This is a genomic window from Pseudoalteromonas sp. S8-8, assembly GCF_000497875.1.
GTDB classification, from domain to species: domain Bacteria; phylum Pseudomonadota; class Gammaproteobacteria; order Enterobacterales; family Alteromonadaceae; genus Pseudoalteromonas; species Pseudoalteromonas arctica.
Window position 1 is genome coordinate 1 of the sequence record NZ_AUTR01000011.1, and the last position, 57,671, is coordinate 57,671.

Consider the following 57,671-nt stretch of genomic DNA (forward strand, 5'->3'; position numbering starts at 1 on the left):
GTAAACGTTGGTACAATCGGCCACGTTGACCACGGTAAAACTACACTAACTGCAGCAATCACTAACGTACTTGCAAAAGTATACGGCGGTGTTGCTAAAGATTTCGCATCAATCGACAACGCTCCTGAAGAGCGCGAACGTGGTATCACTATTTCAACGTCTCACGTTGAATACGATACTCCTTCACGTCACTACGCACACGTAGATTGTCCTGGTCACGCCGATTATGTTAAAAACATGATCACTGGTGCTGCTCAAATGGACGGCGCGATCTTAGTAGTTGCTGCGACTGATGGCCCTATGCCACAAACGCGTGAGCACATCCTTCTTTCTCGTCAAGTTGGCGTTCCTTACATCATCGTGTTCATGAACAAATGTGACATGGTAGATGACGAAGAGCTACTTGAACTAGTAGAAATGGAAGTTCGTGAACTTCTTTCAGAATACGATTTCCCAGGTGATGACTTACCTCTAATTGCTGGTTCTGCGCTTAAAGCGTTAGAAGGCGAGAAAGAGTGGGAAGATAAGATTGTTGAGCTTGCAAACGCACTTGATACTTACATCCCAGAGCCAGAGCGTGACATTGATAAGCCTTTCATCATGCCTATCGAAGACGTTTTCTCAATCCAGGGTCGTGGTACTGTTGTAACTGGTCGTGTTGAAGCTGGTATCATCCGCATCAATGACGAAGTAGAAATTGTTGGTATCAATGATACAACTCGTTCTACTTGTACTGGTGTTGAAATGTTCCGTAAGCTTCTAGACGAAGGTCGTGCTGGCGAAAACATCGGCGCACTTCTACGTGGTACTAAACGTGAAGATGTTGAACGTGGTCAAGTACTAGCTAAGCCTGGTTCAATCAACCCACATACTACATTCACTTCAGAAGTATACGTACTTTCGAAAGATGAAGGTGGTCGTCATACTCCATTCTTCAAAGGTTACCGTCCACAGTTCTACTTCCGTACAACTGACGTAACAGGTGACGTACAGTTACCAGATGGCGTAGAAATGGTAATGCCTGGTGATAACATCAAGATGACAGTAACTCTAATCGCACCAATCGCGATGGATGAAGGTCTTCGTTTTGCTATCCGTGAAGGTGGTCGTACTGTAGGTGCTGGTGTTGTAGCAACTATCGTAGCGTAATAATTAACTTTAAAGTTAATTGTTAGAAAAAGGTCACTCAGGTGGCCTTTTTTAATGCCTGAAGAAAAGTGATTTGCTCCTAGGTATAGCTTTATTGCCGTAGCTTGGGTTGAGTTTTACGAAACCCGAGGAGAAAGGTTGCTGAAAATAACTGAGCTCTTAGATATAAAAAAAGCACGGCTAGGCCGTGCTTATATTGAGTTAGCTCTTGGGCTTTTAGCCAATTACTAATATATGATAAAAGCTTTAATGCTTTTTCGCATACTCTTCAGCTTGTTTTAAAACTCTTAATAAATTACCGCTAAGAATCTTTTTAATATCTTTGTCGCTGTAATCTCTGTCCATTAAACCTTGAACAAGATTAGGGTAGCTAGATACATCTTTTAAACCGATAGGTAACGAGTCACCAACTCCGTCATAATCAGAGCCAATACCTACATAATCAATACCAATTAGCTCAACTACGTGATCAATATGATCAAGTACTTGCTCAAGGCTTGCAAATGGGTATGGGTTTTTAGCACGGTATGCAGCATCAAAATCTTTGCTTAATTTAGTGCCGTCTTTTTTAACGGACTCTTTTGTGTTTTTTAACTGCTTGCCCCAACTGCCTGCTTTAGCGGTAACAAAGCTTGAGCCAAAGTTAATTTGAATAACGCCGCCATTTTCTTTAAGTGCCAATAGCATATCGTCATTCATATTACGCTCAAAGCCAGGCGTGTATTTACGAAGTGATGAATGTGAGGCAATTACGGGTGTTTTAGATAGATCCATAACCTGATAAAACGCATCATCAGAAATATGCGATACATCGATTAGCATACCAATATTATTCATTTCAGTGACAAGCTCTTTACCAAATGGGCTTAAGCCTTTCCATTTACGGCGTATATCGTAAGACGAATCCGAAATATGGTTGCTTTGCGAGTGCGCTAGCGTAATGTAGCGAATACCACGGTCGTAAAAGTGCTGAAGGTTTTTCATATCCCCTTCAATAGGAGAGCCGTTTTCCATACCCATGGCTATAGAAAGCTTACCTTGTTTAAATTGCTCTTCTATATCAGTGCTTGAGCTAGCAATAGCAAACTTATCGGGTGCGCGCTGGGCTATGGCTTCCATACTATCAATCATTTGATTGGCTAGCTGGTAGCTTTTTCCTTTACCTTCAAATTCCAAATGCGCAGGAATATAAATCGACATAAATGGGGCATTTAAACCGCCTTTTACAGCGCGAGGGTAGTCAAAATCGCCATCAGTTGTCGCTTTAGTTACATCAACCCAGCTTTCGTGAATTCGATAAGGTACGTCGATATGGGTATCAATTAAAATGGTGTCTTTAGCGAGTTTAATTGCCTTGTCAGATGCTGTTATTGTTTGTTCTGCTTGGGCTTGGCTAGTTAAAGCTAGTGATATGGCTACCACTAGAGTGCTGAGTTTTATCATGTTTTGGCTCTTTGGGTAAAAAGCCATTGTGTACGTTCAATTCAAAAGTTACAAGTACTACACCTTAATCAAACGCCTCTGCTTGATGCTCTTCACTTTGCAGCGCTTTAAATTCGCCCTTAGAAATAATAGTAACTGACTCATGTAATTCAGAGAAAAACACCATTGCTTCGCCATTTTTAAGCTGTAGCTTAACTTGGTTAACTTTAGATTCGATGCTTGCTTCTACTTCGCCATAATCGGTGCCTTCGCGCAGTACATAGCTTTCTATTAGGTTGTATAGTGTATCTTTATCGAGTTGTTCAAAAGGGATAATCATAATTGCTCTTTGTTTGCGTTGCCTAAAACATGTTGCCCAAAATAGCATGGCACGGCTTTCTCTAACCAAAATATAGGCTTAAACGGATTTTTACCGCTAATAAAACCAACGTGTCCGCCTTTGTCAGAGATGCGCAGCGTAACATGCTCACTTACGTCTTGCCTACTTGGTACAGCCTTAATTGAGAGCATTGGGTCGTCTTTGGCATGAATAATAAGTGTAGGTATAGCGATATCTTTTAAGTACGGCATTGCACTGGCTTTGCGATAGTAATCGTGTGCGTTTTCAAAACCATGCAGAGGGGCTGTTAACTGATTATCAAACTCTAATAAATCGTCAATTTTCATTAACTGTTTTGGTGTTAGTGAAATTTGCTGCTTAATTTGTGGCAGCTTTCGCTGCATTGATTTTTTCATCCGATCGAGCAGATATTTTTGGTAAATTTTACCTAAGCTTTTACGAATAACATCGCTTGATGACGACAAATCATAAGGAGCAGATACCACCGCTGCAGCACTTAGTGGGCATGCTTGTGATTGTTCACCTAAGTATTTGGCCAGTACGTTACCGCCTAACGAAAAACCTACAGCGACCATAGTGCGCTCAGGAAATTGCAGCTTTAAGTGATTTATAAAAAAGGCTAAATCGGCGGTGTCACCGCTGTGATAAGCGCGAGGTAGGCGATTGACTTCAGTTGAGCAATTTCTAAAGTGCATAAGCACAACTGCATAACCTTGCTTTTTTAACGCCTTCATCATGCCTTTGGCATAAAAGCTATTTATATTGCCTTCAAGGCCATGTAAAACAACGGCAAGTGGAGCGGTTTCGTTATGTGGAAGTGACCATGCGAGCTCAATAAAGTCACCATCAGGTGTATCAAGTTGCTCAAGTTCGTAGCGAGTGTGGTGAAATGGGCGGAAAAAACGCGGCATTATGGTTTGAACGTGACGATTGGTCATCCACCATGCTGGTTTGAACTGAGAGATCATGTTTGTACTACGCACTTTGTATTAAACGAAAAGCTAGTGTACCAAATTTTTCGCTTCAGAAAATAAAAAGCGCCTAACTAGTAAACTAATAAGGCGCTTTAGTGCGTCGTGCTTAATTTTGTTCGGGGATTTCTGCATCATGTATTTTTTTCAAAAAGAAAAAAGCAAAAAATATACACAAAGAAACAACGATGGTTAAAAACCCAAAAGACATAAATAAAACTGGATCTGTAAAAAAGTCTCTAAAGAATACGTTCATGAGTTGTTCCCCTCGTTGTTGATGGGTTAATCATAGGTGGTGTTTGCAGGTCGCAACGTGATCGAGATCAAGTTATTTACATAAGCAGATATAGGGGTGAAGCTAAGTTGATCTCGATCATGCTTTAAGGGCTACTAAGTTATTACCACTGAGAGCTAAGAGAGTTTTTCACTTTACCTAAAAGCGTAGCGCTTTAAACTTTTTTGAGTAAACCACTTAAAGATTTTTTGCACAAAGAGAAAAGAATGAGAAGTAAATGAGGGTAGAGCAACAAACTGCTCAATATTTATATCTAAGTAATTTAGTTTGTTTTCCTCTAAAAGCGAAGCGCCTCTTAACCTCTTTGTGAGTAAATTACTTAAAGGTCTTTGCGCAAAAAGAAGAAAAAGAGAAGAAAATTAGGGCAGGGTAATAAAATGCTGAGCTAAACAACCGCTCAATATTTATATTTTTACCTAAGTAATCTAGTTTGTTTTCCTCTAAAAGCGAAGCGCCTCTTAACCTCTTTGTGAATAAATTATTTAAAGGTTTTTTGCACAAAGAAAAGAGAATGAGCAGTGGAGGAGGGTATAAAAAGTAGCAGCCTAAGTGGCTTTCATATACAGCTCAATATTGTTTGGTTCTGCATGCTCGATTAATTCAAGCTCATTTACTGCTTCAATCAACATATGTTGCTGTTGTTTTTCAAGCTTTAGCTCAGTGCTTAGCAACTCTGCGCGTATTGTGGCGTAATCACTTATTGTATTTTGGTTAGCTTTTAAATAGCTACGGGCAGCGCGCAGAGGTTGTAATGCGTGAGTATCAAACTCACTAATTGCGTTTATTAACTCATTTAACTGTTGGGCATTAACGCTTAAATTTAATGAGTCTAAATAAAGCAGTAATAAGCATAAATTAACGTTTTTTCCTTGCTGGTTTTGTAGTGCCAGCAAGGTTGTTTGTTGCACAGGCTTTGCGTACAAGGTGCACGCAAACTGCCAAAAATGGTCGCTATTGAGCAAGTTCATCGGCGAATGCCTGCTCTTTTTCTTCCATTTCTTCAAGTGCCATAAGTAACTCTTCTTCAACGTCGTTAAGTTTAGGTGTAAGCGTTGCTTGCTTGGCTAATAACTCTTTAAGCTTAGCTTTGTTGTCGTCGTTGTAGAGTTCGTTATCACCTAAGGTCACTTCAACTTCACTTAATTCAGCGGTGAATTTATCGAGTTGCTTTTCAAGCTTTTCAATTTGCTTTTTAAGTGGCTGAGTGGCTTTTCTAAATTCAGCCTCTAAACGCTTTTGCTCCTTACGGTTAACGCCTGGGTTTGCTTTAGGCTCGTCGGTTTGCTGCGCTTTAACCGCTTCTTTATTCGCGTTAAGTAACCATTGGTAATATGCATCTAGGTCGTAGCCAAACTGGGTCACTTTGCCGTCATCTACTAAGTAAAACTCATCGGCAGTATTTTTAAGCATGTGGCGATCGTGCGATACGGTAACCATAGCGCCTTCAAAGCCTTGTAGTGCCATAACAAGTGCATGGCGCATTTCTAAATCAAGGTGGTTAGTTGGCTCATCGAGAAGCAGTAGGTTTGGCTTTTGATATACCAACATGGCAAGCACTAAACGTGCTTTTTCGCCGCCCGAAAATGGGGCTACAGGCTCAAGTGCTTTATCGCCAATGAAGGCAAAGCCGCCTAAAAAGTCACGTAGTGATTGTTCAGTGGCTTTTGGGTCTAGTCGTTGTATGTGCGTTATTGCACTGGCTTTTAAATCAAGAGATTCAAGCTGATGCTGCGCAAAGTAACCAATATTTAATCCGTGATGCTGAATAACTTCGCCCGCTTGCGGCTCTAAATCACCAGAAAGCAGTTTAATTAACGTTGATTTACCCGCGCCATTTCGACCAAGTAAAGCAATTCGGCTACCTGGTACAAGGTTTAGCTCTATATTATTTAAAATAGTGACGTCACCATAACCCGCTTTGGCTTTATCTATTGTCATTAGTGGGTTTGGTAATGCTTTTGGCTCTGCAAACTCAAAGTTAAATGGCGAGTCGGCATGTGCTGGCGCTAGTTTTTCCATGCGTTCTAGTGCTTTTACACGGCTTTGTGCTTGTTTAGCTTTACTGGCTTTTGCTTTAAAGCGCGTTATAAATTGCTCTAAGTGTGCAATTTGATCTTGCTGCTTATCAAACATTGCTTGTTGTTGTAGTAAACGCTCTGCTTTTTGGCGTTCAAACTGCGAGTAGTTACCTTTGTACACATTGATAAGTTGCTTATCTACATGCCAAATTTGGTCAACCACCGCATCTAAAAACTCACGGTCATGCGATATAAGTACAAGGGTGCCGGTATAAGCACGTAAAAAGCGTTCAAGCCAATAAACGGCATCTAAATCAAGGTGATTTGTTGGCTCATCGAGTAATAGTAAATCGGCGTCGCGTATTAATGCTTGGGCAAGGTTTAAACGCATACGCCAACCACCCGAAAACGAGCTGACAGGGTTTTCTATTAGGTTATTGGCAAAGCCTAAGCCGTGTAATAGCTCACCGGCGGTTGATTCAATGCTGTAGCCTTTAATGTTTTCAAGCTGAATATGTACTTTGGCTTGTGTGTCGCCATCGTTGTTTTTCTCGGCCTCACGCAGTGCTATGCGCATTGCGTAGTATTCTGGGTGGCCTTGAAGTACATAATCAATCGCGCTTATTTCAAGTGCAGGTGTCTCTTGCTTAACAGAGGCAATAGACCAATCTTTTGGAATGCTGCAGTTACCGGCATCTAGTTGTAGTTCTGATTTTAGTAAACCAAATAACGTTGATTTCCCACAGCCATTAGCGCCAACAAGGCCTACTTTGTGTTCTGGAAATAATGTAGCTGATGCGTTTTTTAATAAGGCTTTACCGCCACGAAGTAGTTCTATTTCTGAGATTTGGATCATGAATGCGTTACTTTGCTGTGCCCTTGTTAAGTTGGCGCTATCATAACATAGAACTTAATGCTCTTATCAAGCGTATCAACAAGTGAAGTTATACGATAAAATAGCGGCAGTTCAAACCACAGGAAAAATGTTGTGAGACAAAAGAAGCGATTTATTGCTGGTGCATCGTGCCCTGACTGCAAAGCCATGGATACTATGATGCTATACAGAGAACATGATGTTGAAAAAGTAGAGTGTGTTGAGTGTGGTCATAAAATGGCGCAACCCGATAACGCTGTTCAGGCGTCTACTCGCCAATTTGAACAAGTAATTGGTGTATTTAAACCGGGCGACTAACCCGGTTTTTTATTGCCTAATTTTTACCGGTTTTAGTAATGCGGTGGAGGCGGCTCAGGTGCTTCAGACATCATAGACGATGATGACTGCGACTCTTTAATCTTCTCTGCTAGCAGCTCAGTTTGGCGTTTCATTTTTGCTAAAAGTTGCTGGTGCACTTTTATTTCATCATTTAAGACTTCAATCGTCTCATCTTGAAAAGCCACTTTGGCTTCAAGTTCCATTAAGCGATGTTCAATTGTGTTCATTATTCTCTCGTATAATAAATCGCTCTGCGATACCGCTGGAGCTTTCGGTTAACAACGACTTACCGTTATCTGTAAATGTCACATCTAGCACCACCGCCGATTTAGGCTTACTGCCTTCGCGCGGGGTAACCTGCCAAGTTTGAATCTTTTCACCGCTTGGTATTTGCCACAAATCTACGCGCTTATTTGGCGAGCCGGTTGCAAGCAAAGTGCCTTGTTCGTTAAAACGCACAGCAGTAAAAATTTTCTGACGCGCAATATACTTCAGTTTACTCACAAGATCACCTGTAGTCAGCTTCCATACATTTGCTTGTGCCATACTATCGGCCGTAAACGCATAGCGACCTTGTGGATCGAGCGTCACTTGGGTAACACGCGTTGGGTGATTAAAACGATGAATTACTTGCCCTGTACGTGTATCCCAAAAGTAAGCAACATAATCGTTAGAACCACTTAAGGCGTAGCGTCCGTTAGGTGATAGGTCAACGGTGTTAACTTTATCTTGATGACCTAAAAACTCAATACGACGTCCGGTTTCTAGGTTTACAAATACGACAACGCCGTCGCTACGGCCGTATAAAACACTACGGCCTTGATTGCTAATAGCAATATCGCGAATACTGGCTTTTTGTATTTTGTAATAACCTTTATTTTTGCCTGTGGCTATATCCCACACAGCAAACGTGTTTTTTTCGGCGGTAACAGCCACGCTGTTATCAAAAGCAATAGCAACGGCGTATACCAAACTGTCTTGATCTTGCTGCTGAAACCATTGGTATTTTAGTACCTGCTGTTGATTATCCCACAGGGCGACCCCATGGTTGATAGAGGAGATCAAACTGTATTTACCATCGTTTGAAAGTGTTGATGAAAACGCACCTTGTGCAGCATGTTCGTAACTTGCTACAGCGTGTTGTTTTTTATCGGTACAGGCGATGGCTAAAAAACAGCTAAATACGATTAAAAAAGTACGAAATATCGACATATTACAGGTATTTCCCCTTAACTCTTAGTGACTGAGAGGTTAGACTAGGACGCGTTAAATGCCTAGGTTGTTTGTCTAATCACTGGATATGTTTTTAGTTTAGCTAACAATGTGGAATTTAGTCATTAAACAAGCAGCCTATCATGTGGGCCGTTAATCTTTAACTAGTAATAATACATTAAAATGACAACTGCAAAGTGTGTCGGAGATTTAAAATGAAAAAGACGATTAGATTGTCATTGATTGCAGCGTCAGTTTTAGCGCTTACAGCTTGTAATCAAGAAGCAAAAAAAGAACAAGCTGAAGTTAAATTAGACACTGTAGAACAGCAACAAGCATACGGTATTGGTGCATCTGTAGGTAACTTTTTAAATAAAGACTTAGCAGACAAAACAGAAATTGGTATTGAACTAGACCAAGCACTTCTAATCCGTGGTTTTGAAGATGCACTTGCTGGTAATGCAAAAATTGACGAAGAAAAAATTCGCGAAGTATTAACTGAACTAGATACATCAGTACGTACTAAGCAAGAAGAAAAAGCAAAAGTAGAGTCTGAAAAAAGCAAAGAAGCGGGTGTTAAATACCTAGCTGACAACGCTAAAAAAGAAGGCGTTACAGTAACTGAGTCTGGCCTGCAGTATGAAGTACTTAGCGAAGGCGATGGCGAAAAGCCAGTAGCAACTGATGTAGTTAAAGTACACTACAAAGGTACTTTATTAGACGGTACTGAGTTTGATAGCTCATATGCACGTAACGAACCTACAACTTTCCCTCTTAACCGCGTAATTGCTGGTTGGACTGAAGGTTTACAACTTATGTCAGTGGGTTCTAAGTACAAGTTCACTATTCCTTCAGAACTTGCTTACGGCGACCGTGACTTAGGTAAGATTCCAGCTAATTCAACACTTGTATTTGAAGTTGAATTACTTGAAATTCAAAATGAAGAAGCACCAGCACAATAATAAGTTTATTGTGTAAATGCAAAAAGGGACCTTAGGTCCCTTTTTTAATATGCGTAAATAACATATTAGTTTGCGTGATTAGAAAACAAGTTATCAATAAGCTCATCTTCAAGTGCAAAGCGTGCTTCTAATGCCTCACCAATAACAGACAAGTCATCATCAAAACCCTTTAACAAGTCTTCTTTGTCTACTTCAGCGTACTTATCATTAAAATCTAACGCTATGTCGGTTGTACTGGAAATACGCGGGTAAATAGAGTTTGCAAGCTCTTGGCTCTGTAAGCCCTTTTTTTCACATGCTTTTGCTATATCGTCATACACTTCAAAATGGCCCGCAGATAGGTAATCCATTAAAAGTTGGCAAAATGATTCAATTAGTTTTGGCTCTGGCAATGCTTGATCTTGTTTTTCGTACGGCGTAAAACCTGCAATTTTGCAATAAAGTACAATAAGGTCTTGGCGTTCGTTTAGCCATTTATCAATTACTGTGTGGCTACCACCCCATTTTTGTTGAGCTTTTTCTACACGCGTCAGCATAACTGTTCTCCTAGCTGGGTTGGTCTTTCAATTAGAATATAATAAGTTTATGTACATCAAGATATATTTAATTTGCGAGTATATCAACAAGTAAAGTTGAGCTACTTTGAGGGGTGTACCTTTTTATATAATCTAAGGCGAGGGATTTTATTTTAGGCAAGAAAAAACCACCAGTTACGGTGGTCTAATTTCTTTCAGTGACTTGTTATAACAAGCTTTCTTATTTTTATGAGATGATTTTTATTGTTATTATTTTAAAACATTTATTTTTATTGTTTTAAGATTTTTATTATTGTTTTTGTTAACGCGGGACAAACAATAACAAGGTTTTTGTAATGTTGCAAACATATTAATAAAAAGTTTTAAATGTTATTCTTTTTTGCTTGTTTTATAGTCAAAATGGATTAAAGCACGCCATTATATTGATCTGCCTCTAGGGAATATTGTTTTCGTCCCTAAGCAATAGAGGGTCGGAGAATATGGTGGTACAATCTTGCACAATTTATACAAGTCTTAGGATAATTTACGCCATGAGCGAATTAAAAAACGACCGTTATTTACGTGCACTTGCAAAACAACCTGTTGATGTAACTCCGGTATGGATGATGCGCCAAGCAGGACGCTATTTACCAGAGTATCGCGCTACACGTGCACAAGCGGGCGATTTTATGAGCCTGTGCCGTAATGCTGAGCTTGCATGTGAAGTAACACTGCAGCCATTACGTCGCTACCCGTTAGATGCCGCTATATTATTTAGTGATATTTTAACGATTCCAGATGCGATGGGTTTAGGTCTTTACTTTGAAACTGGCGAAGGCCCTAAGTTTGAACGTCCTATTTCATCACTTGCTGATGTTAAAAAAATTCCAAAGTTAGATCCTACAGACGAGCTTGGCTACGTAATGAACGCAGTAAGCACTATTCGTCGTGAACTTAAAGGTGAAGTACCGCTTATTGGTTTTTCTGGTTCACCTTGGACGCTAGCAACTTATATGGTTGAAGGCGGTAGCAGCAAAGTATTTGGTAAAATCAAAAAAATGGCGTTTGCAGAGCCGCAAACACTTCATTTATTACTCGATAAGTTAGCTGACTCAGTTATTGATTATTTAAATGCTCAAATTAAAGCTGGCGCGCAATCGCTAATGGTATTTGACTCATGGGGTGGTGTATTAAGCCCGCGCGATTACAACGAATTTTCACTGCAATATATGCATAAAATTGTAGATGGCTTAATTCGTGAATACGATGGTCGTAAAGTACCGGTTACTTTGTTCACTAAAAATGGTGGTCAATGGATTGAAGCTATTGCAGCAACAGGTTGTGATGCAATTGGTCTTGATTGGACTATTAATATTAGCGACGCTAAACGCCGTGTGGGTGATAAAGTAGCTCTACAAGGTAATATGGACCCATCTATGTTACACGGTACACCAGAGCGTATTCGTCAAGAAGTAGGCACTATTTTAGAAGACTTCGGTACAGGCAATGGCCACGTGTTTAACTTAGGCCACGGTATTACACCAGATGTAGACCCTGAAAATGCTGGTGTATTCATTAATGCAGTACATGAGCTAAGTGCTAAGTACCATAAGTAATAGCTACTTAAATAAACTTTAAAACTGTTTAAAAGTAAAAAACCCGCTAAGTTGCGGGTTTTTTGTTACCTATTTATAAAGGCTTTTAAAACTACTTATTTAAATAAGCGATTTAAACCATTTAATGCCGCAACACGGTAGGCTTCAGCCATGGTCGGGTAGTTAAATGTGGTATTTACAAAGTAGTCGATATTATTGCCACCATTTTTCTGTTCCATAATGGCTTGGCCAATGTGAACAATTTCAGATGCACGCTCGCCAAAACAATGTACGCCAAGTACTTCTTTGGTTTCAGTGTGGAATAATATTTTTAAACTACCTACTTCAGTGCCCGCAATTTGCGCACGTGCCAAATGCTTAAACTGAGCACGGCCAACTTCATATGGTACTTTAGCGGCTGTAAGCTCTTGCTCGGTTTTACCGACTGAGCTCATTTCTGGGATGGTATAAATACCGGCCGGAATATCAACAATCAGTCTGTCATCACAGTTACCACATGCAATTGCATCAGCAGCTATGCGACCTTGGTCAAACGCAGCACTAGCAAGGCTTGGATAGCCAATTACATCACCTACAGCGTAAACGTTATCAACTTCTGTTTGGTATGTTTCGTTAACTTTTAATTGGCCACGGCTATCGGCTTTTAAACCAATGGCTTCAAGGTTTAATGTATCAGTGTTACCAGTACGGCCATTAGCAAATAAAATACAGTCAGCTTTTACGCGTTTGCCTGATTTTAAATGCATAATAACGCAGTCGTCACGGGTCTCTATTCGGTCAAACTCTTCGTTGTGACGTATCACAATACCGCTGTTCCAAAAGTGATAGCTAAGCGCGTCAGATATTTCAGCATCCATAAAAGCAAGTAGTCGGTCGCGTGTATTAACTAAATCAACTTTAGCGCCTAAACCTTTAAATATAGAAGCGTACTCACAACCAATTACACCAGCGCCGTATATAAGTACGCGGTGAGGGTCGTGTTTAAGACCTAAAATAGTGTCGCTCTCATAAATACGAGAATGCGTAAAATCTACCTCTGGTGGGCGATAAGGGCGTGAGCCGGTTGCTATAACAATCGTTTTAGCAGTCAGTCGCTCAGTTGAACCATCATTTCGTTTTACTTCAATTGTGTGCTTATCTACAAAGCTCGCATCACCTTGAAACATATGAATGCGGTTACGATCGTAAAAGCTACTACGTAAATTAGATTGCTTAGAAATAACAGAACTTGCGTGACGTAAAATATCAGGAAATGTCAGGCGGCTAGGGCGCTCACCAACATTAAATAACGGATTTGCTTTGTATTCAATATAGCGGCTAACAGAGTGGCGAAGCGCTTTTGAAGGAATTGTTCCCCAATGTACACAACCGCCACCAACTGATTCTTGGCGTTCAATAACCGCTACTTTTTTGTCGTTTTTTGAAAGGTTCATGGCGGTACCTTCACCGCCAGGACCCGTGCCAATAATTATTGCATCATATTGGTATGTCACGGGTACTTTTTTTTGTTCTGGTTGTTTGGCCACAGCCACTCCTAAATTAATTAAAAGAGGCTTTTAATAACCTCGCATTAAGTGCTAGCCATGCCTGTTTTTGATTTTCCCAGGCGGCTTCCAACTCATGGTATTGTGCCATTAATGCTGAGCGTTCACACTGCTTTGCCATGTTATTTTTTTTAACTTCTAACACTTGTTTTTGTAGTGAACAATAATTTTGCAGTTTTTTCAGCAGTAAATCGTACTCTTGTTGTAATAATGTAATCTTATCTTGTGCTAAAGGCAATTTTGCAAGACGCGTTTGCGTTTTGCTCATTAGCGTTTCGGCCTTTGCTTTTTCGATACGTTCAACAGGTGTACGCTTCAATTTATTAGCTAAACCAACAGCTGCTAAAGAGCGGATCATCCATTTTGTTGGATCGTAATGAAACCATTTAATACCGTTACGGTAGTCGCTTGCAAAAATATGGTGGAAGTTGTGATACCCCTCACCGTATGTAAATAACGCTAAAAAGCCGTTATCGCGTGCCGTATTTTTTTCGGTGTATGGGCGAGAGCCCCAAATATGTGCAACTGAGTTTATAAAAAAGGTAAAGTGTTGGCTTAGTACTAAGCGTAGTAAACCTGCAAGAATTAACATACCCCACACATCACCAACTAATAAACCAAGTGCAAGAGGCAAACCTACGTTCATAGCAATAGCTAGTTTTAAGTAGTGCTTATGTTGCCACATAACGACTTTATTTCGTTGTAAATCACGACAATTACTATAGTCGTTGTAGCTATCGCCTTGGTAGTCACGTAACATCCAGCCGATATGGCTATACCAAAAACCATTGGTAGCCGCGTAAGGGTCTTTTATTGGGTCGTCAACTTGACCGTGATGTATACGGTGATCGCTACTCCAATGCAGAGCACTGTTTTGTAGTGCAAAAGCACCGCCTAGCGCAAAAATAAATTCAACTGCAGGGTGTGCGTTATAGGTTTTATGTGCCCATAATCGATGGTAGCCGGCAGTAATTGATAAGCCTGCGTAAAACATGCAGCCAACAAAAGCAATCCAATGCGCGCTGGTAAATCCGTAGCTAATGGCGTACCAAGGTACAAGTGTGGCAGCCGCCAAAAAGGTTAGGCTAAAAAATAGGACGTTTGTCCAAATAATCGGTGGTTTATTCATAATTCTCAATCTCAGCGTACAACTGTAAGCTAAAATAGTATTTCAAACTCTCGTCGTCAAGTATTAGACTGTACAATTGAGCTAATATCACTAAATATTCATATAAAATAATTCAGGGAGCTGTTGATGTCGGGTGTTAGAGCGCAACAGAAACAAAAAACACGACAGGCGTTAATTCAAGCGGCATTTAATCAGCTGAGTGCTGATCATAGTTTTTCGAATTTAAGTTTACGCGAAGTGGCACGAGAAGCTGGTATTGCCCCAACTTCTTTTTATCGTCATTTTAAAGACATGGATGAGCTAGGTTTAACCATGGTAGACGAAGCGGGCTTAACTCTTCGCCAACTAATGCGTCAAGCACGCAGACGAATAGCAAACGATGGCGGCAGTGTTATAAATACCTCAGTGGTTACTTTTATGGAGTTTATTGATAACTCAAGTAACCAATTTAGGTTGTTGCTGCGAGAACGATCTGGGACTTCTAAAGCATTTAGAGCCGCTGTAGCCCGCGAGGTAAAGCATTTTATTTTAGAGTTGGCTCACTATCTAGAAAGCGAAACTAAGTGCAACGCTATGCATGCCTATATTCAGGCGGAATCTATGGTAACGCTCGTATTTAATGCGGGTGCAGAAGCGCTCGATATAGAAGGATTGCAACGCGACGAATTGATTGAGCGCGTTATTTGGCAGCTGCGTTATATTACTCGTGGAGCCGGACATTACGTAAGAGAAAACACTGAACAAAGTTAGCAAATTTAAAAATTCATTGTAGATTTTTTGTGCCTATTTCTTTATATTAACGCACTATAATAACGGCATACCTTTTAGCCGTAACTAAATAATAAATAAGTCTCTTATTAAGAGAAAGCGAGGATGCAAATGCTCACCAAGGATCCGGTGAACTTAAATTACCCCCCACTATTTGAACAACCACATAATGAGCCTGAAAATTCAGAGCCTGTGGTTACATTCTCTTATTTAAGTCGTGCTCAGCTTTGCAAACTTCCTAAAGTGTTGCAAAGGCAACTGCAAGACAACCTGTTTGGTGCGCTAGATAAACACCAAGCTGCGCGATTACGCGACGACACTCGGTGCCAATATTGGGCTAAAGACAAAGAGTGGAAAAAGGTACCATATTCTCTGTTTAAGCAAGCTAGTACACGCCTAGCTGTTTACCCAAAACAAACTCAAGCACCAACAAAGTACTCGGGCGCGGTTAATAATGGTTCAATTACATCATCGCAAACAGCGTTGCAAAACAATACTTTTATAAATAACACAGTAATGACGCCAAGCACTTCTGCATTTATAAACAGCCAATCAGCTGCGCAAAATAGTCCGCAATTTATAAATCAGCAAAGTTATAACCAAAAACCTAAAAAAGCAGCGCAACCTATACAACAGCATGCGCCCGCTGTACGTATTTATAAGCCAGAGCTAAACAGCACAATGCTACTAAAAGCGTCTCACACTGTTAGGCAAAATTTTACAACCCATGTACTTAGCGCCGCCGAAACCGTAGAGCAACTCGCACAGCAATATACCGGCTATAAAAATGCCAATTTAATTTACGATTACAACTTAGGCTATAGCGAGCGAAAACCTGCTAAAGCAGGCACAAGCTTAACAGTACCCAGTGGTTGGAAACTCAATATAGAAGGCTCATGCAGTAACAGTCGCAGTGTAGTTATTCAGTGGCAAGGGCCAACAAGTGGTCAAATAACACTACAACTAGAAAAAAAACGCCCAGACGAAGTCTCGTTTTGGCAGCACTACGCTGAGGTAAAACCGGGTCTTTATAATGTTACGGTAACGGCCAGTGGCGCAACCGACACCACCACATTTACTGTTGAACAACCCACTTTAGCCTACGAAATAGAACTACTCGACGAAGCTGGCGAACCACAAGCTAATATGGGCTACAAAATACGCCTACGCAACGGCCACATTATTACCGGGCAACTTGATCAAAACGGTTATGCCAACGTATCAGGCCCCGACTTTGAAAACGCTAAAGTCAGCTTTTTTGAACTCGACAGCGAAGATTGGTCTGTAGGCAAAGTTTAAGGATACACAATGACCCAACAACACACTGTAGCTCAAGGTGAAACGCTATTGCGCATAGCAAAGCAATACGGCTACCAAACATCTAAAGCGCTTTACAACCACCCAAGCAATGCAGAGTTTAAAGCCCTACGCCCAGACCCAAACTTAATTTACCCGGGCGATAAAATTACGATTCCGCCTAAAAAAGAAAAGTTTATACCGCTGCGCACCAACAGTATTAACAGCTTTGTTGTACAAAACGAAAAAGAGTACTTTCGTCTGCAAGTATCGTACGACGACGGCGATGACGTAGTCGGTAAACGCGTAGTACTTAATATTGGTAACCAAACAATAGATACCGTATTGCAAAGTGATGGGCTTATCGAAGTAGAGCTTAATAGTAACGACGCCCTAACCGGCACAGTCGATTTATACCTAAATGAAGGCGATACCACACCAACTAAAAGCTTTAACGTGCAAATAGGCAATCTAGATCCAATAGACACGCTTTCAGGTGTGCAAGGCCGGTGCAATATGCTTGGGTTTGATTGTGGTACGGTTGATGGTGTTATGGGTAAAAAAACTCGCATTGGTGTAAAGGAATTTCAGTACGAGCACGATCTCGACATAGACGGCATACCAGGCCCTAAAACCAAAGCAAAACTACAACAAGTATTTGGGAGTTAGTATGAGTGCCTCGCACAGTATGGCAATGGTAGTAAATAACATAAACCCGTTAACTCTGGTTAAGCCTGCTTTTGTATTTATGTATCAGGTTGATCCAAATACGCCAAAGTACGATAAAGAGCAGCTTATACTTATAAATAAACAACATAGCTGGCAACAGGTACAGTCTATAGCCAGTGTAAGGCTCGATTCTACCTGGGTAAAAATAAAATTTACTGATATCCCTCAAAGTGGCAATTTTGATTTAATGCAAGACCCAAATGATGGTCAGCCAGCTTATTATATTTTCGACAATGTCCCATTCAGTGAGCTTCACGACCAAACGCCAGAAACCGTTTTAATGGCAGAAATAGTAGAAGAGTAAGTGCAAGCACTTTATTTTAATAACACAAGTTTTAATGAATGCACTTATTTATATTACCTCGTAAATAAGTGCATGTAGTAAAAGGATAGTTTTAATGACATTTTTAAAAAATCACAGCATGCTTTGCGCTCTCAGCGTTTGTTTTAGCTTACTGCTAAGCGGTTGCTCAGAGCCCTCATCGCAAAGTTCACCACAAGCAGAGGTTGATGTTGCTAAATACCCATGGGCTAAAGAGCACAAAAACCACCCAGAGTGGCCACTCGAAATACGCGAAGAGGTGTACGGAGATGCAGATACATTTTCAACCCCGCGGTTAATGTTTTGGAATAAATATAAAGGCAGTGAAGTGCGCACACTGTGGTCATCACGGTTAGATGGTTCAGACAGGCGCCGTATTATTCCAGAAGAGGTATTTCAAAAGCTTGAATCTATTAGTATACATGCACCAGCACGCTCACCAGATAACCGTTATATCGCTATTTCGGGCTATATAAATGACCGAGCGACTCGCCAGTTATACGATACTAAAGAGAAAAAGCTAATCACCATGTCAAGCGGTGGCGGCTACCCGTGGTTTAATTGGACCTCAGACAGTGAAAACGTCATTTTTTACTCAGATGGCAAAAACTTTAATTACCATGTACCTACAGGGGAACTCACCTCTCGACCGCAAATTCACCACAGTGGCGCTGCTTTTTTACTGCCTGGTGATAAAGAGTTTTTAGCGGTAAAGCACGATGGCTTTTGGATACATAAGTTTAATGGTGAAGTAGTGCGTAAAGTGAACTTTGGTTTTCCGAGAGCATGGGAAATGAAAAACCACCGTATTTCACCAGACGGCAAGTATTTAGCGTTTATGACGTATGGTAGAGAAGATTTTCACTTCCACTGGGTGAATATTGCAAACCCTGAAATAGAGCACTCAGAAAAAGGGGAGGGTGGTGGAGTGATATTTTCATTGGACGAAAATGTCACGCTTAAATTTGGTTTTAACCCGATGGGCGAGGTTGATGAGCTTGGTAGACCTGTTACTTATAGCATTATCACTAGAGCCAATATTTTAACGAGAGAGAAACGTATTACGCGTACTAAAGAAATGAATATTTGGGGCCTTAACGTTTTAGCACCTATCGCTATTACCAACCAAAAAGCACAGAGTAACTAATTATGCATGATATTAGCAAAGGATCTGCAAGCCCATTGGTTTATTTACTAACTGGATATGTTAAACATAATAAACCGATTGGCAAATTAACGCCGGTAGCAAACCGAATTGTTATTGCTGAACAGCCAAAGTCAGCCACTTATAATACAAAAAAGCCTATTGTGTTAAAAACGAATAAAGCCGGTATTTTATCGACAATAAATAGTGACTCATTAGAAGTACGTCAGCCGTTTCATGCCTACATGGCTAATAATCAACGGCCTATTATTATTCCGCCAATGGAGTCCATTGGCCTCATTGCCAATAATAACCCTAGAGGATGGGCTAAAGAATTTGTTGATAATTTAAAAAATTACAGTAGCTCAAATACACCGTTATTAGAGTTACAAACAATCCCTATTACCAATTTAAAACAGCCTACAGAAAATAGCGAAGACGACACTTACAATAAGTGGTATGAAAGGGAAATAATTCAAAAAAACGTAAAGAGTATTCAAGCGTATGTGTTGGCAAAAACGAGGGCTGTTGTATTAAGTATTAACCCAAACATCCCGCTTCTTTCTCCGGGTGAAAATATTGTTTTGTCGTCGCCTATAGGTAGAGATATACCAGCTACTTTCGTCACTGAAACTAACTTAGCGGTGATAACCGGTACTAACAAGATACTACCCAAAGGGTTGTATAGAGTAAAAATAAGGCTTCAGCGGAATACCTATGAGGCCAATATTGCAAGCTGGTGTACTAAATCTATTAAATTTGACGGCACACATTATTACTATGAACTTGCCGAAATGATCCACTTTGATATAAAAAATGAGGCAGGTGAGTTTGATGTAATTAACTGCGATCCGCTTTCGGTTGAAGAGGCAATAATAAAGCAATTTCCTCGCTTTTATAGCCACTTAATAAGTTATGCAAAAGATTTAAAAACCGAGCATGCTACCTATGACCCTAAAAATATTAGTATTAAAGATGAAAACGGTAAAGAGGTTGGTCGCGCAAAAGTTAGTGATGAACCAATAAAAATAGCCAGCGGCTTTGAGAGCTTTTGCCATGGATGGGCGGTGGCTAAAGGCCGTGCACAATTAGCCGCAGGGTTAATAAATACCGATATAACAGCCAGTGCCAGTAACGGTAATTTTACCACTAATGGTAAGTTTGTTTTAGGGAGTAAAATTGCTAAAGCAATACATACTCATTTAAACGAAACAGAAGATAAAACTATTCAAGCAACGCTAGATTCCGTGTTTGCTATGCAAGATGGGCAGGATGCTTGGAAAAAGCTACGTGAAGCTCGCGCAGCCTTTACAACCGATGCTTGGCGGCAAGCACTTGCAGAAAATTTGTGGCGCTTACCAGCTAACACTCCAGCAGCAATGGAAAGCTATAATAAAAGTTTAGGTAAAAAGCTCGGCATTCCTAAGGTGGCAATGGATGCAGCAGGTAATGCACTCAATATAGCTGACTTAACCACAAATATTGCAGCACTTGGGCAAACTACGTTGCAGCAATTTGGTACAAATATCCCTAATTTAGCGCAAGCTAAACGGCACTATAAAACGGTTGCTAACGATTACTTTGAGCATTTAAGTGCCAAAGAAATTGTAAAAGATGTCGTAATTGAAGGAACGTTTTCGCTTAATAGCGAGCAAGTAACCGATGATTACCGCAATACTATTTTGCAGCAAAGCGAGGCCGTTATAAAAGCGCTTAAGCAAAATGAGAACCTTAAAGTAACCGTGGCAGGCCACACCTGCGATATAGGTAATTACGATTATAATATTGCGTTATCTGAGCGACGAGCAGAGGCTGTTAAGCACATTTTAGTGACCCAAGCAGGCATTGATGAAGCGCGTATTGAAGTGCTTGGGCTGGGTTATGCTCAACCACTTATAAATAATAAAGATGAGGCAAGCCGAGCACAAAACCGCCGTGTACATATTGCGGCGTATGCTATTAGCCAAATAAATGTTTGCCCATCTCGTGAAGGTATGGACAGTTTAGAGCGCTTTCGTAATTTAACCGTAGCCAATGATATAAAAGTAGATGAAACAGGCGACGATATGGCGTGGCAAATGATTAACATTGCTCTGGGTGTTATGGCATTTATCCCAATAACAGCTCCCATTGCCGCGGCAGTAGCGGTAATAAAAGCGGGTGGCGCTATTGCTACGTCGGCTGCGAATTTAATGGATGAAGCACTCCTCGATAACGCCTGTAAACAATTCTACGCAGAAATTCAGCGAGATAAACGCCTAGGCCAGGAGTGTGCAGCTAATCAAGGTATGATGCATGAGCTATTAAGTGAATATAATAAAGACGGAAAAACGCAGCAAAGTACACAATGGGCAGCTCAATTTAGGCTGCGCTCAGAGGCAATATCGGGCCTTATGGGATTGCTACTAAGGGCTCAGCGTGAAGGTGATAAAAGCCAATATTATTCAAATTTAGAACGCTATAAAGTAAAACAATACATAGAAAACTTTTTATTAGGTGATAGCTGGGCACTGCCTAATTTGCCCGGTGCATCAATTAGGATGGATACATTTTGGGTATTTTTAATTGATAGCATTACCAATCAAAAGCAAAGTAAAAATGGTGATAAAAAAGCACTTTACGGCTTTAGTGATAACTACAGCTTGCTAGATAAAGCGACACGTAAAGCCGTAGTTACAGATCCTGAAAACACGCTTTATTTGCAATCGCAATCTAACCCGTATGGTTTTTATATGATGACGGTGCCGACAGTAGCGCGTGAGCATAATTATATTACGGCTGAATTTCAAAATTACTTCCCCATTCACACATTTGCTACGCAAGAAAAAGAAGGCAATAAATACCTCGAAAGCTTTGCAAACACATTTGAACCAGTATTTTCTGACTATGGTGAGGCGAGCTATCATCACAGCGCTATATATTATCAAGACCAGACTTCAAAAAAATGGTTGCCAATTATTGCCAATAAACTAAAGCGGCTAACGCCATTCACCCCGATTCGTGTTCTCGTTGTGTTTAACGATACGATGACCGGTATTGCCCCTATTACCTTGAAAGTAACGCGCTGTGATGGCGTAAATAACGAGCTTGCTTATAAAGAGCTAGTAAGGCCGCTTGTAGAGTCTGAGCTATTAAATAATGAAAAGCACTTTGCCGGAAAGTTTGGTTGTGTATTTACACCATTTTTTCAGTTGGGGCCAAAAACGTATTTAGGTACCAAGCCTATGGTGCACGAAGAAGCTTTTTACTCGATTATAAACGACTCTGCAGTTGAATATTATCAAGATGACAATTTCTCTGATATGCGTTATTTCATTGGTGCGCAAGTTGGCAGTAGCCGTGAAGTTGTATTGCCACTAATGGGGGAGCGTAAAGATAATAGTGATGAGATGATTTTTGAGTCTGACACTGCTGAGGTCCTCTATGCCTTAGGCATAAAAAATAAGTTTGTGGCGAATGAGTTTTATGTTGATTTAAATACAAAGCGTAACGGTGGTAATGAAGAGTCACTATTAATAAAAGATTTTTTAACGAGTAGTAGCTCAAGCTTTGTATATCCAGAGCTTTTTGCTGGGGAAAAAAGCATTAGAATTTTGGTGCGCTTTGGTGGTGAGGGTAAACCTTATTTAATAACCAGTAAAATACAAAGGCAAGGGCAATTTATTCGTTTATTTGAGAGTGAATTTGCTGCCGCACAAAGTTTAGGGTTTAAAGTACGCCAGTTTGGCGATGACATAATATTTGATGACTTTGATTGGAATACCCAAGTCGATATTATGGTTGTAGCCACCTGTACAGAGCTAGAGTCTGATAATTATACAAAAAAACTCATTGGTTTAGATTGGCGTAGTGTGCCATGTGATTTAATACTGCAGCAAACTATTGGTATTAATGATCAAGGCCCGAAGTATAAGTCAAAACTTTGCTATTTAGGCAAAGCTACACGTAATGCAAATAAAGGTTATAAAACAGAGCGTATTTTAAATAAAATGGTGGATACGTGGCATGACGATGACTATCAATTTGAGGATAAGTGGTATGACAACCAGTGCCAAATTGATGAGCAGGTAGGCCCAGAGTATGAAGAGTTAATTGAATTATTGAATAACGCAGGCCCTTATAACGAAAAAGGTAAACAGGCTCGAGCGCTGCTTAATTGGCATAATAAAGACGCTGAAGCATTTGCCGGTGAAGAGCAGGTTTTTGTTTTTGCGGCAAATTTTAGTTTGAAATATGAGTCGCCAAAGCGTGTTGAAGTAAACGGCTTAAGGCCTTTTGGAGACATATTTACAAGCCAATTTAGTGATATGTTTACTGACAAAGAGGACAGGCAATATACGATGGAGCTAGGTATTGCTAGCTTTAACTCGGCGGGAAATTCGGGCTTTAATTTTAATGATATCGGTTCGATGACTGATAAAATTAGCAACCATGGCTTGCAGTTAAAGTTACCACTACCGAACCCTACAAATAGCAATTTACCTTGGGGTAAAACATTACCAGAAGCTGATTTAAAAGAATTAGCCGCTGAGCTAAATAGCGATCATTCAACCCCATCACAAAAAGACCTATATAAGCGCTTGTCAGAGGAAGGGTTGACTGAAGATGAAGTGAAACAGTGGTTTGTTGAAGATGCTACAAAGAAGAAAGTAAGGCCGCTAGGAGCTTTTAAAAGCGAATAAATTTATTCGTAATTTAAGTAGTCACCACTAACATAACTGAGCGCAACAGCGCAATTATAGCAAGAATAAAAAGCTCATGAATATGAGCTTTTTATTTATTAGGGTATGGGCATAGTGTGCAGATTGGCTCAGTACTTTAACTGCTTAAAAGGATTTTAATAATGACGTTTTTAAAAAATCACAGCGTGCTTTGCGTCCTCTGCGTTTGTTTTAGCTTATTGCTAAGCGGTTGCTCAGAGCCATCATCGCAAAGTACAAAAAACACAACAGCCGTTGACGTTTCTAAATACCCATGGGTTAAAGAGCACAAAAACCATCCAGAGTGGCCACTTGAAATACGCGAAGAGGTGTATGGTGATGCAGATACATTTTCAACCCCGCGGTTAATGTTTTGGAATAAATATAAATACAGTGCAGTGCGCACGCTGTGGTCATCACGGTTAGATGGCTCAGACAGGCGCCGTATTATTCCAGAAGAGGTATTTCAAAAGCTTGAATCTATTAGTATTCATGCACCAGCACGCTCACCAGATAACCGTTATATTGCTATTTCGGGCTATATAAATGACCGAGCGACTCGCCAGTTATACGATACCAAAGAGAAAAAACTCATTACCATGTCAAGCGGGGGCGGCTACCCTTGGTTTAACTGGACCTCAGACAGTGAAAACGTCATTTTTTACTCAGATGGTAAAAATTTTAACTACAATGTACCAACAGGGGAACTAACCTCTCGGCCGCAAATTCACCACAGTGGCGCTGCTTTTTTACTCCCAGGTGATAAAGAGTTTTTAGCTGTAAAGCACGATGGCTTTTGGATACATAAGTTTAATGGTGAAGTAGTGCGTAAAGTGAACTTTGGTTTTCCGAGGAAATGGGAGATGCTGGACCACCGTATCTCACCGGATGGAAAATACTTAGCGTTTATGACTCATATTAGACCAAAAGCGCATTTTCATTGGGTGAATATTGCCAATCCTGAAATAGAGCATTCAGAGAAAGGTATGGGCAGCAATGTAATTTTTTCACTTGATAAAGACGTTACCCTCAAATTTGGCTATAACGATTTTAAAAGGCCAACTAGTCGGGATGAAGTGCCTGACATATACAGTATTATGACTAAAACGAATATTTTAACAGGTGAAAAAAAAATCACACGCGTAAAGGAAATGGGTATTTGGGGTCTTGATACTTTAGGTCCAATAGCGATTACAAATGTAGCAGCGCAGGGGTTGTAACCATACATGCCTTTCTCTAAATAAAAGCCAAAAAGGATTTTGATAATGACGTTTATAAAAAATCACAGCGTGCTTTGCGCCCTCTGCGTTTGTTTTAGCTTATTGCTAAGCGGTTGCTCAGAGCCCTCATCGCAAAGTTCACCACAAGTAGAAGTTGATGTTGCTAAATACCCATGGGCTAAAGAGCATAAAAACCATCCAGAGTGGCCACTAGAAATACGTGAAGAGGTGTATGGCGATGCAGATACATTTTCAACCCCGCGGCTAATGTTTTGGAATAAATATAAATACAGTGAAGTACGCACGCTGTGGTCATCACGGTTAGATGGCTCAGACAGGCGCCGTATTATTCCAGAAGAAATTTTTACCCAACTGGAGCCTGCGGGATTGCATCCACCAGCACGCTCACCAGATAACCGTTATATTGCTATTTCGGGTTATATAAATGACCGAGCGACTCGCCAGTTATACGACACCAAAGAGAAAAAGCTAATTACTATGTCAGGCGGGGGTGGCTACCCTTGGTTTAACTGGACTTCAGACAGTGAAAACGTCATTTTTTACTCAGATGGCAAACACTTTAATTACCATGTACCAACAGGGGAACTCATCTCTCGACCGCAAATTCATCATAGCGGCGCTGCTTTTTTACTGCCTGGTGATAAAGAGTTTTTAGCGATAAAGCACGATGGCTTTTGGATACATAAGTTTAATGGTGAAATAGTACGCAAAGTTAATTTTGGTTTTCCGAAAGCGTGGGAGATGAAAAACCACCGTATTTCACCTGATGGGAAGTATTTAGCATTTATGACTCATTCAAGGCCAAAAGCACATTTTCATTGGGTGAATATTGCTAACCCGGAAATAAAGAACTCAGAAATAGGAGAAGGTAATGGCGTTATTTTCTCTGATAAAGAAGATTATCAGCTGGAATATACCAATCGCAATTTGCCTGAGCGTAATGAGAAAGGGTGGTTCCTTTCCGAGCGTATTATAAGAATAATAAACATAGTGACAGGCGAACAATCAGAAGCATTAGAAAAAGAGAATAATATTTGGGGTATGGGCTCAATATACCCTATAGCAATTACTAATTCGGCAATGCAAGGAAGTTAATATGCATGAACTAAGCAAAGGATCTGCAAGCCCAATAGTTTACTTATTAACAGAATACTTTGAACAGAATGAATCGATTCTATTGATATGCAAGTAGGCTCAATATAGCTCAAATCACTTTGACTATTTTGTCGATAAAGTGAGTAATGGCACTTTTTAATTATTAAACATGGGATTACTTTATAAGCCCAGATAAAAATAATAAAACTTATCTAATCGGAGATCACTTTAAAGCCGATTTGATTATGGTGGCAAGAAGCGTGTTTGGTATTTTTAATCTTGTTATTTAAGGTTTATTGGTTTTTATTTTCTTTATGATTATGTTTTAAAGGTGTTTTGTGGAATTTTTATGCTTGCTTCCATGGCTTTGTAATGTTAAAAATAGGCTTCACTGAACACACACATAAGAAAACAAGATGCATATTATTCGTTTAATTACACTAAAACTTAACCTCTTACTGCTATGGCAAGTAAGCGGGGATTAGTGTGTTTGCATCGAGTTGAACACTAAAAAACCCCGCAATTGCGGGGTTTTTTTTATCTCGCGGCTGGGATTAATTGAAATTTGGGTAACATAGGAATGAGGGGCAGTTATGCAAGAGCAAGATAAAGTATGGATTTTTGATACCACCTTACGTGATGGCGAACAGGCACTTAAAGCAAGCCTTACTGAAGATGATAAAATTCAATTAGCACATACAATTAGCCGCTTGAATGTGGATGTGATGGAAGTAGGCTTTCCGGTTTCGAGCCCTGCTGATTTTCGCTCGGTGCAACGTATTGCAACCGAAGTAAAAGGTCCTATTATTTGTGGTTTAGCACGCTCAGTTGCTAAAGACATTGAAGCCTGTGGCGAAGCTCTTCGCACAGCTCAGCAAAGCCGTATTCATACTTTTATTGCTACAAGCCCTTTGCACCTTGAACATAAATTACGTATGAGCCTAGACGATGCAACGGCCATGGCTGTTAAATCAATTAAATTGGCACGTAACTATACTGATGATGTTGAGTTTTCGTGTGAAGATGCCGGTCGTACGCCGCACTGGGATTTATGTAAAATTGTTGAGCAGGCAATTAATGCCGGAGCTTCAACTATTAACTTGCCAGACACCGTTGGTTTTGTAACGCCAGACGAATACGCCGCGATGATCCGCCATTTAATGAATAACGTGCCAAATATTGATAAAGCGCGCTTAAGCGTGCATTGCCACAATGATTTAGGTTTAGCAGTAGCAAACTCGGTAGCCGCAGTGCAAGCCGGTGCGCGCCAAATTGAGTGTACTATTAATGGCATTGGTGAGCGTGCTGGTAACTGCTCGCTTGAAGAAGTGGCGATGATCATGAAAATGCGCCACGACCACTTAAAAGTATACACCGATATTAAAAGTGAAGAAATTTACCGCGCATCTCGTCAAGTGGCTAAAATTTGTAATATGCCAGTACAACCAAATAAAGCGATTGTTGGCGAAAACGCCTTTGCGCATAGTTCTGGCATTCACCAAGACGGTGTATTAAAAGCGCAAAATACGTATGAGATTATGTCGCCAGAAAGCGTTGGTGTGCCAAGTAACCAATTAAATATGACTTCGCGTTCGGGTCGTCATGTTATTGAGCATCGCCTAGAAGAGTTAGGCTATCAAAAATCTGATTACGATATGGATGGCTTATACAAAAGCTTTATTGAGTTGGCTGACCAAAAAGGCACCGTATACGATTACGACCTTGAGGCGATGATTTACTTTAATCAAATTAACGACAAAGACGAAAAATACCAATTAGAATTTGTTAACTCAGCCTCTAACTCACAATCAGTAGCAAGCTCTACCATTGGAATGCGTATTGATGGCGAAGCTAAACAAGAAGCGGCGACAGGTAATGGTCCAGTTGAAGCCTCGTTTGCAGCTATTGAGCGTTTAACCGGTATGAGCGTTGAAATGATTGAATATAACTTAGAAGCAACAGGCCAAGGTGCAAGCTCATTAGGCCAAGTAAATATTATAGCTAAATACGATGGCCGACCTTACCACGGTGCGGGCATTGCAGCGGATGTGGTTGAAGCGTCGGTACGCGCCATGATCCGTGTTTATAACTTAATTTATCGTGCACAAAAAGTGTCTGATTTAAAACAACAAAGGAAAGCAGGATGAGTAAAACAAACTACAGCGTTGCAGTATTAGCTGGCGACGGTATTGGTCCAGAAGTAATGGCAGCAGCAGAGCAAGTACTTGATGCTGTGAGCAATAAGTTTGGTTTTACCCTAAACCGTCAGCATCATGCTATTGGTGGCGCAGCCATTGATGAATTTGGTGAAGCATTACCAGAGAGCACGCTTACTGCATGTGAAAACTCAGACGCTATTTTATTTGGTTCGGTAGGCGGTCCTAAATGGGAAAACTTACCACCAAACGAGCAGCCTGAGCGCGCATCGTTATTGCCGCTTCGTAAGCACTTTGGTTTGTTTTGTAATTTACGCCCTGCACAGTTATTACCTGCATTAAGTGCAGCGTCGCCACTTCGCGCTGATATTAGTGAAAAAGGTTTTGATATTTTGTGCGTGCGCGAACTAACTGGCGGCATTTATTTTGGTGAAAAAGGTCGCAGTGGTGAAGGCGCAGAAGAGTTTGCATTTGATACGCAAACATACTCACGAAAAGAAATCGAACGTATTGCACGCTTTGCTTTTGAAGCGGCAAAACTACGTAGTAACCACGTTACCTCTGTTGATAAAGCCAATGTATTAGCATCAAGCGTATTATGGCGCGAAGTAGTAACTGAAGTTAGTAAAGACTACCCAGAAGTAAGCTTAGATTACATTTACGTAGATAACGCGGCTATGCAGTTAGTTAAACAGCCTAGCCAGTTTGACGTACTACTTTGCGATAACTTATTTGGTGATATTTTGTCAGATGAGTGCGCTATGATCACAGGCTCAATGGGCTTATTACCATCGGCAAGCTTGAATCAATCGGGTTTTGGATTGTACGAGCCAGCAGGCGGCTCAGCGCCAGACATTGCAGGTAAAGGCGTTGCAAATCCAATAGCACAAATTTTAAGTGCCGCATTAATGTTACGTTACTCGCTAGGGCAAGACGAAGCGGCTCGCACGATTGAAAAAGCAGTAGCAGAAGCCGTAGAAGCAGGCGTTGGCACTCCAGATATATATCCAAATGCAGGTTACAGCACAAGCGATGTAGCAGCAGCCATCGTTTCACGCATTTAATAACATAGTAAAGTTGCAGCACCGTTATGCTGCAACTCAAACAGATTAGGGAATTAGCAAGTGGCCCAAACGTTATACGAAAAAATTTGGCAAGCACACACCGTTGCCAGCATAAACGAGCAAACCGACTTACTTTATATTGACCGCCATTTAGTGCACGAGGTGACTTCTCCGCAGGCTTTTGCAGGTCTACGTGAAAAAAACCGTACTGTACGTTGCCCAGAAAAAACCTTTGCAACGATGGATCATAACGTATCGACTAAAAGCCGATCACTTGATGCCGCAAGCGAAGTATCTAAAAACCAATTAATGGCGCTTGATAAAAACTGTAAAGAGTTTGGTATTGTACTTTACGATTTAAACTCAATTAACCAAGGCATTGTCCATGTAATGGGCCCAGAGCAAGGCATTACTTTGCCAGGCACAACCATTGTATGTGGCGATAGCCATACTTCTACACATGGTGCGTTTGGCGCATTAGCGCATGGTATTGGTACGTCTGAGGTTGAGCACGTATTAGCAACGCAAACGCTACAGCAAAAAAAGGCGAAATCGTTAAAAATTCAAATTAACGGTGTATTGCGTCCAACGGTTACGGCTAAAGATTTAATTATGGCGGTAATTGGCAAGTTAGGTACCGCTGGTGGCACAGGTTATGTAGCAGAGTTTTGTGGTGCAGGCATTGAAGCGCTTTCAATGGAAGCCCGTATGACGCTATGTAATATGAGCATAGAAATGGGTGCAAAAGCGGGTTTAATTGCATCTGACCAAATTACTTATGATTACTTAAAAGGTCGTCCGTTTGCACCAAAAGGCGCAGATTTTGATGCAGCCGTTGAATATTGGGAAACATTAAAAACAGATGAAGGCGCACACTTTGATTTAGTTGTTGAGCTAAATGCTGACGACATTCAACCGCAAATTACCTGGGGCACAAGCCCAGAGCAAGTAATTGGTGTTGATGAGTGCATACCCGATCCAGATAAAGAGCCAGATTTAATTAAAGCCGATGCTATTCGCAGCGCACTTAAATACATGGACTTAAAAGCGGGCGATAAATTATCAAGCGCGAAAGTAGACACGGTATTTATTGGCTCATGTACAAATAGCCGCATTGAAGACTTGCGCGCTGCTGCAAAAATTGTAGAAGGCAAACAGGTTGTAGCCGGCATAGAGGCGTTAATTGTACCGGGCTCTGGCTTAGTTAAAAAACAAGCCGAAGACGAAGGCTTAGCTGATATTTTTAAAGCCGCTGGCTTTGAATGGCGCGAACCGGGTTGTTCTATGTGTTTAGCGATGAACGATGACCGCCTAGGAGCAGGCAAGCGTTGTGCATCTACTTCTAACCGTAACTTTGAGGGTCGCCAAGGTCGTGGTGGGCGTACCCATTTAGTTAGTCCCGCAATGGCGGCAGCCGCTGCAATACATGGTCACTTTGTTGATATTAGAGGAGAAGCCTAATGAGCGTATTTTTTAGTGGCTTAATGGCCCCACTTGATAAAAACAATGTAGATACTGACCAAATTATCCCTAAGCAGTTTTTAACATCAACTAGCCGCGAAGGCTTTGATGCGGCATTGTTTTATGATTGGCGTTACCTAGATAACGACGAGCCAAACCCTGACTTTATTTTAAACCGCCCATGCTACCAAGGCGCGCAAATATTATTAACGCGCGACAACTTTGGTTGTGGCTCATCTCGTGAGCACGCGCCATGGGCGCTGAAGCAATATGGCTTTGAAGTTATTTTAGCTGAAAGCTTTGCAGATATTTTCTTTAATAACTGTGGTAACAACCAAATGTTAGCCATAGCGTTACCTGCCGACACGCTTGAGCAACTGTTTGTACTTAGCGAGCAGCACGACGATATTAACATTGAAATCGACCTTGAAAATCAAACACTAACAAGCAGTAAGTTTGCACCAATTAGTTTTGATATTAGTAAAGAGGTAAAAGAACGTTTGTTAAGTGGTTTAGACTTTATTGGTGTAACCGAAACGCTAAACCCACAAATTGATGCGTTTGAAAAACAACTAGCGACTGAGCGTTCTTGGCAGTAATTGCTTAACCGTGTGTATTAAAAATCACGTATTAAAAAGCACGGCAATTGCCGTGCTTTTTTGTGGGTAAATATGAGATGTAATAGCTAAAGGTTAATGCCTAAAGTCAGCCATTAACGCAGGTATACCGGGTAACATGCCTACAATTGCCATTACAGTGGTAAGTAACACAAACATAATAAGTGGAATCACCCAGCGGCTCATTTTAGTTAGCTCAGCGCTGCGCTCTTTACAGCCAATCAGCCCTAAGTTATCAAGTAACATAGTAAGTGACCAACCAAAAGCAGGATTAACCAAGGTCGAAGCAAACACCACAATAGCGGCGGATTGCGTCGTTTTACCTTCGCGCGTCATTTCCATGCCAGCTTCAAGTAGCGGGATAAACACCCCAACAATAAGCGCTACACACAATACAGGCTGCCAAATTGCTAAATCCATAGGGTAACCCCATAAACCAGCAATAATACAAAATAATGCAGTTAAAATAGCGCCAGCAGGGATAGGGCGTTTAGCAATAGCGGCAGGCACAATATAAGTACCCCAAGAGGACGCAAAGTTAGCACCACCGGCAAGTGAGCCAAATGTTTGTCTAACCGATGCGCTCAGCATGGTGTCGTCGATATTCATTTGTACTTTTTCAGTACGTTGCGGATAGCTTATTTTTTGAAATACTTGATGACCTAAAAAATCTGGCGACCACATGGCAACGGCAAGCACTGCAAACGGGAGTACAACAACAAAGCTTTCAAGTGTTGGTAAACCTAGCATCCAGCCCGTGTTTTCACCCCACCAGTAAGCTGGGTTCATATTTGGTAAACCCGGTGCAGTATGAAACTCAAACGGTGCACCTAAGGCAAAGGCAACCACACCACCAATAAGGCAGCTTAACGGCACTGCTAACCAACGTTTTTTAAAGTGCTCTAATAGCGCATACAATAAAATGGTGGCTAAAATAACAATAAATGCAATGTGTGCCATATCAATGGCTTCCGCCCAAGCAAACAGCTTTTTAACTTGCGAAATAGTACCAATAAAGCCTAAATAAATGAGCAGCCCGCCACATACACCTTTACTGGTTAGGCGCGCGAGCATACTTCCTCCCTTGGTTATGGCTAAAATAAAACCAAAGGCACCAATGAGTAAGCCAAACGCCATAGGGTGACCGCCAGCAGTAACAACAATAGGAATTAACGGAATAAGCGGGCCGTGAGTACCAGCCAAGTTGGCTGTTGGTAAAATAAAGCCTGAGAATAAGATGATAAAAATAGAAACAATGAGTAATTCGTAACGTACATTTTCTAAAACAAATGCATCGCTTAAACCAAGAGGCGCCGCAAAGGTTGCTGCAATAGCCCCCACCATAACGACTTTACCAATAGTGCCCGCCATTGCTGGAATGGTGTCTTCAAATTCAAATCGGTAATCTCTAAACGGTAAATTAGGACGCCAGCGCTTAGGCTGCATAATTTGTAATTCATGTTCGAGATACTCGTCGCGAGTATTAAACTCTGAACTCGGCTTGTGAAGTTGCTCGTAGCTTTGAGCATCCTTGTGCGTGTTTGATGGTGCATCACCGGGTGGTGTAGTTTGCATGCGTTCTCCTGCAACATTGTTGCTTAATCAAATAAATACGGCTTTTGTTAAAGCAAATGAATATTGAACATGCAGGGTAAATCAGCTCTTAGGCTGGGATGTATAGGCAAAAGGTCGTGCATGGTTGTTTTTAATACAGTTAATCTGACAATCAGCTTTACGTTAAAAATTATAAAACTACACAAAATGATTTAAAGTTATTACAAATCAATAGCTTGGTTTTTATTTCAAGGAGTTTGATCACTGTTTATAGCGGGAAATAGTGTTAATGGCAGGTTATTATCCTTTAGTCTTAGTGGCTGTAAAAGCCGCTTTGTTTGAAAAGCTTATTGGTAGCAGCCGTTAATTTCGTTTTATTTGTGGTGAAATAATACTTCTGTTACTTTCGGATTGTTAATAACAACAATAAAGAATAGAGATGCAACTCAACTCCCCTAAATCAATTGGTATTTTACTTGGTACGCTTTACGGCATATTTATGCGGCTGTTTGTAGAGCTAGTCAATGCTTACAATTTAGGTAGCTTAGTCTCTATATCATTTATGTTTTTAGTGCCCGTTGCAATTGGTTATATTCGTGTTCATTTTGAATTTAAAAGCACAGAAACATTAACTAAAAGGCAAATGATCACGATTGCTTGGCAGCCTATTTTTGTTTTTTTATTTGTAAGTGTAATTACTTTGCTTGAAGGGAGCATTTGTGTGGCAATGGCTTTGCCTGCTTTTATGTTTTTTGCCAGCATTGGTGGGTTACTTGCGGGCTTTGTTAGAAAACGTAAAATAAAAAAAGCGAATAGTTCTTTATTATCAATCGCGTTATTACCTATATTGCTCTCACCTATTGAAGTTAACTTTTTACATTTATCAAAAACATACGAAGTAACAAATTCAATAGCTATTAACGCGCCCATCAATGTTGTGTGGCAGCAGTTAGCTAATGTGAGTGACATAAAACCACAGGAAGTGCCTTTTTCACTCACTCAATTAATTGGTGTACCAAAGCCATTAAAGGCAAGTATGAATGCTAGCGGTATAGGCGCTGTTCGCACAAGTACTTGGCAAAAAGGCGTTGTGTTTAAAGAAGTAATAACCGACTGGCAACCAAATAAACAGATGCATTATAGATTTGATATAGACCCAGATGCTATCCCCGATGACGCACTCGATAAACACGTAAAACTAGGCGGTGAATACTTTTCACCTCTTTACGGTGGATATGAGTTAAGTGAAGATAAAAGCGGCAATACGATTTTAACGTTAAAAACGACCGTGCAAGATAATACAAATTTTGGTGTTTATTCGCGAATATGGGGTGAGGTGATATTTCAAGATTTTCATCATTCACTTTTAACGTTGATGAAAAACAGAGCTGAAAAATCACTTATCGTAACTGTTTATTATAATTAGCTTAAACCATCATATTTTTAAAAAATATTACACGCTAAAAGGTAAAGCCTTTGCATTTGCAAAGGCTTTTGTTTTAACTGCTAACTTTTACCAAATCATTTCTACAAATTCAGGGTGGTCGATATACGGGTTACGATTACCTTGAGATTCAAACGCTGCTTGGTTACGGTCAAGTTCCATTTGGCTTACAGGATCGCTGTTATGCCAGTTAAGCAGCATGGCTACAACCCAGTTCTCGAATACTTGGTTGCTTGAACCATTAAGTACAGCATTACTTGAGGTCGTTTTGGTTTGCCAAGTGCCTATTACATTTTCGTAGCGCGTTGCCATGTAAAAATAAGCGCGAGCAAAGTCACCTTTAAATTCGTCAATTGGCTCAAATACAGTACCTGAGTAATTTAATGAATTTGCGGCAGAACCTAATTTACTTCCGTTAGTTGATGTAAATGAAGCGCTTGCTACTTCACCAAATGGGAAGTTACTACGTTTTGAGTTTACATAACCGTCGGTTGCGTAAATATGATGCACATCTGAGTTCATTGGCTCAATAGTGCCGCCAAACCAGCTTTTAGGAAATGAATGCTCACGGTTGTAACAGCCGCCTTCTCCACTATAGTTACCACATTGATCGCTCACCGCAGCATAATTGTAGCTATCTGAGCCGTTTGGTTTTTCGCTATACATATCTAAAATGCTGTTATCGTTTTCAAAGTATGTATCACGTGCAGATGAATCGTAAAAATTCCAAATAGCCGAGTAACCCTGTGCATTATGATCTTTAATAATATTATAAAGCTCAGTTTTTAGTGAATAGCCCGATAGCCCTTGAGCTGTACCATAGTAGCCAGTGGGTGTTGGGTTGGTCCCGCCGCCATCACCAGAGCTACTACTTAAAGTAAATGCCGTGCTGTCTGTATTATTAAAACTTGCACCGCTAGCAAGTGTGGTAGAGCCTTGCTTAAGCGCATAACTGCCATTACCTGTTGAACAACACATGCCATCGCCGTAGCTGTCGTTAATAACAAGTGTGTAAGTTCCATCAGTTAGGCATATTTGCTCATCATACTGAGTGTTTGATGCGTAACCACTGCCGTTAGCAACAGCGCTACCTTGATTGTTATTAACGGCCCAGCTAGTTTCGCTACCGTAATTATCGGTATTAAGCGTTAAGGTAAGGCTATTGTCGGTACAGCTTGTTGATGCGCTGCCATCAGCGTTTGGTAAAAAGTTATCTACGTATACGGTTTCGCTGCCATCAAATCCACTTACATCATAAAACCTAAGCCCTACGCTAATTGTTTTATCACTACTTGCTGTATAGCTATGGCTAACTGTTTGCCATTGGTTAGTTTGTGCTTGATTTGAATAGCCTTGATAACCATCTACATACAAGCGAGCTTTAATTTTACCTTCGGTGTGGTAAACATCAGCCGAAAAGTTATAGGTTTTACCTGCTTCTACAGCAACTTGTTGTAGTAAATCAGTGTTACTTTGCGACCCTGTAGTTACATTTACAGCAGCAGAGCTACTGCCACTTTTAACTGTGCTGGTTGAGCGAGATAAAGCAATTCCGCTATCTATCGTAGTCCATGCATCAGGTGTATTACCTGACCATTGTTCAAATCCGCCATTAGCTACATTGGCCATTACAGGTAATGAGCCAAGTAACAATGCGGTACTAAGTAGTTTATTTTTATATTTCCCGTGTAACATAGTTGTTCCTATTTTTATTTTGAATGAGGAATATACCCTACATTAGTTAGGTTACAAAATTGTTAATTTAAAGTGCTGTAAAAGGCAATAATTGCCCTTTAATCTGTTTTTGAAGGTATTTTTATAAATTAATAACTAAATGGAATATCAAAGCAGATTCTATTCTTTTTTTATCTATGCAGAGCCCGTTATCCTACATACTTAGAAAACCTCAACAGATACGCTCTGGATGAGGTAAAACTCATTTTTAACAATACACAAAGTGTGTTGTGTTTAATTTTCAGGGTTATGGGGAATCGATTCATGTTGTTAGGTCAACTAAATGCTGCGGCAAGCCCGCTATCGCAAGATCAAGTACAAAAGCTGCAAGGTTTAGTGGCTGAACTTAATCCAATTCAACAAGCATGGGTAAGTGGTTACTTAGCTGCAAATGCTAATTCGGCTGCGTTAGGTGCCCCTACGGCAGGCGTACCGGCTGCGGGTGATGCAGCAGCGCTAACTATTTTATATGGTTCGCAAACAGGTAACGCAAAAGGTGTAGCTACCAAAATGAAAGAGCAGGCTGAGTCGCGAGGCTTAGCAGTTAAGCTTGTTAGCATGTCAGATTACAAACCAACAGCCCTGAAAAAAGAAAAGTTTTTAACTATCGTTGTATCTACTTACGGCGAAGGTGAGCCACCTGAAGACGCAGAAACACTTCACGAATTTTTAGCCACTAAAAAAGCGCCAAAACTAGACGATGTAAAAATAGCGGTTATTGGCTTAGGTGATTCTAGCTATGAGTTTTTCTGCCAAACAGCAAAAGATTTTGAAGAACGTTTAAATAAACTCGGTGCACAAACCATATATCAACGTGCTGATTTAGATGTAGATTACGAAGATGAAGCTGCAACATGGATTGCCGGTGCAGTTGATGCATTTGAACCTGATTTAAAAGCGCAGCAAGAAGCCGCTGGTGGTCAAGTTGTATCAATGCCATTTGGAGCACCAACGACCGCTTCAAGCCAATACACAAAGCAAAATCCATTTGAAGCAGAGCTATTAACAGTTCAAAAAATTACCGGTCGCGACTCAACTAAAGATGTACGCCACGTTGAAATTTCGCTTGAAGGTTCAGACATTACTTACACACCTGGTGATTCATTAGGTGTGTACTTTTTAAATGATGATGTATTAGTTGATGAAGTACTTACACTTACTCAAATAGATGCAACAAGCATTGTAAAAGTAGGTGATGAAGAGCTAAGCGTACGCGGCGCACTTATTGAAAAACTAGAGCTGACTCAGTCATACCCTGGTTTTGTAGAAAAATACGCAATAGCAACTGGTACGCCTGAATTATTAAAGCTTGTAGAAGATAAAGCCGCAATGCGTGCGTATATTGAACCTCGCCAAATATTTGATGTAATTCGCCAAAACCCTGCAAAAATTGATGCGCAAACATTAGTAGACTGCCTACGTAAACTACAAGCTCGTTTGTACTCAATTGCATCTAGCCAAGCTGAGGTTGAAGACGAAGTACATTTAACACTAGGTCTAGTGCAATTTGATGCATTTGATAGCGAGCATTTAGGTGGTTGTACTGGTTACTTAACTCGTCGTGCAGAAGAAGGTTGTAAAGTTAAAGTATTTAGCGAACACAACGACAATTTCCGCCTACCCACTAACGATGATACACCTGTGATTATGGTTGGTCCTGGTACGGGTATTGCGCCGTTTCGTGCATTTTTACAAGAACGTGATTCGCGTGAAGCGCAAGGCAAAAACTGGTTGTTTTTTGGTAACCCACATTTCACTCAAGACTTTTTATACCAAGTAGAAATACAGGGTTATTTAAAATCGGGTTTACTTAACAAAGTAGATGTTGCATTTAGCCGTGACCAAGCAGAAAAAGTATATGTGCAAGATAAGTTACGCAGTAACAGTAAAGACGTGTTTGAATGGTTAGAAGCTGGCGCTCACTTTTATATTTGTGGCGATGCAAATCGCATGGCAAAAGATGTACACAACGCCTTGCTTGATATTGTTAAAGAAAACACAGGCAAGAGCAATGAAGACGCAGAGCAATATTTAAAAGATTTGCGTAGCGCAAACCGCTATCAGAAAGACGTGTATTAATCACGTTTCTTATTTTATTTAACAGCTAGCAGCCGTCACTGTAACAAATTTAGGATTTAAAATGAGCGAACAAGATAAAAACGTAAAACTTTCTGATAACGAACGTTTGAAAAGAGAAAGTAACTTTTTACGTGGCACCATAGAAAAAGATTTAACAGACGAAATTACCGGTGGCTTTACAGCCGATAACTTTCAGCTAATTCGTTTTCATGGCATGTATCAGCAAGATGACCGCGATATACGTGGTGAGCGCGCTAAGCAAAAGCTAGAGCCGCTACATAATGTAATGTTACGTGCACGTATGCCTGGCGGTATTATTAAGCCAGAGCAGTGGTTAGCAATCGACAAGTTTGCAGATGACAAAACAAGCTACGGCAGTATTCGTTTAACTACGCGTCAAACATTTCAGTTTCATGGAGTGTTAAAGCCAAATATTAAAGGCATGCACCAAATGCTTGATAGCGTAGGTATAGACTCTATTGCTACAGCAGGTGACGTTAACCGTAATGTACTTTGTACTACTAACCCCGTTGAGTCTGAGTTACATCAAGAAGCTTACGATTGGGCTGCAAAAATTTCTGAACACTTATTACCAAAAACGAAAGCGTATGCCGAAATTTGGTTAAATGGCGAAAAAGCAGAAACCACAGAAGAGCCAATTTTAGGATCTAACTACTTACCGCGTAAGTTTAAAACCACGGTGACTATTCCACCTAACAACGAAGTTGATGTGCACGCTAACGATTTAAACTTTGTGGCAATTGCTGATAACGGCAAGCTAGTTGGTTTTAACGTATTAGTGGGCGGTGGCCTTGCCATGACGCACGGCGATACAGCAACGTATCCGCGTAAGGCTGATGACTTTGGCTTTATCGCGCTAGAAGATACCTTAAAAATTGCAGAGCATGTTGTATCTGTGCAGCGCGATTGGGGTAATCGTTCAAACCGTAAAAATGCAAAAACTAAATACACATTAGACCGTGTAGGTGTTGATGTATTTAAAGCAGAAGTAGAAAAACGCTCAGGCGTTACGTTTGCACCAAGCCGTCCGTTTGAGTTTACTCATCGTGGCGACCGCATTGGTTGGGTTGAAGGCATTGATGGTAAGCACCACTTAACGCTATTTATTCAAAGTGGTCGTATTTTAGACTATCCAGGCAAGCCGCTTAAAACAGGTTGTCGTAAAATCGCAGAAGTTCACCAAGGTGACATGCGTATGACGGCAAACCAAAACTTAATTATTGCTGGCGTACCTGCAGATCAAAAAGCCGTGATTGAAGAGATTGCACGTAGCCATGGCCTGATTGATGACACAGATTCGCAGCAGCGTAAAAATTCTATGGCGTGTGTTTCACTGCCAACGTGCCCACTTGCAATGGCCGAAGCAGAGCGTTACTTACCAAGCCTAGTAGAAAAAACTGAAGCATTACTTGCTAAGCACGGTATACCCGATGACAGCATTATTATGCGCGTTGTAGGTTGCCCGAACGGCTGTGGCCGCGCAATGCTTGCAGAAGCTGGTTTAGTGGGTAAAGGCCCAGGTAAATACAACGTTTACTTAGGTGGTAATTTAGAAGGTACACGTATTCCTAAATTGTACCTTGAGAACGTAGGCGAAGACGTTTACCTAGAAGCATTCGATAAGCTCATTGGCCAATGGGCAAGCGAGCGCAATGACGGTGAGTGTTTTGGTGACTTTGTTATACGCAAAGGCATTGTTGCTGAAGTAAAAGTATCGGTAACCGATTTTCACGCTTAATTAAATACCAGCGCTTTGGCGCTAGTGAGGTTTGGAATTTACCATGAGTGAATTTAAAAACATTTTACAGCTAGATAAACAAAGCCAGGCGGCTATGTTAGCTGATGCTAATGGTTTACTAGCGAATATGAGCGCAGAACAGCGTGTTGCATGGGCGCTTGATAACTTGCCTAATACGGCTTTTTTATCATCTAGCTTTGGTATTCAAGCGGCAGTAATGCTGCATTTAATGACCTCACAACGTCCAGATATTCCCGTTGTATTAACCGATACAGGCTATTTGTTTCCTGAAACGTATCAGTTTATTGAGCAAATGAGTGAGCGTTTATCACTTAACTTAAAGGTGTATAGAGCGCCGCTTAGCCCAGCATGGCAAGAGGCTAAATTCGGTAAACTATGGGAGAAAGGCGAAGACGGCATTAAGCAATATAATCAGCTTAATAAAGTAGAGCCGATGACCCGCGCGTTAAAAGAAATAGAAGCGGGCACGTGGTTTAGTGGTCTGCGCCGCGATCAATCATCTACACGTGCTGATAAGCAATTTGTAGAAATTAGCCGTGGTACCGTCAAAGTGTACCCGATTATTGAATGGTCTAACCGCGACGTGTATCAGTATCTTACTAAGCACGATTTACCTTACCACCCATTATGGGAGCAAGGTTATGTGTCTATGGGAGACGTACATACAACACGTAAGTTAGAACCAGGAATGACTGAGGAAGAAACTCGCTTTTTTGGTTTAAACCGAGAATGTGGACTACACATGGATGGTGACGGTATTTAACGCGACTACGGTGTAGTTAAATTGCAAATAAAAACGCAGCTTCTGCTGTAATGCCGATCATTTAAGAATTAGTTAATAGCACTTGAACGATCTTCTAGGTATGTAAGAATCCGAATTCTTTTGTAGAATTCGGATTTTTTTATGCAACTTTCTAATGCTCTCGATATTATTAACAACATCAAACCTAATGACGTTGAAACACTCGCAGATTTACTCCCTTTATCTCTTATCGAAGAAGCCTATGCACTGACCGAAACCGTTACACTACGAAAAAGAAAACTAACCCTAGAATCGATGGCTTGGTTGTTGATCGGGATGGTTATTTATAATGACAAATCGATGGCCGATGTCGTTAATATGCTCGACATTGTTGACCGCGATGGTAAGCCATTTGTTGCGCCAAGTGCTTTAACTCAGCGTCGTAAAAACCTAGGTGAAGCCGCCATGAAAGCCTTATTTGAATGCACCCAAAGGCATTGGAATAATGGCGCTAATCATCCTCATTGGAATGGGCTTACCTTGCTTGGTGTCGATGGTGTTGTTTGGCGTACGGATGACTCACCCCAAAACAATGAAGCCTTTACAAAACCGACCAATACACAATACCCACAGGTCAGAATGGTGTGTCAAATGGAGCTAAGCAGCCACCTAATCACGGGGAGTGCTTTTGATGATTACAAGGTCAATGAAATGGTGCTGGCTGAAAAGCTTATAGAAACCACACCCGATAACAGTCTCACTTTATTCGGCAAAGGTTTCTATTCTTTAGGGCTTTTACATAAATGGCAAACAACTGGCAGTGAACGCCATTGGCTAATCCCCCTGAAAAAAAATGTGCAATATGAAGTTATTCAAACATTAGGGCGTAATGATAAATTAGTCCAACTTAGCAGCAACCCAAGAGCAAGAAAGATGTGGCCAACGCTGCCTAACACCTTAATCGCGAGGTTAGTGACTCGAAAAATAAAGGGGAAGTCATATAGTGTGATGACATCTATGACAGATCCGATGCGATATCTGTCAGCCGATATAGGCGATTTGTACAGTCACCGCTGGGAGATAGAGCTTGGTTATCGGGAACAAAAGCAATATATGCTGGGCAATCGATTAACATTAAGAAGTCGCTTACCAGCGCTTGTAAAGCAAGAGCTGTGGGGAGTGTTGCTTACTTATAATATGGTGCGATATCAGATGGTAAAAATGTGCCACACATTAAAAGGTGATTATTTACCGTACCAACTGAGTTTCAATGGTAGTTTAGCTCAAATAATGAGGTTGCTTGTTGGATTACCTTATTCAACACCTGGAGCCATACCACGTCAATTAAAATACTTTTATGCGATGGCAGAAAGCCTAATTCTAGAGCCTCGAAGGGAACGGGGTTTTCCTCGTGCAGTCAAGCCAAGACCACAGCGGTACGCTAGAAATAAAAAAGCCGCTCACCTTAAGTGAACGGCATTACAGCTTCTGCTGCGTTTTTATTTTTTTATTAGGGTACAAAAAATTGCCTAATTAAGTATTTTTTATTAGACTCAGGGCAATAAAGGATTAATTAAAGCAGGAACGCTATGAAATACTTTACCTACTTAGCTATATCAATCATGGCTATTGCAGTTATCTCTTTGTTTTATTTAAAAAAGCCCGATGGTCAAACATGGCTTTCTGCATCATCAATTAGCAGTGAATCTCAACAAATTAAAGAAAAAATGGTTGCGCTATCTAGCAATACTTTGGACCAAGCAGTGCAGGGCTTTAAGCAAGCAGGCGATAAAATTGCGAGCAGTATTTCTGATGAACCAATCCCTGAAAGTACTACCTCAAGTAGCAAAATTTTTAAGTGGCAAGATGAAACAGGCCAATGGCACTTTTCTGATACACCTAACCCGCATGCAAAAAGTATTGAAGTAAAACTCGACCCTAAAGATATTACTGTTATTGCTGCAGAAGACACGTCTATTTTAAATACCACTCCAAGTAAAAATACAATGTCGGCTGCACCAGAGGGGATCAGTATTTTGAACCCAGACTCGGTTAAAAAGTTATTTAATGACGCCGAAAATGTAAAAGACAAACTAGAAAAACGTAATAAAGAAATTAATAATTTAAGTGCACTCTAATTATTTAGAGTGAGTGCTTTTATGGTTTTTTAAATAACGTTTTTCGGCTTCCATCAATAATACGGTTAAATATATTTTAGTGGGAAGCGACAGCAGTACACCTACAGCAATGCATGCCGCCGCTATAATTATTCCTTTAATACCATGCTCGACAGTAAAGTAACTCGACACAATTAAAGTGTGGCCAGTCACGATAAGGCACAACCCAAGCACTATTGATGTTTTAAGCAGCCTAATTATCATTGTTTGCGACATAGTTACCTCACTAAGAGTAGCCCTAGGGCCTGTTTATCTTTCGAGGTTAAATTTGCAGCAGTGTGTTTGGTATTTAGGCAAGGCAGAGCCTATGTAGTGTGGTTATTCCCCATGAATAGGCGATAACGTGGAATAAATGCCAAACATGCGCTGCCCGAAGGGTTCTGCCTAGGGGCTATTTACTCTTTGTTGCTCGGTTTTTACTTAGCCCACTAGGTTACAAACCTCACGCCGCGATTAAATAGCCCCTAGGTTGAACAAATTTTAATCCTGAAAGGTCAACAGGCCCTAGTGTAGGCACGCTTTAAATGCTTAGCATTGATTTAAGACAACAAACAGCACATATAAAAAAGCCCAGCTTATTACTAAACTGGGCTTTTAAATGTATTAACTACTGTCTTTGTTAGTCGAGCATATTACGCAGTACATATTGTAAAATACCGCCGTGTTTGTAGTAATCCCACTCTTTAGGGGTATCAATACGTACGTCAGCACTCAAGGTTACTTTTTTACCTTCGGCATTTGTAGCAATAACGGTTACTTCATCGGTTTTATCGTACAGGCCATCAATATCAAATTGTTCTTGCCCTGTTAACCCATGAGACTCGTAGCTTTCACCTTCTTTAAATTGCAGCGGTAATACACCCATACCAATTAAGTTAGAGCGATGAATTCGCTCATAGCTTTGTGCTACAACCGCTTTAACGCCTAGTAAAAGTGAGCCTTTGGCCGCCCAGTCACGAGATGAACCCGTACCGTACTCTTTACCCGCTAAAATAATGAGTGGCGTATTATTTTTTTGATACTCCATTGCTGCATCATAAATACTCTCTAGCGTATCGCCAGGCTGAGTACGTGTTACGCCGCCTTCAGTACCTGGTGCTAGTAAGTTTTTAAGACGAACATTAGCAAACGTGCCACGCATCATTACTTCGTGATTACCACGGCGTGAACCGTACGAGTTAAACTGCGCTTTATCTACGCCATTTTCTTGCAAGTATAAACCTGCTGGTGCATCTGCTTTAATAGCGCCCGCAGGAGAAATATGGTCAGTGGTTACTGAATCCCCAAGCTTAGCTAAACAACGTGCACCTTCGATAGTAGGAATACCCGGTGGTTCTACTTTCATACCATCAAAAAATGGTGCTTTTTTAATGTAGGTAGATGCGTCATCCCAATCGTAAAGTTTGCCATCTGGTATTTTAATTTGCTGCCAACGGCTATCGCCTTCGTAAACGTTAGCGTAGCTTTTTTCGAACATTTCTTTAGTTACTGTTTCTTTAACTAGGTCACTTACTTCTTTAACGCTCGGCCAAATATTTTTAAGGTAAATATCGTTACCGTTAGCATCTTGAGCCAGGGGTTCGTTGTATACGTCAATATCGGTTCTGCCCGCAATGGCGTAAGCAACAACAAGCGGAGGGGATGCTAAAAAGTTCATTTTAACATCTTGGTGAATACGACCTTCAAAGTTACGGTTACCCGATAAAATAGAGCTAACCACTAATTTATGCTTTTGAATCGCATCTGATATTTCAGTCGCTAGTGGGCCTGAGTTACCAATACAGGTAGTACAACCATAGCCAACTAAGTTAAAGCCTAAGCTTTCTAAGTCGTCCATTAAGCCGGCTTTTTCTAGGTAGTCGGTAACTACTTTAGAACCTGGAGCAAGTGATGTTTTAACCCAAGGTTTTACATTAATTCCTAACTGTTTTGCTTTTTTAGCAACCAAACCAGCAGCTAAAATTACACTTGGGTTAGAAGTATTAGTACAGCTGGTAATCGCGGCAATAACGCAAGCACCATCGTTTAGCTCAAACTCTTGTCCTTTAAATTTAACTTTAGCGGCGCCCATAAACTGCGCTTCATTAACTGGTTCATCTGGGTTTGTTGTTGGACCTTCGCCTTCGATACGAGCTTGTTCTTCATCGCTATTATCACGACGAGCCATACGTTCATCTTGAAAGTTTTTTAAATGCTGGCTAATCACTTCACCAGCCTTGTTTAGGGAAATTCTATCCTGTGGTCGTTTAGGGCCTGCAAGGCTTGGTACAACATCACCCAATTTAAGCTCGAGTGTATCGGTATAGCTAGCTTCGTCGCCATCGTTACGCCATAAACCTTGGTGTTTTGCGTAATCCTCAATGAGTTTTAGCTGCTTTTCGTCGCGGTTTGTTAAGCGAAGGTAGTTAATGGTTTCATCATCAATCGGGAAAATACCACACGTAGCGCCGTATTCTGGTGCCATATTCGCTATGGTTGCTCTATCGGCAAGTGGTAAGTCGGCAAGGCCGTCACCATAAAACTCTACAAATTTACCCACTACGCCATGGTTACGCAGTATCTCTGTTACTGTTAATACTAAATCGGTTGCGGTCGTGCCTTCAGGTAAGCGGCCGCTTAGCTTCATACCCACTACTTGTGGGATCAGTAAACTAATTGGTTGACCCAACATAGCTGCTTCGGCTTCAATGCCGCCTACACCCCAACCAAGTACACCTAAGCCATTTATCATGGTTGTGTGAGAGTCGGTACCTACGAGAGTGTCTGGGTAAGCGAATTTTTTGCCATCGCGCTCTTCATTAAAAACAACGCGTGCTAAGTATTCTAAATTCACTTGGTGAACAATACCGGTTGCTGGTGGCACTACTTTTAAATTATCAAAAGCGGTTTGTCCCCAGCGTAAAAATTCGTAACGTTCTTTATTTCGGTCGTATTCTAGTTTTGCATTTAAATCAAAAGCACCATCGTTACCATAACCATCTACTTGTACCGAGTGATCAATGACAAGCTCAGCAGGTGATAACGGGTTTATTTTTGCGGGATCTCCACCTAGTTTTTCCATTGCGTCACGCATCGCGGCTAAATCAACAATAGCGGGTACGCCGGTAAAATCTTGCATAACAACACGGGCGGGAGTAAAGGCAACTTCAGATGCAGGCTTTGCTTGAGGGTCCCAATTAAGGAGAGCTTGAATATCTTGTTCTTTTATATTTGCGCCATCTTCGTTACGAAGAAGGTTTTCAAGTAATACTTTTAAGGAAAAGGGCAATCGTTTCGCTTTGTCGCCAAGTCCTTTTAGAGAATGAATATGATATTGCTCACCATTTATTGTGAGCTGATGTTGGGTATCGAAACTATTATTCATTATTTGCCCCTTTATGAATTAGAAAAATATTTTGAAGAGTGACCTCTGTAGTGTTCGAGTTGCAAAGTACATACCAGTGTAAAAAATCGTGTTTAGAGAATGAATTTTGTACAGTTAATATAGTAGAGATGATGCTGAAAAGTTTAATTTCAAGAGATGATTTGAAAGAGGTAGGGTCAAAAGTTATTTCGACCCTTATTAATTATTGTAACCAACCTTGTTGCTTACCTTTAATACTCAAACAAAGTAAAGCAATGGCAATAATGATTACAAAAATAGGCATAAATACAGCACTTGCGCCAAGTAGCTCAATACTGTTTATGACCACAAAATTATAATATTGCTGAATTAAAATAGCGCCGAGCGATAGCGCAAAAGTAGGTGTTGCCAGCGCGTTTTTAGCAAGTAAAAACAGACAACCAAAAGTGCTTCCAAATACAGCTATAGCAAATGCAATGGTTGACCAAATAGGAATGTTAGAGTAGGCAGTTTGTTGATCTAGTGGAAGTTTACCTATCATTTCGGGTGTCATCATCATGTGCATAGCAAATGCAATAACGCCAAGTAAGTTCCATATTAGTGCCGCCCATACAACTGGCTTAAACCAATTTTTAGGTGTTTTAACAGACATTTTATAACCTTGTTTTTATTATTATTAACTAGGTTATTAAAGAGTAAAAAGGCCAACTATACAAGTTGACCTTTTTATATAAAAAGAGGGCTTTTAAATGCTTAACCAAATGAAATAGGACGACGACCTGTTTTATCATCTACTTTTGGTTTTTTAGTTCGCTTGCGCTTACTTTTAGCTGGCTGATTTGTTGGTTGTGGTGCAGCTTGCTTTGACTCTGCCTGAGTTTGTACCGCAGGTTTTTCTGCAGGGGTTGCATCTTCACTTAGCGCAAGTTTAAAAAATTCGCCATCAAATTCTAATACATCGCCACTGTATAATTTTTTCCGCTTTATTGTACAAATTTCATGGTTAACACCCACATAGCCTTCGGTAATTAGGTTTTTAGCTTGGCCGCCACCTTCAACTAAGTTTAGTACTTTTAATAATTTACAAAGCTCAATCGGCTCTTCTTCTAATTCTATTTCTATGTATTCTTCGTTCATATTTGCTCTCGGTGGGGTAACGCACAAGCTGTAGTATAAAGGCTTGCAGCTACTTTTGCACCAAAGCAAGTGACTTTCGTTAATTGTAATACGTAAATAGTTATGAAATTTTTTATGTATTTTATCTGTCTTTAAAAAAACTGAAGCAATTGAAGAGTAACCTTTGCAGCAGTTAATTTTACGTATGGCCTGCTAATTGCTAAAACTTTGGCGGATTAAATAGTTTTCATTAAATGGAGTAGGAAATGGGCGTAAGATTAGCAATGAAAAAAGAGCTAATGGGATTAGACAATTCAGGTATGTTAACTGCTGACGATGTTAGAGAGCACCTTGCTAATTCTGTAAAAAAGCAAGCTGATCAAGATGAACGCGGTTTTTCTGTAATTTCAAAGTTCAATGATACCCATAGCCGTTTAGTTAGTGGTGATGCCACGAGAAAAACAAAACTCGAGTTTGAACGACATCGTTTATTTAAAGAAGTTTTATATACTCGAAAAAGTGTTGATGCTTGGTTAGATAGCCAAACAAATTAAATTGCTATAAATAGTTACCTTTAATAGACTACAAGCGTAATCAAAAGGGGTAACTATGAAAAATGGAATTTTAATGTGTGTGTTGGCATTACCATTAGCTGCGTGCCAACAACCTACCGTGTATGTATTTAGTGAAAACTTGCAAGATGAACAGAGCAATCAGCTCGATGCTGCGCTAAAAGCACAATCGCTCCCTTATGAATATGTACCGCTGGCAATCCCATCAGAGTTTGGTGAGGCTACATTACTCTTATCAAGTGACAAAATTTACCCAAAAGAGACTGAGCAGTTAGCTACTATTATGCAGGGGCTAGGTTACGAGCCACAAGTTAACTATACAACGCGTTCAAATCATTTTTATGGTGATGGCAATATAGGCTTTTATCTAAAAAATGCAGTGGCGGGTACAACCTTTGTTATGCCTAAAAAGTTACGAACAACTCAATGCAGCGAAGACAAGTACAATGATTTACTCGTCACATTTACAGATAAATATGCTGACTTTACCTTACCCAGTGGCGCTGTTGTAAGGTTAGGTTGGGAGTTTTTATACGGTTACGTTGTCATTTATTACAAAAATTATTCGCAAACATACAGTCACTCACAACCACTTATAAATACGCCCTTTGGCGCCAAACCATCTGATACTTACAGGTTTACAGCTCACGTTAATAACCCCAGCTGGCTTGATTGCTCACTACAAATTATTTATATGGACTGAACTAACCGTGAGTTTCTATATGCTCGCTTAGTTTGGCAATGCGCAGACTCATACCTTCTATAATTCGGTCTTTAATTTTTTCGCGGATAACATTAGGTAAGCGGGTGAGTGCTTCAGGGGTAATAGCGAGGACTATACTGTCGGTTTTAGCGCGAGCACTAGTACTACGCTCTCGGTTATTTATAAAGGCACCTTCACCTATAAATTCACCGGGCTCTATAGTGCCAAGTTCTAGCAAATGATTATGTTTAAATACTAATAACGCGCCGCTAAGTACAATGTACAAACGTTTGTCGTTATCGTATTGCTTAAATAAAAATTGATGCTGGCTTACTAAATACAACAGGCCGAACGACTCTAATAAGACTTGGCGCTCGCTGAGCGTAAATTCTTTAAAAAAGTGCAGCCTGTTTATAATTTCCATTTGTTTAAACAAAGGAATATGTTCGATTAGCTTCATCAATAACCAAATGTGTTAAAAGCGTTTAATCAGCTAATATTGCGCTCTTTTAATTTTCGGGTCAACGTGTTGCGTCCCCAACCAATTTTTATAGCAGCATCTTGCTTATGACCAGAACAATTAGCCAGTGCGGTTTTAATTAAGCGAGTTTCTAGCTGGGCTTGAATGTCAGGCCAAATATTTTCTTTGCCTTGTTTAAGCTCTTGATTAAGCCATTGCTGAAACGCATCTAGCCAATCACCTTCTTCCTGGGTTGGCGAAGCATCCAGAATCTCTGGAGGTAAGTCTTGCTCGCTTACAAGCTCACCCGGTGCCATTACAGTAAGCCAGCGACAGGTGTTTTCTAATTGGCGTACATTGCCTGGCCAATTAAATAAGCGTAATTGCTCAGTTGCCTTAGGGCTCAGCACTTTGCTTTCTACTTGTAGCTCTTTAGCGCTTTTATGTAAAAAGTGTTGCGATAAGCTTTCTATATCTTCAGTACGCTCTCGAAGAGCAGGTAAACGTAGGCGCACAACATTAAGACGATGGAATAAATCATCCCTAAACTTGCCCTGTTTAACTAAATCTTCAAGGTTTTGGTGCGTAGCCGCAATAATACGCACATCTACTTTTATACTTTGATGGCCACCAACGCGATAAAACTCACCATCGGCAAGAACGCGTAATAAACGTGTTTGTACATCAAGTGGCATATCACCAATTTCATCTAAAAATAGTGTGCCGCCATTGGCTTGCTCAAAGCGGCCTTTACGCACGCTGTCGGCGCCCGTAAATGCGCCTTTTTCGTGGCCAAATAACTCTGACTCAACAAGCTCTTTTGGAATGGCTGCCATGTTAAGTGCAATAAATTGATTTTCTTTACGTGGGCTATGATTGTGCAGCGCACTGGCGACAAGTTCTTTACCTGTTCCAGATTCGCCATTTATTAATACGCTCATGCTAGAGGCCGATAGTTTACCTATCGCTCTAAACACTTCTTGCATTGCGGGCGCTTCACCAATTATGTGGGCACTTTTTGGTGGAGCTTGCTTGCGTTTAGTTTTTTTAGTGGAGTTTGCTCTGCATGCGCTTTCGACTAGCGCCACTGCTTCGTTTAAATCAAACGGCTTAGCGAGGTATTCAAAAGCACCTTTTTGGAATGCATTTACAGCTGAGTCTAAATCTGAGTGCGCAGTCATTATAATAACCGGCAGCCCAGGGTTTTGCTCTGCAATAAGTTCAAGCAACGCCATACCATCCATACCAGGCATTCGTACGTCAGAAACTAAAACAGTAGGTTGGCTAAACTTTAGGGCGCTTAGTACATCTTGCGCATTAGCAAAGCTCTCTGTGTTAAACCCTGCACGGGTTAGTGCTTTTTCAAGTACAAATCGAATAGAAGCATCATCATCTACAAGCCAAACTGTTTTCATGCAAACTCCAAACATTAATCTGCAAAGGGCAGATAGATATTAAATTCAGTATGTCCAGGCCAGCTATCACATTCTATATAGCCATCATGTTGATCTATCAGTGTTTGCGCTATTGAGAGTCCTAACCCAGAGCCACCTTCTTTATTGGTGATCATAGGGTAGAACAGTGTTTCGCGTACACTGGGATCAATACCTGGTCCGTTATCAGATATTTGGATCAACAAGGCTTTTTTAGGTGCTTTACCTGGGCGACGATGCTGATGATTAATGCGGGTTTTTATTGTTATTTCACCGCCATCTACAAGCGCCTGTTGGGCATTTCGAACAATGTTTAATACCACTTGCTGAATTTTGCCTTGATCAATGTATACATCAGGAATACTTGGGTCGTAATCTTTAACTAAGCTAATGTTAGAACAATTATCTAACGTACTTAGCCTTGCAACTGATTCAAGTGATTGATGTATATTGCCATACGATTTTTGCGGAAGTTGATTGGGTCCCAAAAGCCTATCTACTAGTTCGCGTAATCGGTCGGCTTGCTCAATGATGAGCTCAGCACATTGATCTCTTTCTTGTTGATCAACCTCATACTGCAATAACTGCGCCGCTCCGCGAATTCCACCTAAAGGATTTTTAATTTCGTGAGCTAAGCCTCTAATTAGGTTTCGGGCAGCTTGATATTGATGCATTTGATTAGACGCTTGGTCGTGCTTAATTTCGTCATCGGTTTGGCGCCACTCAAATAAAATATAAAGCGAGCCATTAAACTTAATTTGTCGTGTACTTACGGCTACTTTTGCATGACGAGAATCGCTAAAAACCACGTCAGCTCTATGCTGCTGGCAATCTACGCCTTCAACTAATGAGTATTGTTCTATACGCTGTAAATCGATTGAATGGTAGTTAAAAAGGCTATCAAACGGTTGTTCTAACAAGCGCTTATTACCAAGGCCAAGCAGCTCGCTGGTACTGGTGTTGGCATATACAACGGTGAAGTTTTTATCAAGTAGCATGATAGCGGTTGTTTGATTTTGCCAAATGGCATCGAGTAGCTCAGGGCTAAAGTTTTTATTATTAATCATAGCTGCACCATTTTAGTGCGTGGATGTTTGCAAGCAAGTTATATGGTTAAATACACTGCTGCACGTTTAGTAATGCCCCAATTTAGTTACCTAGGTTTAGCCCTTTTCGGTGCATAAAAAATATGCAGGGTTCGCTTGTAGCAATAACTTGGTTTTTACTATTAAAAAGCTTTAATTGTAGTGTGTGCTGACCACGTTCTACATCTCTAATTGCAAAGGTTGAGCTGTCACTGGCTGGGCCGTGTGCTTTACCATCAATAAAAAGTTGTATAGTAAAACCCGTTTCAAAGCGTGGTTTTATTCGGCTAGTTACATAAACAGTGCCGGTATTTTCACGAATAGTCTGGTTATGATCAGGTGAGGAAATAGCAATACTAAAGGCCGCTTGTTGAGGCTGAGGTTGCTCGTCAAAAATGTCAGTATTTGTTGCAGGCATATTAAGATCTTGGCTGGTGAGTTTTACCTCTTGGGCCCCTTTATGAGGGGTGTCTGAGAACACTAATACGCCATTTTTATCTTTCCAAGCGTATATTTTTGTTTCACCGGCATAACCATAATTACTTAATCCTAAAGTAATTAATAGTAATAAAATCTTGTTATTCACTCTGCAGCCCTGCATTTTTATCGGTAACTTAACTTTAGTGGAGATTGACTAATTTTACCATTAAAAAAGCCCGCAAAGCGGGCTTGAGAACACACATATTTTTTACAGCTTAATTAACAGCTGTAGTACATTTCAAACTCAACTGGATGAGTTGTCATGTTAAGCTTTTCAACTTCTTTAGACTTAAGTTCGATGTAAGCATCGATTAAGTCATCAGTGAATACGCCACCTTGAGTTAAGAATTCACGGTCTGCGCTAAGTGCAGATAGTGCTTCGTCAAGTGATGCTGCAACAGTTGGAATTTCTGCTGCTTCTTCAGCTGGTAAGTCGTATAAATCTTTATCCATAGCATCGCCAGGATGGATCTTGTTTTTGATACCATCAAGGCCAGCCATAAGCATTGCTGAGAAAGCAAGGTATGGGTTAGCAGTTGGATCCGGGAAGCGTACTTCAATACGACGACCTTTTTCAGATGGAACCACTGGGATACGGATTGATGCAGAACGGTTACGTGCAGAGTATGCAAGCATAACTGGTGCTTCAAAACCTGGTACTAAACGTTTGTACGAGTTAGTAGACGCATTTGCAAAAGCGTTAATTGCTTTAGCATGCTTGATGATGCCGCCAATGTAGTAAAGTGCATCTTCAGAAAGACCGCCGTACTTATCACCAGCAAAAAGGTTTACACCATCTTTAGCAAGTGACTGGTGACAATGCATACCAGAACCGTTATCACCAACAACTGGCTTAGGCATAAACGTTGCTGTTTTACCGTATAAGTGAGCCATGTTATGGATAACATATTTCATTTCTTGAATTTCATCCGCTTTTAATACCATTGTATTAAAGCGAGTAGCGATTTCGTTTTGACCTGCTGTTGCTACTTCGTGGTGATGTGCTTCTACTACTTGGCCCATTTCTTCTAGAACTAGACACGTAGCTGAACGCCAATCTTGGAAGTCATCAACTGGAGCAACTGGGAAGTAACCGCCTTTAACACCTGGACGATGACCAGTGTTGCCATCTGCATATTCTTTATCTGAGTTCCAAGCAGCTTGCTTAGAATCAATTTTGTACATAGATCCAGACATATCTGATTTGTATTTAACATCGTCAAATACGAAAAATTCTGGCTCAGGGCCAAATAAAACAGTGTCTGCAATGCCTGTAGATTTCATGTAATCTTCAGCGCGCTTAGCAACAGAACGCGGGTCGCGCTCATAGCCTTGTAGTGTAGAAGGCTCTACTACGTCACAACGTAAAATTAATGTCGCTTCTTCAGTGAAAGGGTCTAGTTTGATTGACTCAGGAACTGGCATTAATACCATGTCTGATTCGTTTATGCCTTTCCAGCCTGCAATTGAAGAACCGTCGAACATTTTACCGTCTTCGAAAAAATCTTCATCAACTTGGTGATGAGGGATCGATACATGTTGTTCTTTACCCTTAGTGTCAGTAAAGCGTAAATCAATGAACTTGACGTCATTTTCTTTAATAAAATCTAAAACCGATTGTGACATGTGTCCTCCAACTATTGGGTTTTGTTATTGCTGCATAATTGCTTTGGTATTTACTAAGCTGATTTTGTGCCATTATTGTAACTGGCTGTTTATAAATTAAAAAAATATCATTGCATCAAAATGGAATATACAAACGCACCATATTGGTGCGTAAATATTCCATTTTAGTGCAAAATTTACAGAGCGTAATTTGTTGTTAATTTAATCAGCTGAAATTAGCATAACCTAAATGCAAAAGAGTAACAAAAAGATCGGAAAAATAGTCAAAAAGACTGTTTTTCAAAAAAATATTGAAATTTAATTCATATAATTGTCATATATAAAACAGATACTTAGTAAAAGTATTGAGAAAGTTTTAAAATATGTATTGGATAAACTTTCATCCATGTCATTAATGAGGGATAATATGCGCCCTTTTAAATCCTATGCTGGGACATCTCGCGAAAGCGTGGATGAGTGCGTAGATCTTGCAGGATCATTGAGAATTTAATTTCTCTGAGTAAATATATGAGCATCGAAAAGTTAAGAAATATAGCGATTATCGCGCACGTTGACCACGGTAAAACAACTCTGGTTGACAAACTACTTGAGCAATCAGGTACATTAGAAACACGCGGCGGTAACGAAGAGCGCGTGATGGACTCAAACGACATTGAGAAAGAACGTGGTATTACCATTTTGGCTAAAAACACAGCCATCTCTTGGAACGACTACCATATCAATATCGTAGATACTCCGGGACACGCCGATTTCGGTGGTGAAGTTGAACGCGTACTTTCGATGGCTGACTCAGTATTATTACTTGTTGATGCTCAAGAAGGTCCAATGCCACAAACGCGTTTCGTTACGCAAAAGGCATTCGCGCAAGGCTTAAAGCCAATCGTAGTTATCAATAAAATTGATAAGCCAGGTTCACGTCCTGATTGGGTTATGGATCAAATCTTTGATTTATTTGACAACCTTGGCGCAACTGACGAACAGTTAGATTTTAAAGTAATCTACGCTTCAGCTATCAACGGCTGGGCAACACTAGATTTAGACGAGCCATCAGACAACATGGAACCTATGTTCAAGATGATCGTTGACGAAGTATCACCACCGGATGCAGATCCTGAAGGTGACTTCCAAATGCAAATTTCTCAACTAGATTACAACTCTTATGTTGGTGTAGTTGGTATTGGTCGTATTAAACGTGGTTCTGTTGCTCCTAACCAACAAGTTACTATTATCAGTGCTGATGGCACTACACGTAATGGTAAAATTGGCGCAGTACAAAGCTACCTAGGTCTTGAACGTATCGAAACTGATAGAGCTTACGCTGGTAACATCGTAACTGTAACAGGTATTGGTGAGCTTAAGATTTCTGATACAGTTTGTTTCCCAGGAAACGTTGAAGCATTACCACCACTAAGTGTTGATGAGCCAACTGTAACAATGACATTCTCTGTAAATAACTCACCTTTCTGTGGTAAAGAAGGTAAGTTTGTAACGTCACGTAATATCCGTGAACGTTTAGACAAAGAATTAGTACACAACGTAGCACTTCGCGTTGAAGATACTGGTAGCCCAGATAGCTTCCGTGTTTCTGGTCGTGGTGAATTACACCTAGGTATCTTAATCGAGAACATGCGTCGTGAAGGTTACGAGCTTTCAGTTTCTCGTCCGGAAGTTATCTTACGTACTGTAGATGGCGTTCTAGAAGAACCGTTTGAAACAGTTACTATTGACTGTCAAGACGAGCATCAGGGTTCTGTTATGGAACAAGTTGGCCTACGTAAAGGTGAGCTTACTAACATGACTCCAGATGGCAAAGGCCGTATGCGTTTAGATTTCATGATCCCTAGCCGTGGTTTAATTGGTTTCCAAACTGATTTCATGACGCTTACTTCGGGTTCTGGTCTTATGTACCATACGTTCGATCATTACGGTCCTCACAAAGGTGGCGACATCGGTGTTCGTAAGAACGGCGTAATGATTGCAAATGCAACTGGTAAAGCACTTACTAACGCATTATTCAACTTACAAGAACGCGGCCGTTTATTCATCGGTCACGGTGTTGAAGTATACGAAGGTATGGTTATCGGTATTCATAACCGTGATAACGACCTTACAGTTAACGCCCTTAAAGGCAAGCAGTTAACTAACGTACGTGCATCTGGTACTGATGAAGCGCAAACGCTTTCTCCACACCTTAACTACTCACTTGAGCAAGCGCTTGAGTTCATCGATGATGACGAGCTAGTTGAAGTAACTCCACTAAACATTCGTATTCGTAAGCGTTACCTTACAGAAAACGAACGTAAACGTGCAGGTCGTGGACCTAAAGCATAATCTATTAATTTAGAATTATGATTTTAAAAGCCGCTGTATTGAAAAATACAGCGGCTTTTTTGTGTTTTGAAAACAAGAGCTGTAGGCTATAAGTCGTCAGCTGACAGTATTTAGCTCAAAATTACATAGCTACTGTTTTGTGATGAAATTTCCATAATATATTTACCTCTAAAAGCGCAGCGCCTCTTAACCTCTTTGTGAATAATTTACTTAAAGATCTTTTGCACAAGGAGAAGGGAATGAGAAGAGAAAGAGAGAGCTGAAACAGCCATAATGCAAAGTATCAGTGTTTGTTGGTGGGATTTTTTTGCGTTGGGTTTCGCTTCGCTCAACCCAACATACGTGTTCAATTATTTTATTGGTAGTTACTTACTTTTTAGGGAGTAGGGTGATTTTGCCAAATACGTCGGCATCTATAAATCCACGGTTTCTGTCGCCATTTACTGGCTGTACTTCGTGTGAGCCCATAAAGTGCTCGCGCACGTCACTGCCATCGTTATCGCAATACGCTAACATAAAGCCAATTACTTGTTTTTCGCTAAGTGTAATTGGGGTGTTTTTAGCACCTTCTTTATAATCATTAGGGTAGAGCTTTATTGCTACTTCCCAGGTAATGTTAAAAGGCGCAGTGGTGTTGCGCTTCCAGTTACTGACTAGGTGGTCGGTATACAAATGGGCTTTTTTATCAGGTCCGTAATCGGCGGCTTGGTTATCAAGGCCAATATGGTATGCCAAAGCGGTGTGATTAAATTGATGATTTCCGCCTGATGCATCGCTATCAATAAATACTTCAAGCGCATCGTCATCCCAATATTTATACGTTGGATCGGCGTGTGTATCTATTAAAACGTCATCCACAATATCGGCTTGTAGGTATAAATAGTTTTGATCCCACAGTAAGCGATAACGCCCTTTAAAGTCGGCATCGTTTGATGGCAGTGTGCCATCCATTAAATAAGGCATATCGTGCCAAGCGGCTTTATCCCACGCACTTTCTGATAGGCCATCAATAGTAATTGGAGTTGATGTATGTTCAACATCAATGGCCATTGCAGGCGTGCTTAATAAAAAGCTTAAGGCGAGTGCTAATTTTTTCATTAATTTCTCAATTTTATTGTGGATTTGTCTTAATGTAATAACAATCTTAAAACAGCTAAGTAAATAGTTATAGTGAAATACTTTCGCCTTCGTTTAAAATATACAGCGGTACTTTTGAATCCATTTTATTGTACATATGCAATAAGCGCAGCAAGGCAGAGTGGCTAGTATGGTCGCCCATTTTCCAACTTGAGTTACCGTATCCCCACGGTATCATTACTTTGCAGTTAAGTTCTTGTGCTGCGTTGAGCGCATCCTCTGGTGTAGTGTGAACGTAGCGGTAAAATTTGCCACTTTCTTTACTGTAGTAAGATGCGATTGGTATTAAGCACACATCTATATCGCCATATTTTTGCTGTATATCTTTAAAGTGTTTTGAGTAGCCCGTATCGCCTGCAAAAAATAAGGTACTGCCGTTTTGTTCAAGCAGCCAGCCATTCCACGCGTCTTTATTATTATCTTCGTAAATAAAGGGCACCAATACGCGAGCGCTAAAATGATGAGCTGGCACGGCATTAATAACTAAGTCGTCAATGTTGGTTGTTGAGTACCACGGCATTTCGCTAATATTAAAACCGCCGGTGGGGAAGTTGTCGGCCATACCGAGTGGTGTTAAATAGCGAGGTTTATTGCCAATGCTTTGTATGTCGGCTTTATTAAAGTGATCGTAATGAATATGCGAATACATTACAGCATCAATATTTTCCAGTTCTTGTTCACTAGGCCAAGCGCCTGCTTTACGATAAATACCACCGCCGAGTTTAAAGCCAAGTGCAACTGGAGAATCAAACTGATTTTTTACTGGATCAAACAGCACACTTTGACCATTTGGGGTGTTAATTACAAAACTAGCGTGACCAAGCCAGCGTACGGTATAGCCGGTGCTAAGCTGTGGTTTAGTTTGCTGGCCTTGG

General features: G+C 40.6%; 48 protein-coding genes (1 of these 48 running past the window's edge). 25 read left to right on the plus strand and 23 right to left on the minus strand.

Features of this window, described 5'->3' with window-relative positions; translation table 11 throughout:
* Window positions 1–1,149: elongation factor Tu (tuf, locus tag L659_RS0102625; RefSeq protein WP_024589504.1), on the plus strand; the 1,149-nt coding region annotated here is incomplete at its 5' end.
* Between the two features lie 246 nt (window positions 1,150–1,395).
* Here the strand turns inward: tuf and L659_RS0102635 are convergent.
* From L659_RS0102635 to L659_RS0102660, 5 genes are all read right to left on the minus strand, one after another.
* Window positions 1,396–2,592, minus strand: a complete 1,197-nt coding sequence (locus tag L659_RS0102635; protein ID WP_024589505.1) for a dipeptidase — start codon at window positions 2,590–2,592, stop codon at window positions 1,396–1,398.
* A 64-nt stretch (window positions 2,593–2,656) separates the two neighbouring features.
* On the minus strand, window positions 2,657–2,911 hold the full coding sequence (locus L659_RS0102640) for a YheU family protein (protein WP_007582257.1): 255 nt from the start codon (window positions 2,909–2,911) through the stop codon (window positions 2,657–2,659).
* On the minus strand, window positions 2,908–3,900 hold the full coding sequence (locus L659_RS0102645; RefSeq protein ID WP_007582255.1) for a hydrolase: 993 nt from the start codon (window positions 3,898–3,900) through the stop codon (window positions 2,908–2,910). Before L659_RS0102645 ends, L659_RS0102640 begins: the two co-directional genes overlap by 4 nt.
* Before the next feature lie 843 nt (window positions 3,901–4,743).
* Complete coding sequence (locus tag L659_RS0102655; protein ID WP_024589506.1) at window positions 4,744–5,166, minus strand: TIGR02444 family protein; 423 nt, start codon at window positions 5,164–5,166, stop codon at window positions 4,744–4,746.
* Entirely contained in the window at window positions 5,150–7,072 is a 1,923-nt protein-coding gene (locus L659_RS0102660; protein WP_024589507.1) for an ATP-binding cassette domain-containing protein, read from the minus strand. Before L659_RS0102660 ends, L659_RS0102655 begins: the two co-directional genes overlap by 17 nt.
* A 132-nt stretch (window positions 7,073–7,204) precedes the next feature.
* Here L659_RS0102660 and L659_RS0102665 point away from each other — a divergent pair, with 132 nt between their 5' ends.
* A complete protein-coding gene (locus L659_RS0102665; protein ID WP_007378899.1) occupies window positions 7,205–7,408 on the plus strand; it encodes a YheV family putative zinc ribbon protein in 204 nt (67 codons plus the stop codon).
* Window positions 7,409–7,440: 32 nt separating this feature from the next.
* Here the strand turns inward: L659_RS0102665 and L659_RS0102670 are convergent, their stop codons facing one another.
* Both L659_RS0102670 and L659_RS0102675 read right to left on the minus strand, forming a co-directional pair.
* On the minus strand, window positions 7,441–7,656 hold the full coding sequence (locus tag L659_RS0102670) for a SlyX family protein (RefSeq protein ID WP_007378900.1): 216 nt from the start codon (window positions 7,654–7,656) through the stop codon (window positions 7,441–7,443).
* Window positions 7,643–8,641 carry a WD40 repeat domain-containing protein gene (locus L659_RS0102675; RefSeq protein ID WP_024589508.1) on the minus strand — a complete coding sequence of 333 codons (999 nt, stop codon included), beginning with the start codon at window positions 8,639–8,641 and terminating at the stop codon, window positions 7,643–7,645. Before L659_RS0102675 ends, L659_RS0102670 begins: the two co-directional genes overlap by 14 nt.
* A 215-nt stretch (window positions 8,642–8,856) precedes the next feature.
* Between L659_RS0102675 and fkpA the strand changes: the two genes are divergently transcribed.
* Window positions 8,857–9,603: an FKBP-type peptidyl-prolyl cis-trans isomerase gene (gene fkpA, locus L659_RS0102680; RefSeq protein ID WP_007582243.1), complete on the plus strand. Its 747-nt coding sequence runs from the start codon at window positions 8,857–8,859 to the stop codon at window positions 9,601–9,603.
* A gap of 65 nt (window positions 9,604–9,668) precedes the next feature.
* Here the strand turns inward: fkpA and L659_RS0102685 are convergent, their stop codons facing one another.
* On the minus strand, window positions 9,669–10,139 hold the full coding sequence (locus L659_RS0102685; protein ID WP_007582240.1) for an Rsd/AlgQ family anti-sigma factor: 471 nt from the start codon (window positions 10,137–10,139) through the stop codon (window positions 9,669–9,671).
* A gap of 530 nt (window positions 10,140–10,669) precedes the next feature.
* On the opposite strand from L659_RS0102685, the gene hemE reads away from it, so the two are divergent.
* Complete coding sequence (hemE, locus tag L659_RS0102690) at window positions 10,670–11,734, plus strand: uroporphyrinogen decarboxylase (protein ID WP_002961084.1); 1,065 nt, start codon at window positions 10,670–10,672, stop codon at window positions 11,732–11,734.
* A 95-nt stretch (window positions 11,735–11,829) separates the two neighbouring features.
* Here hemE and sthA read toward each other — a convergent pair whose 3' ends face one another.
* A complete protein-coding gene (gene sthA, locus L659_RS0102695; protein ID WP_007582237.1) occupies window positions 11,830–13,260 on the minus strand; it encodes a Si-specific NAD(P)(+) transhydrogenase in 1,431 nt (476 codons plus the stop codon).
* Between the two features lie 13 nt (window positions 13,261–13,273).
* Window positions 13,274–14,407: an acyl-CoA desaturase gene (locus L659_RS0102700; protein WP_024589509.1), complete on the minus strand. Its 1,134-nt coding sequence runs from the start codon at window positions 14,405–14,407 to the stop codon at window positions 13,274–13,276.
* A 126-nt stretch (window positions 14,408–14,533) separates the two neighbouring features.
* On the opposite strand from L659_RS0102700, the gene fabR reads away from it, so the two are divergent.
* From fabR to leuD, 12 genes are all read left to right on the plus strand, one after another.
* Window positions 14,534–15,157, plus strand: coding sequence for an HTH-type transcriptional repressor FabR (gene fabR, locus L659_RS0102705; protein WP_007582233.1), 624 nt, complete (start codon window positions 14,534–14,536; stop codon window positions 15,155–15,157).
* 129 nt (window positions 15,158–15,286) lie between these two features.
* A complete protein-coding gene (locus L659_RS0102710) occupies window positions 15,287–16,474 on the plus strand; it encodes a hypothetical protein (RefSeq protein WP_231388426.1) in 1,188 nt (395 codons plus the stop codon).
* Window positions 16,475–16,483: 9 nt separating this feature from the next.
* Window positions 16,484–17,140, plus strand: a complete 657-nt coding sequence (locus L659_RS0102715) for a PGRP and LysM peptidoglycan-binding domain-containing protein (protein ID WP_024589511.1) — start codon at window positions 16,484–16,486, stop codon at window positions 17,138–17,140.
* A 1-nt stretch (window position 17,141) separates the two neighbouring features.
* On the plus strand, window positions 17,142–17,504 hold the full coding sequence (locus L659_RS0102720) for a hypothetical protein (protein WP_024589512.1): 363 nt from the start codon (window positions 17,142–17,144) through the stop codon (window positions 17,502–17,504).
* A 94-nt stretch (window positions 17,505–17,598) separates the two neighbouring features.
* Complete coding sequence (locus L659_RS0102725; protein WP_024589513.1) at window positions 17,599–18,669, plus strand: PD40 domain-containing protein; 1,071 nt, start codon at window positions 17,599–17,601, stop codon at window positions 18,667–18,669.
* A 2-nt stretch (window positions 18,670–18,671) separates the two neighbouring features.
* Window positions 18,672–23,348: an OmpA family protein gene (locus L659_RS0102730; RefSeq protein ID WP_024589514.1), complete on the plus strand. Its 4,677-nt coding sequence runs from the start codon at window positions 18,672–18,674 to the stop codon at window positions 23,346–23,348.
* 161 nt (window positions 23,349–23,509) lie between these two features.
* Window positions 23,510–24,586 carry a hypothetical protein gene (locus L659_RS0102735; protein WP_024589515.1) on the plus strand — a complete coding sequence of 359 codons (1,077 nt, stop codon included), beginning with the start codon at window positions 23,510–23,512 and terminating at the stop codon, window positions 24,584–24,586.
* A 45-nt stretch (window positions 24,587–24,631) separates the two neighbouring features.
* On the plus strand, window positions 24,632–25,702 hold the full coding sequence (locus tag L659_RS0102740; protein ID WP_024589516.1) for a hypothetical protein: 1,071 nt from the start codon (window positions 24,632–24,634) through the stop codon (window positions 25,700–25,702).
* A 593-nt stretch (window positions 25,703–26,295) separates the two neighbouring features.
* The gene (leuA, locus tag L659_RS0102745) at window positions 26,296–27,849 is read left to right on the plus strand and encodes a 2-isopropylmalate synthase (RefSeq protein WP_008171909.1); all 1,554 of its coding nucleotides are present in this window, start codon (window positions 26,296–26,298) and stop codon (window positions 27,847–27,849) included.
* Window positions 27,846–28,922, plus strand: a complete 1,077-nt coding sequence (gene leuB, locus L659_RS0102750) for a 3-isopropylmalate dehydrogenase (protein WP_024589517.1) — start codon at window positions 27,846–27,848, stop codon at window positions 28,920–28,922. Before leuA ends, leuB begins: the two co-directional genes overlap by 4 nt.
* Before the next feature lie 60 nt (window positions 28,923–28,982).
* Complete coding sequence (gene leuC / locus L659_RS0102755) at window positions 28,983–30,383, plus strand: 3-isopropylmalate dehydratase large subunit (RefSeq protein WP_024589518.1); 1,401 nt, start codon at window positions 28,983–28,985, stop codon at window positions 30,381–30,383.
* Window positions 30,383–30,982 carry a 3-isopropylmalate dehydratase small subunit gene (leuD, locus tag L659_RS0102760; protein WP_010555450.1) on the plus strand — a complete coding sequence of 200 codons (600 nt, stop codon included), beginning with the start codon at window positions 30,383–30,385 and terminating at the stop codon, window positions 30,980–30,982. The genes leuC and leuD overlap by 1 nt, the downstream gene beginning before the upstream one ends.
* Window positions 30,983–31,075: 93 nt before the next feature.
* On the opposite strand, the gene L659_RS0102765 is transcribed toward leuD, so the two are convergent.
* Window positions 31,076–32,575, minus strand: coding sequence for a DUF3360 family protein (locus L659_RS0102765; RefSeq protein WP_024589519.1), 1,500 nt, complete (start codon window positions 32,573–32,575; stop codon window positions 31,076–31,078).
* 418 nt (window positions 32,576–32,993) lie between these two features.
* Here L659_RS0102765 and L659_RS0102775 point away from each other — a divergent pair, with 418 nt between their 5' ends.
* A complete protein-coding gene (locus L659_RS0102775; protein ID WP_024589520.1) occupies window positions 32,994–33,980 on the plus strand; it encodes a hypothetical protein in 987 nt (328 codons plus the stop codon).
* Between the two features lie 87 nt (window positions 33,981–34,067).
* On the opposite strand, the gene L659_RS0102780 is transcribed toward L659_RS0102775, so the two are convergent.
* Window positions 34,068–35,693, minus strand: a complete 1,626-nt coding sequence (locus L659_RS0102780; RefSeq protein ID WP_024589521.1) for an endonuclease — start codon at window positions 35,691–35,693, stop codon at window positions 34,068–34,070.
* A gap of 303 nt (window positions 35,694–35,996) precedes the next feature.
* On the opposite strand from L659_RS0102780, the gene L659_RS0102785 reads away from it, so the two are divergent.
* The 5 genes from L659_RS0102785 to L659_RS0102805 all read left to right on the plus strand — a co-directional run bounded on the left by L659_RS0102785 (window position 35,997) and on the right by L659_RS0102805 (window position 42,471).
* Window positions 35,997–37,811 (plus strand): assimilatory sulfite reductase (NADPH) flavoprotein subunit, encoded by a 1,815-nt coding sequence (locus tag L659_RS0102785; protein WP_024589522.1) that lies wholly within the window; start codon window positions 35,997–35,999, stop codon window positions 37,809–37,811.
* A 61-nt stretch (window positions 37,812–37,872) separates the two neighbouring features.
* Window positions 37,873–39,570 (plus strand): assimilatory sulfite reductase (NADPH) hemoprotein subunit, encoded by a 1,698-nt coding sequence (gene cysI, locus L659_RS0102790; RefSeq protein WP_024589523.1) that lies wholly within the window; start codon window positions 37,873–37,875, stop codon window positions 39,568–39,570.
* 43 nt (window positions 39,571–39,613) lie between these two features.
* The gene (locus L659_RS0102795) at window positions 39,614–40,354 is read left to right on the plus strand and encodes a phosphoadenylyl-sulfate reductase (protein WP_024589524.1); all 741 of its coding nucleotides are present in this window, start codon (window positions 39,614–39,616) and stop codon (window positions 40,352–40,354) included.
* A gap of 141 nt (window positions 40,355–40,495) precedes the next feature.
* Window positions 40,496–41,806 carry an IS4 family transposase gene (locus L659_RS0102800; RefSeq protein WP_024589525.1) on the plus strand — a complete coding sequence of 437 codons (1,311 nt, stop codon included), beginning with the start codon at window positions 40,496–40,498 and terminating at the stop codon, window positions 41,804–41,806.
* Window positions 41,807–41,922: 116 nt separating this feature from the next.
* The gene (locus L659_RS0102805; protein ID WP_024589526.1) at window positions 41,923–42,471 is read left to right on the plus strand and encodes a DUF4124 domain-containing protein; all 549 of its coding nucleotides are present in this window, start codon (window positions 41,923–41,925) and stop codon (window positions 42,469–42,471) included.
* Here L659_RS0102805 and L659_RS0102810 read toward each other — a convergent pair whose 3' ends face one another.
* The 4 genes from L659_RS0102810 to L659_RS0102825 form a co-directional block, all read right to left on the minus strand.
* A complete protein-coding gene (locus tag L659_RS0102810) occupies window positions 42,472–42,726 on the minus strand; it encodes a hypothetical protein (RefSeq protein WP_024589527.1) in 255 nt (84 codons plus the stop codon).
* A 403-nt stretch (window positions 42,727–43,129) separates the two neighbouring features.
* Complete coding sequence (gene acnA, locus L659_RS0102815; protein ID WP_024589528.1) at window positions 43,130–45,874, minus strand: aconitate hydratase AcnA; 2,745 nt, start codon at window positions 45,872–45,874, stop codon at window positions 43,130–43,132.
* A 202-nt stretch (window positions 45,875–46,076) separates the two neighbouring features.
* Window positions 46,077–46,505: a hypothetical protein gene (locus L659_RS0102820; RefSeq protein WP_024589529.1), complete on the minus strand. Its 429-nt coding sequence runs from the start codon at window positions 46,503–46,505 to the stop codon at window positions 46,077–46,079.
* Window positions 46,506–46,606: 101 nt separating this feature from the next.
* Window positions 46,607–46,990 carry an RNA-binding S4 domain-containing protein gene (locus L659_RS0102825; protein ID WP_010554787.1) on the minus strand — a complete coding sequence of 128 codons (384 nt, stop codon included), beginning with the start codon at window positions 46,988–46,990 and terminating at the stop codon, window positions 46,607–46,609.
* Between the two features lie 245 nt (window positions 46,991–47,235).
* On the opposite strand from L659_RS0102825, the gene L659_RS0102830 reads away from it, so the two are divergent.
* Both L659_RS0102830 and L659_RS0102835 read left to right on the plus strand, forming a co-directional pair.
* The gene (locus L659_RS0102830) at window positions 47,236–47,523 is read left to right on the plus strand and encodes a hypothetical protein (protein ID WP_007582180.1); all 288 of its coding nucleotides are present in this window, start codon (window positions 47,236–47,238) and stop codon (window positions 47,521–47,523) included.
* 55 nt (window positions 47,524–47,578) lie between these two features.
* Window positions 47,579–48,244: a hypothetical protein gene (locus L659_RS0102835; RefSeq protein WP_024589530.1), complete on the plus strand. Its 666-nt coding sequence runs from the start codon at window positions 47,579–47,581 to the stop codon at window positions 48,242–48,244.
* A gap of 1 nt (window position 48,245) precedes the next feature.
* Here L659_RS0102835 and L659_RS0102840 read toward each other — a convergent pair whose 3' ends face one another.
* The 5 genes from L659_RS0102840 to glnA all read right to left on the minus strand — a co-directional run bounded on the left by L659_RS0102840 (window position 48,246) and on the right by glnA (window position 53,328).
* Complete coding sequence (locus L659_RS0102840) at window positions 48,246–48,704, minus strand: cyclic nucleotide-binding domain-containing protein (RefSeq protein WP_010554789.1); 459 nt, start codon at window positions 48,702–48,704, stop codon at window positions 48,246–48,248.
* A gap of 29 nt (window positions 48,705–48,733) precedes the next feature.
* On the minus strand, window positions 48,734–50,119 hold the full coding sequence (ntrC, locus tag L659_RS0102845) for a nitrogen regulation protein NR(I) (protein WP_007582175.1): 1,386 nt from the start codon (window positions 50,117–50,119) through the stop codon (window positions 48,734–48,736).
* A gap of 14 nt (window positions 50,120–50,133) precedes the next feature.
* Window positions 50,134–51,204 carry a nitrogen regulation protein NR(II) gene (glnL, locus tag L659_RS0102850; protein ID WP_007582173.1) on the minus strand — a complete coding sequence of 357 codons (1,071 nt, stop codon included), beginning with the start codon at window positions 51,202–51,204 and terminating at the stop codon, window positions 50,134–50,136.
* An 82-nt stretch (window positions 51,205–51,286) separates the two neighbouring features.
* Window positions 51,287–51,808, minus strand: a complete 522-nt coding sequence (locus tag L659_RS0102855; protein WP_024589531.1) for a DUF4124 domain-containing protein — start codon at window positions 51,806–51,808, stop codon at window positions 51,287–51,289.
* A 113-nt stretch (window positions 51,809–51,921) separates the two neighbouring features.
* Window positions 51,922–53,328: a glutamate--ammonia ligase gene (glnA, locus tag L659_RS0102860; protein WP_024589532.1), complete on the minus strand. Its 1,407-nt coding sequence runs from the start codon at window positions 53,326–53,328 to the stop codon at window positions 51,922–51,924.
* A 507-nt stretch (window positions 53,329–53,835) separates the two neighbouring features.
* Here glnA and typA point away from each other — a divergent pair.
* Window positions 53,836–55,659 carry a translational GTPase TypA gene (typA, locus tag L659_RS0102865; protein ID WP_024589533.1) on the plus strand — a complete coding sequence of 608 codons (1,824 nt, stop codon included), beginning with the start codon at window positions 53,836–53,838 and terminating at the stop codon, window positions 55,657–55,659.
* Window positions 55,660–56,028: 369 nt separating this feature from the next.
* On the opposite strand, the gene L659_RS0102870 is transcribed toward typA, so the two are convergent.
* On the minus strand, window positions 56,029–56,757 hold the full coding sequence (locus L659_RS0102870) for a CBM9 family sugar-binding protein (RefSeq protein WP_024589534.1): 729 nt from the start codon (window positions 56,755–56,757) through the stop codon (window positions 56,029–56,031).
* Between the two features lie 67 nt (window positions 56,758–56,824).
* On the minus strand, window positions 56,825–57,671 hold the 3' portion of the coding sequence (locus tag L659_RS0102875) for an MBL fold metallo-hydrolase (RefSeq protein WP_024589535.1). 233 nt of this gene lie beyond the right edge of the window; 847 of the gene's 1,080 nt are visible here — the last part of the coding sequence; its start codon lies off the right edge, out of view — the gene reads right to left on this strand; it ends in the stop codon at window positions 56,825–56,827.

Excerpts from the sequence above, each read along its gene's own strand:
- L659_RS0102775 (WP_024589520.1), top strand. The coding sequence starts at position 32,994 with ATGCAACTCAACTCCCCTAAATCAATTGGTATTTTACTTGGTACGCTT.
- fkpA (WP_007582243.1), top strand. The coding sequence starts at position 8,857 with ATGAAAAAGACGATTAGATTGTCATTGATTGCAGCGTCAGTTTTAGCG.
- L659_RS0102765 (WP_024589519.1), bottom strand. The coding sequence starts at position 32,575 with ATGCAAACTACACCACCCGGTGATGCACCATCAAACACGCACAAGGAT.
- L659_RS0102820 (WP_024589529.1), bottom strand. The coding sequence starts at position 46,505 with ATGTCTGTTAAAACACCTAAAAATTGGTTTAAGCCAGTTGTATGGGCG.
- leuB (WP_024589517.1), top strand. The coding sequence starts at position 27,846 with ATGAGTAAAACAAACTACAGCGTTGCAGTATTAGCTGGCGACGGTATT.
- L659_RS0102640 (WP_007582257.1), bottom strand. The coding sequence starts at position 2,911 with ATGATTATCCCTTTTGAACAACTCGATAAAGATACACTATACAACCTA.
- glnL (WP_007582173.1), bottom strand. The coding sequence starts at position 51,204 with ATGATTAATAATAAAAACTTTAGCCCTGAGCTACTCGATGCCATTTGG.
- L659_RS0102655 (WP_024589506.1), bottom strand. The coding sequence starts at position 5,166 with ATGAACTTGCTCAATAGCGACCATTTTTGGCAGTTTGCGTGCACCTTG.
- hemE (WP_002961084.1), top strand. The coding sequence starts at position 10,670 with ATGAGCGAATTAAAAAACGACCGTTATTTACGTGCACTTGCAAAACAA.
- L659_RS0102780 (WP_024589521.1), bottom strand. The coding sequence starts at position 35,693 with ATGTTACACGGGAAATATAAAAATAAACTACTTAGTACCGCATTGTTA.
- L659_RS0102805 (WP_024589526.1), top strand. The coding sequence starts at position 41,923 with ATGAAATACTTTACCTACTTAGCTATATCAATCATGGCTATTGCAGTT.
- L659_RS0102830 (WP_007582180.1), top strand. The coding sequence starts at position 47,236 with ATGGGCGTAAGATTAGCAATGAAAAAAGAGCTAATGGGATTAGACAAT.
- L659_RS0102725 (WP_024589513.1), top strand. The coding sequence starts at position 17,599 with ATGACATTTTTAAAAAATCACAGCATGCTTTGCGCTCTCAGCGTTTGT.
- L659_RS0102715 (WP_024589511.1), top strand. The coding sequence starts at position 16,484 with ATGACCCAACAACACACTGTAGCTCAAGGTGAAACGCTATTGCGCATA.
- cysI (WP_024589523.1), top strand. The coding sequence starts at position 37,873 with ATGAGCGAACAAGATAAAAACGTAAAACTTTCTGATAACGAACGTTTG.
- L659_RS0102795 (WP_024589524.1), top strand. The coding sequence starts at position 39,614 with ATGAGTGAATTTAAAAACATTTTACAGCTAGATAAACAAAGCCAGGCG.
- L659_RS0102835 (WP_024589530.1), top strand. The coding sequence starts at position 47,579 with ATGAAAAATGGAATTTTAATGTGTGTGTTGGCATTACCATTAGCTGCG.
- L659_RS0102700 (WP_024589509.1), bottom strand. The coding sequence starts at position 14,407 with ATGAATAAACCACCGATTATTTGGACAAACGTCCTATTTTTTAGCCTA.
- L659_RS0102730 (WP_024589514.1), top strand. The coding sequence starts at position 18,672 with ATGCATGATATTAGCAAAGGATCTGCAAGCCCATTGGTTTATTTACTA.
- L659_RS0102720 (WP_024589512.1), top strand. The coding sequence starts at position 17,142 with ATGAGTGCCTCGCACAGTATGGCAATGGTAGTAAATAACATAAACCCG.
- acnA (WP_024589528.1), bottom strand. The coding sequence starts at position 45,874 with ATGAATAATAGTTTCGATACCCAACATCAGCTCACAATAAATGGTGAG.
- ntrC (WP_007582175.1), bottom strand. The coding sequence starts at position 50,119 with ATGAAAACAGTTTGGCTTGTAGATGATGATGCTTCTATTCGATTTGTA.
- L659_RS0102810 (WP_024589527.1), bottom strand. The coding sequence starts at position 42,726 with ATGTCGCAAACAATGATAATTAGGCTGCTTAAAACATCAATAGTGCTT.
- L659_RS0102710 (WP_231388426.1), top strand. The coding sequence starts at position 15,287 with ATGCTCACCAAGGATCCGGTGAACTTAAATTACCCCCCACTATTTGAA.
- leuA (WP_008171909.1), top strand. The coding sequence starts at position 26,296 with ATGCAAGAGCAAGATAAAGTATGGATTTTTGATACCACCTTACGTGAT.
- L659_RS0102825 (WP_010554787.1), bottom strand. The coding sequence starts at position 46,990 with ATGAACGAAGAATACATAGAAATAGAATTAGAAGAAGAGCCGATTGAG.
- leuD (WP_010555450.1), top strand. The coding sequence starts at position 30,383 with ATGAGCGTATTTTTTAGTGGCTTAATGGCCCCACTTGATAAAAACAAT.
- L659_RS0102660 (WP_024589507.1), bottom strand. The coding sequence starts at position 7,072 with ATGATCCAAATCTCAGAAATAGAACTACTTCGTGGCGGTAAAGCCTTA.
- L659_RS0102840 (WP_010554789.1), bottom strand. The coding sequence starts at position 48,704 with ATGAAGCTAATCGAACATATTCCTTTGTTTAAACAAATGGAAATTATA.
- L659_RS0102870 (WP_024589534.1), bottom strand. The coding sequence starts at position 56,757 with ATGAAAAAATTAGCACTCGCCTTAAGCTTTTTATTAAGCACGCCTGCA.
- L659_RS0102785 (WP_024589522.1), top strand. The coding sequence starts at position 35,997 with ATGTTGTTAGGTCAACTAAATGCTGCGGCAAGCCCGCTATCGCAAGAT.
- L659_RS0102670 (WP_007378900.1), bottom strand. The coding sequence starts at position 7,656 with ATGAACACAATTGAACATCGCTTAATGGAACTTGAAGCCAAAGTGGCT.
- L659_RS0102740 (WP_024589516.1), top strand. The coding sequence starts at position 24,632 with ATGACGTTTATAAAAAATCACAGCGTGCTTTGCGCCCTCTGCGTTTGT.
- L659_RS0102735 (WP_024589515.1), top strand. The coding sequence starts at position 23,510 with ATGACGTTTTTAAAAAATCACAGCGTGCTTTGCGTCCTCTGCGTTTGT.
- L659_RS0102645 (WP_007582255.1), bottom strand. The coding sequence starts at position 3,900 with ATGATCTCTCAGTTCAAACCAGCATGGTGGATGACCAATCGTCACGTT.
- L659_RS0102675 (WP_024589508.1), bottom strand. The coding sequence starts at position 8,641 with ATGTCGATATTTCGTACTTTTTTAATCGTATTTAGCTGTTTTTTAGCC.
- L659_RS0102635 (WP_024589505.1), bottom strand. The coding sequence starts at position 2,592 with ATGATAAAACTCAGCACTCTAGTGGTAGCCATATCACTAGCTTTAACT.
- fabR (WP_007582233.1), top strand. The coding sequence starts at position 14,534 with ATGTCGGGTGTTAGAGCGCAACAGAAACAAAAAACACGACAGGCGTTA.
- glnA (WP_024589532.1), bottom strand. The coding sequence starts at position 53,328 with ATGTCACAATCGGTTTTAGATTTTATTAAAGAAAATGACGTCAAGTTC.
- L659_RS0102800 (WP_024589525.1), top strand. The coding sequence starts at position 40,496 with ATGCAACTTTCTAATGCTCTCGATATTATTAACAACATCAAACCTAAT.
- L659_RS0102685 (WP_007582240.1), bottom strand. The coding sequence starts at position 10,139 with ATGCTGACGCGTGTAGAAAAAGCTCAACAAAAATGGGGTGGTAGCCAC.
- typA (WP_024589533.1), top strand. The coding sequence starts at position 53,836 with ATGAGCATCGAAAAGTTAAGAAATATAGCGATTATCGCGCACGTTGAC.